Annotated in this window: 56 protein-coding genes and 1 rRNA gene; 31 read left to right on the forward strand and 26 right to left on the reverse strand. The window is 71.7% G+C overall.

The window, feature by feature from the left end:
- Positions 1–141: 141 nt before the first annotated feature.
- A 5S ribosomal RNA gene (gene rrf / locus ACIPK4_RS00005) occupies positions 142–258 on the forward strand.
- A gap of 60 nt (positions 259–318) precedes the next feature.
- Here rrf and ACIPK4_RS00010 read toward each other — a convergent pair.
- Positions 319–1,140, reverse strand: coding sequence for a DUF3626 domain-containing protein (locus ACIPK4_RS00010; protein WP_402307827.1), 822 nt, complete (start codon positions 1,138–1,140; stop codon positions 319–321).
- A 39-nt stretch (positions 1,141–1,179) separates the two neighbouring features.
- On the opposite strand from ACIPK4_RS00010, the gene ACIPK4_RS00015 reads away from it, so the two are divergent.
- Complete coding sequence (locus ACIPK4_RS00015; protein WP_400828009.1) at positions 1,180–1,734, forward strand: GNAT family N-acetyltransferase; 555 nt, start codon at positions 1,180–1,182, stop codon at positions 1,732–1,734.
- 87 nt (positions 1,735–1,821) lie between these two features.
- On the opposite strand, the gene ACIPK4_RS00020 is transcribed toward ACIPK4_RS00015, so the two are convergent.
- The 6 genes from ACIPK4_RS00020 to ACIPK4_RS00045 all read right to left on the reverse strand — a co-directional run bounded on the left by ACIPK4_RS00020 (position 1,822) and on the right by ACIPK4_RS00045 (position 9,043).
- Entirely contained in the window at positions 1,822–3,513 is a 1,692-nt protein-coding gene (locus tag ACIPK4_RS00020; protein ID WP_402307830.1) for a type VI secretion protein, read from the reverse strand.
- Entirely contained in the window at positions 3,510–4,925 is a 1,416-nt protein-coding gene (locus tag ACIPK4_RS00025; RefSeq protein WP_402307833.1) for an ATP-binding protein, read from the reverse strand. The genes ACIPK4_RS00020 and ACIPK4_RS00025 overlap by 4 nt, the downstream gene beginning before the upstream one ends.
- 19 nt (positions 4,926–4,944) lie before the next feature.
- On the reverse strand, positions 4,945–6,507 hold the full coding sequence (locus ACIPK4_RS00030) for an SCO6880 family protein (protein WP_402307835.1): 1,563 nt from the start codon (positions 6,505–6,507) through the stop codon (positions 4,945–4,947).
- On the reverse strand, positions 6,504–7,823 hold the full coding sequence (locus ACIPK4_RS00035; RefSeq protein ID WP_402307837.1) for a hypothetical protein: 1,320 nt from the start codon (positions 7,821–7,823) through the stop codon (positions 6,504–6,506). The genes ACIPK4_RS00030 and ACIPK4_RS00035 overlap by 4 nt, the downstream gene beginning before the upstream one ends.
- The gene (locus ACIPK4_RS00040; RefSeq protein WP_402307840.1) at positions 7,813–8,655 is read right to left on the reverse strand and encodes a hypothetical protein; all 843 of its coding nucleotides are present in this window, start codon (positions 8,653–8,655) and stop codon (positions 7,813–7,815) included. The genes ACIPK4_RS00035 and ACIPK4_RS00040 overlap by 11 nt, the downstream gene beginning before the upstream one ends.
- A gap of 79 nt (positions 8,656–8,734) precedes the next feature.
- Entirely contained in the window at positions 8,735–9,043 is a 309-nt protein-coding gene (locus ACIPK4_RS00045) for a hypothetical protein (protein WP_008742356.1), read from the reverse strand.
- A 408-nt stretch (positions 9,044–9,451) separates the two neighbouring features.
- On the opposite strand from ACIPK4_RS00045, the gene ACIPK4_RS00050 reads away from it, so the two are divergent.
- The gene (locus tag ACIPK4_RS00050; protein WP_402307842.1) at positions 9,452–10,237 is read left to right on the forward strand and encodes a hypothetical protein; all 786 of its coding nucleotides are present in this window, start codon (positions 9,452–9,454) and stop codon (positions 10,235–10,237) included.
- Between the two features lie 21 nt (positions 10,238–10,258).
- Here the strand turns inward: ACIPK4_RS00050 and ACIPK4_RS00055 are convergent, their stop codons facing one another.
- Together ACIPK4_RS00055 and ACIPK4_RS00060 are read right to left on the reverse strand one after the other, a co-directional pair.
- On the reverse strand, positions 10,259–11,113 hold the full coding sequence (locus ACIPK4_RS00055) for a pentapeptide repeat-containing protein (RefSeq protein ID WP_402307845.1): 855 nt from the start codon (positions 11,111–11,113) through the stop codon (positions 10,259–10,261).
- A gap of 10 nt (positions 11,114–11,123) precedes the next feature.
- Positions 11,124–11,621, reverse strand: a complete 498-nt coding sequence (locus ACIPK4_RS00060) for a GNAT family N-acetyltransferase (RefSeq protein ID WP_402307848.1) — start codon at positions 11,619–11,621, stop codon at positions 11,124–11,126.
- A gap of 64 nt (positions 11,622–11,685) precedes the next feature.
- On the opposite strand from ACIPK4_RS00060, the gene ACIPK4_RS00065 reads away from it, so the two are divergent.
- The 5 genes from ACIPK4_RS00065 (at position 11,686) to ACIPK4_RS00085 (ending at position 17,028) form a co-directional block, all read left to right on the forward strand.
- The gene (locus ACIPK4_RS00065) at positions 11,686–12,294 is read left to right on the forward strand and encodes a LysE family translocator (protein ID WP_054220712.1); all 609 of its coding nucleotides are present in this window, start codon (positions 11,686–11,688) and stop codon (positions 12,292–12,294) included.
- A 115-nt stretch (positions 12,295–12,409) separates the two neighbouring features.
- The gene (locus tag ACIPK4_RS00070) at positions 12,410–13,201 is read left to right on the forward strand and encodes a thioesterase family protein (RefSeq protein WP_402307852.1); all 792 of its coding nucleotides are present in this window, start codon (positions 12,410–12,412) and stop codon (positions 13,199–13,201) included.
- Between the two features lie 49 nt (positions 13,202–13,250).
- A complete protein-coding gene (locus tag ACIPK4_RS00075; protein WP_402307855.1) occupies positions 13,251–15,017 on the forward strand; it encodes a serine/threonine-protein kinase in 1,767 nt (588 codons plus the stop codon).
- 74 nt (positions 15,018–15,091) lie between these two features.
- Complete coding sequence (locus ACIPK4_RS00080; RefSeq protein ID WP_054220725.1) at positions 15,092–16,096, forward strand: bifunctional lytic transglycosylase/C40 family peptidase; 1,005 nt, start codon at positions 15,092–15,094, stop codon at positions 16,094–16,096.
- A 215-nt stretch (positions 16,097–16,311) separates the two neighbouring features.
- A complete protein-coding gene (locus ACIPK4_RS00085) occupies positions 16,312–17,028 on the forward strand; it encodes a phosphatase PAP2 family protein (protein ID WP_402307858.1) in 717 nt (238 codons plus the stop codon).
- Between the two features lie 288 nt (positions 17,029–17,316).
- On the opposite strand, the gene ACIPK4_RS00090 is transcribed toward ACIPK4_RS00085, so the two are convergent.
- Positions 17,317–17,550, reverse strand: coding sequence for a hypothetical protein (locus tag ACIPK4_RS00090; RefSeq protein ID WP_376199575.1), 234 nt, complete (start codon positions 17,548–17,550; stop codon positions 17,317–17,319).
- Between the two features lie 147 nt (positions 17,551–17,697).
- Positions 17,698–17,862, reverse strand: coding sequence for a hypothetical protein (locus tag ACIPK4_RS00095; protein WP_402307861.1), 165 nt, complete (start codon positions 17,860–17,862; stop codon positions 17,698–17,700).
- A 177-nt stretch (positions 17,863–18,039) separates the two neighbouring features.
- Here ACIPK4_RS00095 and ACIPK4_RS00100 point away from each other — a divergent pair, with 177 nt between their 5' ends.
- Complete coding sequence (locus ACIPK4_RS00100; protein WP_402307864.1) at positions 18,040–18,873, forward strand: hypothetical protein; 834 nt, start codon at positions 18,040–18,042, stop codon at positions 18,871–18,873.
- 157 nt (positions 18,874–19,030) lie between these two features.
- Entirely contained in the window at positions 19,031–19,183 is a 153-nt protein-coding gene (locus ACIPK4_RS00105) for a hypothetical protein (RefSeq protein WP_165937309.1), read from the forward strand.
- Between the two features lie 67 nt (positions 19,184–19,250).
- On the opposite strand, the gene ACIPK4_RS00110 is transcribed toward ACIPK4_RS00105, so the two are convergent.
- A complete protein-coding gene (locus ACIPK4_RS00110) occupies positions 19,251–19,589 on the reverse strand; it encodes a metal-sensitive transcriptional regulator (RefSeq protein WP_402307867.1) in 339 nt (112 codons plus the stop codon).
- A gap of 214 nt (positions 19,590–19,803) precedes the next feature.
- Between ACIPK4_RS00110 and ACIPK4_RS00115 the strand changes: the two genes are divergently transcribed.
- On the forward strand, positions 19,804–20,424 hold the full coding sequence (locus ACIPK4_RS00115) for a DUF47 domain-containing protein (RefSeq protein WP_402307869.1): 621 nt from the start codon (positions 19,804–19,806) through the stop codon (positions 20,422–20,424).
- A 5-nt stretch (positions 20,425–20,429) separates the two neighbouring features.
- Positions 20,430–21,431 (forward strand): anion permease, encoded by a 1,002-nt coding sequence (locus ACIPK4_RS00120; protein ID WP_402307871.1) that lies wholly within the window; start codon positions 20,430–20,432, stop codon positions 21,429–21,431.
- Between the two features lie 125 nt (positions 21,432–21,556).
- On the opposite strand, the gene pstB is transcribed toward ACIPK4_RS00120, so the two are convergent.
- The 7 genes from pstB to mshD all read right to left on the reverse strand — a co-directional run bounded on the left by pstB (position 21,557) and on the right by mshD (position 30,610).
- Positions 21,557–22,333, reverse strand: coding sequence for a phosphate ABC transporter ATP-binding protein PstB (gene pstB, locus ACIPK4_RS00125; RefSeq protein ID WP_385190966.1), 777 nt, complete (start codon positions 22,331–22,333; stop codon positions 21,557–21,559).
- Between the two features lie 29 nt (positions 22,334–22,362).
- A complete protein-coding gene (gene pstA, locus ACIPK4_RS00130) occupies positions 22,363–23,445 on the reverse strand; it encodes a phosphate ABC transporter permease PstA (RefSeq protein WP_402307873.1) in 1,083 nt (360 codons plus the stop codon).
- Entirely contained in the window at positions 23,445–24,434 is a 990-nt protein-coding gene (gene pstC / locus ACIPK4_RS00135; RefSeq protein WP_402307875.1) for a phosphate ABC transporter permease subunit PstC, read from the reverse strand. The genes pstA and pstC overlap by 1 nt, the downstream gene beginning before the upstream one ends.
- Before the next feature lie 155 nt (positions 24,435–24,589).
- Positions 24,590–25,726 (reverse strand): phosphate ABC transporter substrate-binding protein PstS, encoded by a 1,137-nt coding sequence (gene pstS, locus ACIPK4_RS00140; RefSeq protein ID WP_402307877.1) that lies wholly within the window; start codon positions 25,724–25,726, stop codon positions 24,590–24,592.
- Positions 25,727–26,055: 329 nt separating this feature from the next.
- The gene (locus ACIPK4_RS00145) at positions 26,056–27,039 is read right to left on the reverse strand and encodes a CHAD domain-containing protein (RefSeq protein WP_402307879.1); all 984 of its coding nucleotides are present in this window, start codon (positions 27,037–27,039) and stop codon (positions 26,056–26,058) included.
- Positions 27,020–29,293, reverse strand: a complete 2,274-nt coding sequence (locus ACIPK4_RS00150; RefSeq protein ID WP_402307882.1) for an RNA degradosome polyphosphate kinase — start codon at positions 29,291–29,293, stop codon at positions 27,020–27,022. The genes ACIPK4_RS00145 and ACIPK4_RS00150 overlap by 20 nt, the downstream gene beginning before the upstream one ends.
- Before the next feature lie 384 nt (positions 29,294–29,677).
- Positions 29,678–30,610, reverse strand: a complete 933-nt coding sequence (mshD, locus tag ACIPK4_RS00155) for a mycothiol synthase (protein WP_402307884.1) — start codon at positions 30,608–30,610, stop codon at positions 29,678–29,680.
- Positions 30,611–30,755: 145 nt separating this feature from the next.
- Between mshD and ACIPK4_RS00160 the strand changes: the two genes are divergently transcribed.
- Positions 30,756–32,570 carry a bifunctional metallophosphatase/5'-nucleotidase gene (locus ACIPK4_RS00160; protein WP_402307887.1) on the forward strand — a complete coding sequence of 605 codons (1,815 nt, stop codon included), beginning with the start codon at positions 30,756–30,758 and terminating at the stop codon, positions 32,568–32,570.
- 116 nt (positions 32,571–32,686) lie between these two features.
- Here ACIPK4_RS00160 and ACIPK4_RS00165 read toward each other — a convergent pair whose 3' ends face one another.
- Positions 32,687–33,466: an alpha/beta fold hydrolase gene (locus ACIPK4_RS00165; RefSeq protein WP_402307889.1), complete on the reverse strand. Its 780-nt coding sequence runs from the start codon at positions 33,464–33,466 to the stop codon at positions 32,687–32,689.
- 124 nt (positions 33,467–33,590) lie between these two features.
- On the opposite strand from ACIPK4_RS00165, the gene ACIPK4_RS00170 reads away from it, so the two are divergent.
- Together ACIPK4_RS00170 and ACIPK4_RS00175 are read left to right on the forward strand one after the other, a co-directional pair.
- The gene (locus ACIPK4_RS00170; protein WP_054222586.1) at positions 33,591–34,160 is read left to right on the forward strand and encodes a TetR/AcrR family transcriptional regulator; all 570 of its coding nucleotides are present in this window, start codon (positions 33,591–33,593) and stop codon (positions 34,158–34,160) included.
- Between the two features lie 77 nt (positions 34,161–34,237).
- Positions 34,238–35,194 carry a phosphatidylinositol-specific phospholipase C gene (locus ACIPK4_RS00175; RefSeq protein WP_402307892.1) on the forward strand — a complete coding sequence of 319 codons (957 nt, stop codon included), beginning with the start codon at positions 34,238–34,240 and terminating at the stop codon, positions 35,192–35,194.
- Here the strand turns inward: ACIPK4_RS00175 and ACIPK4_RS00180 are convergent.
- The 5 genes from ACIPK4_RS00180 to ACIPK4_RS00200 all read right to left on the reverse strand — a co-directional run bounded on the left by ACIPK4_RS00180 (position 35,174) and on the right by ACIPK4_RS00200 (position 40,643).
- The gene (locus ACIPK4_RS00180) at positions 35,174–36,637 is read right to left on the reverse strand and encodes a sensor histidine kinase (RefSeq protein ID WP_402307894.1); all 1,464 of its coding nucleotides are present in this window, start codon (positions 36,635–36,637) and stop codon (positions 35,174–35,176) included. The two genes, ACIPK4_RS00175 and ACIPK4_RS00180, sit on opposite strands and share 21 nt — an antisense overlap.
- Positions 36,634–37,386 carry a response regulator transcription factor gene (locus ACIPK4_RS00185; RefSeq protein WP_402307896.1) on the reverse strand — a complete coding sequence of 251 codons (753 nt, stop codon included), beginning with the start codon at positions 37,384–37,386 and terminating at the stop codon, positions 36,634–36,636. The genes ACIPK4_RS00180 and ACIPK4_RS00185 overlap by 4 nt, the downstream gene beginning before the upstream one ends.
- Positions 37,387–37,437: 51 nt before the next feature.
- Positions 37,438–38,565, reverse strand: a complete 1,128-nt coding sequence (locus ACIPK4_RS00190; protein WP_402307898.1) for a S1C family serine protease — start codon at positions 38,563–38,565, stop codon at positions 37,438–37,440.
- Between the two features lie 239 nt (positions 38,566–38,804).
- Positions 38,805–39,827 carry a LacI family DNA-binding transcriptional regulator gene (locus ACIPK4_RS00195; protein ID WP_054222582.1) on the reverse strand — a complete coding sequence of 341 codons (1,023 nt, stop codon included), beginning with the start codon at positions 39,825–39,827 and terminating at the stop codon, positions 38,805–38,807.
- Positions 39,828–39,851: 24 nt separating this feature from the next.
- Positions 39,852–40,643 carry a response regulator transcription factor gene (locus ACIPK4_RS00200; RefSeq protein ID WP_054222581.1) on the reverse strand — a complete coding sequence of 264 codons (792 nt, stop codon included), beginning with the start codon at positions 40,641–40,643 and terminating at the stop codon, positions 39,852–39,854.
- Between the two features lie 459 nt (positions 40,644–41,102).
- Here ACIPK4_RS00200 and ACIPK4_RS00205 point away from each other — a divergent pair, with 459 nt between their 5' ends.
- The 13 genes from ACIPK4_RS00205 (at position 41,103) to ACIPK4_RS00265 (ending at position 51,139) form a co-directional block, all read left to right on the forward strand.
- Positions 41,103–41,357, forward strand: a complete 255-nt coding sequence (locus ACIPK4_RS00205; protein ID WP_054222580.1) for a MoaD/ThiS family protein — start codon at positions 41,103–41,105, stop codon at positions 41,355–41,357.
- 10 nt (positions 41,358–41,367) lie between these two features.
- Positions 41,368–43,302, forward strand: a complete 1,935-nt coding sequence (locus tag ACIPK4_RS00210) for a hypothetical protein (RefSeq protein ID WP_402307900.1) — start codon at positions 41,368–41,370, stop codon at positions 43,300–43,302.
- 94 nt (positions 43,303–43,396) lie between these two features.
- On the forward strand, positions 43,397–44,107 hold the full coding sequence (locus ACIPK4_RS00215; RefSeq protein ID WP_402307902.1) for a DUF2993 domain-containing protein: 711 nt from the start codon (positions 43,397–43,399) through the stop codon (positions 44,105–44,107).
- A gap of 162 nt (positions 44,108–44,269) precedes the next feature.
- On the forward strand, positions 44,270–44,353 hold the full coding sequence (locus ACIPK4_RS00220; RefSeq protein WP_350206375.1) for a putative leader peptide: 84 nt from the start codon (positions 44,270–44,272) through the stop codon (positions 44,351–44,353).
- A 209-nt stretch (positions 44,354–44,562) separates the two neighbouring features.
- The gene (locus ACIPK4_RS00225; RefSeq protein WP_030300854.1) at positions 44,563–45,408 is read left to right on the forward strand and encodes a sulfurtransferase; all 846 of its coding nucleotides are present in this window, start codon (positions 44,563–44,565) and stop codon (positions 45,406–45,408) included.
- A gap of 63 nt (positions 45,409–45,471) precedes the next feature.
- On the forward strand, positions 45,472–45,762 hold the full coding sequence (locus ACIPK4_RS00230; RefSeq protein ID WP_327284077.1) for a DUF1416 domain-containing protein: 291 nt from the start codon (positions 45,472–45,474) through the stop codon (positions 45,760–45,762).
- 129 nt (positions 45,763–45,891) lie between these two features.
- Positions 45,892–46,155 (forward strand): DUF3099 domain-containing protein, encoded by a 264-nt coding sequence (locus ACIPK4_RS00235; RefSeq protein WP_054225783.1) that lies wholly within the window; start codon positions 45,892–45,894, stop codon positions 46,153–46,155.
- A gap of 116 nt (positions 46,156–46,271) precedes the next feature.
- On the forward strand, positions 46,272–47,057 hold the full coding sequence (locus ACIPK4_RS00240; RefSeq protein WP_402307906.1) for a hypothetical protein: 786 nt from the start codon (positions 46,272–46,274) through the stop codon (positions 47,055–47,057).
- The gene (locus ACIPK4_RS00245; RefSeq protein WP_402307908.1) at positions 47,054–47,893 is read left to right on the forward strand and encodes a hypothetical protein; all 840 of its coding nucleotides are present in this window, start codon (positions 47,054–47,056) and stop codon (positions 47,891–47,893) included. The genes ACIPK4_RS00240 and ACIPK4_RS00245 overlap by 4 nt, the downstream gene beginning before the upstream one ends.
- Positions 47,890–48,771, forward strand: coding sequence for a hypothetical protein (locus ACIPK4_RS00250; protein ID WP_402307911.1), 882 nt, complete (start codon positions 47,890–47,892; stop codon positions 48,769–48,771). Before ACIPK4_RS00245 ends, ACIPK4_RS00250 begins: the two co-directional genes overlap by 4 nt.
- 271 nt (positions 48,772–49,042) lie before the next feature.
- Positions 49,043–49,615 carry an FABP family protein gene (locus ACIPK4_RS00255; RefSeq protein WP_030157076.1) on the forward strand — a complete coding sequence of 191 codons (573 nt, stop codon included), beginning with the start codon at positions 49,043–49,045 and terminating at the stop codon, positions 49,613–49,615.
- 66 nt (positions 49,616–49,681) lie between these two features.
- Entirely contained in the window at positions 49,682–50,137 is a 456-nt protein-coding gene (locus ACIPK4_RS00260; protein ID WP_376202347.1) for a Fur family transcriptional regulator, read from the forward strand.
- Between the two features lie 33 nt (positions 50,138–50,170).
- Complete coding sequence (locus tag ACIPK4_RS00265) at positions 50,171–51,139, forward strand: YgfZ/GcvT domain-containing protein (RefSeq protein ID WP_402307912.1); 969 nt, start codon at positions 50,171–50,173, stop codon at positions 51,137–51,139.
- Positions 51,140–51,218: 79 nt separating this feature from the next.
- Here the strand turns inward: ACIPK4_RS00265 and dtd are convergent, their stop codons facing one another.
- Positions 51,219–51,644 carry a D-aminoacyl-tRNA deacylase gene (gene dtd / locus ACIPK4_RS00270; protein WP_402307914.1) on the reverse strand — a complete coding sequence of 142 codons (426 nt, stop codon included), beginning with the start codon at positions 51,642–51,644 and terminating at the stop codon, positions 51,219–51,221.
- Positions 51,645–51,805: 161 nt separating this feature from the next.
- On the opposite strand from dtd, the gene ACIPK4_RS00275 reads away from it, so the two are divergent.
- The 3 genes from ACIPK4_RS00275 to ACIPK4_RS00285 all read left to right on the forward strand — a co-directional run bounded on the left by ACIPK4_RS00275 (position 51,806) and on the right by ACIPK4_RS00285 (position 54,595).
- Entirely contained in the window at positions 51,806–52,399 is a 594-nt protein-coding gene (locus ACIPK4_RS00275; protein WP_402307916.1) for an AmfC protein, read from the forward strand.
- 132 nt (positions 52,400–52,531) lie between these two features.
- Positions 52,532–53,776, forward strand: coding sequence for a GNAT family N-acetyltransferase (locus tag ACIPK4_RS00280; RefSeq protein ID WP_402307918.1), 1,245 nt, complete (start codon positions 52,532–52,534; stop codon positions 53,774–53,776).
- Between the two features lie 42 nt (positions 53,777–53,818).
- Positions 53,819–54,595, forward strand: a complete 777-nt coding sequence (locus ACIPK4_RS00285; protein ID WP_402309038.1) for a putative protein N(5)-glutamine methyltransferase — start codon at positions 53,819–53,821, stop codon at positions 54,593–54,595.
- Positions 54,596–54,612: the final 17 nt, after the last annotated feature.

The raw sequence follows: 54,612 nt of genomic DNA on the forward strand, positions 1-54,612 counted from the left end.
CCAGATGTGGAAGCCCGGTAACGGGTGGAGCTGACTGGTACTAATAGGCCGAGGGCTTGTCCTCAGTTGCTCGCGTCCACTGTGTTAGTTCTGAAATAACGAACAGCTGTGATTGCAGCCAGCGTTCGAATTTCATAGTGTTTCGGTGGTCATAGCGTTAGGGAAACGCCCGGTTACATTCCGAACCCGGAAGCTAAGCCTTTCAGCGCCGATGGTACTGCAGGGGGGACCCTGTGGGAGAGTAGGACGCCGCCGAACAATCATTGTGGGAAAGCCCCGCACCAGCCCTTACCGGCTCGGTGCGGGGCTTTTCTGCGTTCAGGCGCGTTGCCCGTATCGGGCCAGGTAGTGCCACACCCGCTTGAGCGCCTGCTCGTCGTACCGGCCGGAGCGGGCAGCATCGCCGATGACGCGCGGGGTCAGCACGCCTGCGACGGCGATCGCCGCCCCGAGGTCGACGTACGCCTGGCCCCGGTAGTCGGGGTAGCGGCGGAGTTCGTCGACGGTGAGGTGGAAGCCGGCGTGCCACTCGATGGCACAGGGGAGCTTCTCGGCGGCCGCCTCGACATCGGTGTCGCGATGGCTGGGGTCGAGTACGAGCGCGGCGACATCCCGGTCGAGCCGGACCGGCGCGTGGACCTGCGCCTCGATGTAGTCGTCCAAGGCGTCCTGGTCGTCGGCCTCTGCGAGCGCGATCAACGACATGCGGTCCGCGACGCCGAAGGACTCCGGTTCGAGGTAGCTGTCCGGGTAGCAGAACGTGGTGCGGGGCAGGGCGTCCGCGGTGAGACGGAAGTGCGCGGAGCCGAAGCGGGGCGCGGCGCCTACCGGGCTTCCGCGGAAGTTCAGGGCCCCGTAGACGGGGCGGGCATCCGCCGGCGCTTCGTCGTAGGCGCCGCCGAAGATACGGCTCTCCCAGAGCCAGCGTGCTCCGCCCGCATGGGCGGTGAGGCCGCCGTTGCTGGTTCCCGTGACGAACTGCGAGCGGTACACGCCGTCCTCGGCCAGGGCAGTGAGGACCTGCCGGTCGCCGAACAGGCGGTCCGGATGGAAGTTGAGCGTCACCGGGAGGGCCGGGTCCAGCGGCGGACCCGAGGAGAGGGCGGTGACGTGGCGCAGAGCCCGGGTGTGGGGATTCATGGATGCAGTCTGCACCAGCCTGTGATTGGATCGCGGCTCATGAGTGATCATGTGATGCGCCCCGTGCGGGCGGACGAATGGCAGAAGGTCAAAGAGCTGCGGATCGAGGCCCTGAAGGATCCGGCGGCGCCGGTGGCCTTCCTGGAGACCCTGGCCCAAGCGGACGCCAGGCCGGACGAGTTCTGGCAGGACCGGGCGCTGAGGGCCTCGCAGGGGCGGTACGCGCGGCAGTTCGTGGCCGAGGCCGCGGACGGAGAGTGGGTCGGTTCGGTGACCGTCCTGGTCGAGGAGGGCGGGACGACCGACTTCTTCGAGCAGGCCGTCGAGCAGACCCAGGGGCATCTGGTGGGCGTGTACGTACGGGCCGAGGAGCGGGGCACCGGGGTGGCCGAAGCCCTGTTCACGGCCGCGCTGGACTGGGCCTGGTCGCTGGAGGGGCCGGCGCTGGAGCGGGTACGGCTCTTCGTGCACGAGAACAACGGGCGGGCCGACGCCTTCTACCGGCGGTTCGGGTTCCGGGCGACCGGGCAGGTGCTGCCGGTGCCGGGGGATCCGGATGCCACGGAGCTGGAGTACGTGCTTCCGCGGCCCTAAGGGCTTGTATCCGGGCGTTCCGACAACGCGGCGAGGTGCCCGTAGCCGGCGTCGCGCGCCCGCCGGGGATTGCGGGACAGCCCTTAGTCAGTGGTGGGTCGGTTCGAAGGCGGCCTCGGGCCAGCGGGAGCGGGCCTGTTCGCGGCTCCGGCACAGGGCGAGCAGGGGGAGGGTGTCCTCCTGGAGGAGTTCCGGGAGTTGGGGGATCGGGGCCACGGCCGCGACGTCCTCCAGGACCAGCGTGAGTGGTGGGTCGAGCCGACCGTGGGATGACCGTGCGGCCATGCGGCGGCCGTGCTCGACCACGCTCGCGGTGAGTGCGGTCAGCAGGGGCATCGCACCCGGGTGGGTGCGGGGGTCCTCCAGCGGTTCGCCCACCACGTAGAGGGTGCCCCCTTCGGAGACGAACGATGCCAGGGTCAGTGCATCTGTTCGGTTCGGGTTGCAGGCCTCGCGGATGTGGATCGACGTGAGGCAGGACAGGGCACGGGCCGTCAGGTGCTGTGCCTGTTCACGGCGTTCGGGGTGGGCGGTGAGGGCGCTCTCCAGCTCGCCTGCGGCGCCGGGGGCGGCGCGCGGGTGCGTACGGAGGATGCGCACCGGGTCCTGGGCGCTGTTGCCCTGGGCCCAGCGGTGCAGCTGCTTGAACGGGCGGTCGTCGAGGGCGGCGGCCTGGAGCCAGCTGCGCAGGAGCGTTTCCGCCGTGTCGGCGATGGCCGCGTCCATACGGGCCTGGGGGCGTACGGGGGCCAGCAGCGCGATCGCGCGGGCGGCGGCGGTGTCGCGGTCGGCGCAGGCATCGGTGGGGTTCCAGTGCATGCGGGCAGGGGTGTCGCACAGGTGCGAGGGGTCGTAGAGGAGGACCGGGCCGAGTTTGGCGCGGGCGTCCTTCGTCTCGGCCCAGAGGGCGGGGGAGGAGGTGAGGACGAGGGCCGCGCCTTCGGCTGACGCGAGGGCCTGGGCGGCCAGGGGGTGGCGGACGGCGGGGCTGCCGTAGGCCATGCGGCCGGTGCCGGTGTCGCTACCGGTGTCTCTCCCTCCCGGACCGCCGGTGTCTCTCCCTCCCGGGCCCCACGCCTCAAGCGTCGGCGGGGCCGGGCTGGTCGCCGGAGCCGGGAGGGCTTCCGGGGCCGGGTAGGGGAGCGTTGCCGGGTTCGGGGTGGGCGCCGGGCGGGTGCTGCCGGGGGCTGTGCCCGCGGGCACCGGCCGGCCCGCGTTGAGCAGGGTGGCCGGGTCGGCCGGACGGGAGGTGCCGGAGGCGTCGGCTCCGGGCCCCGGCTCGTCGAACGCCGGCCGGGCAGGGGCGGGCAGCGGGGGCGGGGCGGCATGTCCGGACCGGCCCGGGACTCCGTTCCCGGGCCCGCCGCCGGTGTGCGCGGGCGGGACGCCCGGCGCCTCGGATGCCGGGGCGGGCTTGGCGGTTCCGGAGCGGGACTTCGTGCGGGCGATGACGCCCATCGCGAAGACCGTCAGGACGAACAGGATCAGCAGCTGGCTGATGAACAGGCCCCAGAACAGGCCCCAGCCCGAGAGGGCCGCCGGGTCCGTGTCCGGCCACGCTCCCGGGACGTCGTGCGGTTGGGTTATCAGGGCTCGGACGGCCCCCGGGGTGCGGGTGAAGGTCACCGTGGCCGGCCAGGAGCCCTTCGCGAAGAGCGCGGCCAGGCCCGTCGACGTCCAGACCAGGGCCGCCAGGCCGAGGAGGAAGGCCAGGAGGCCGACGAGGACGCCGTCGGGGATGCCGCCCGGGCGTCCGGGGTCGCCGTCGCGCATGGTCATGCCACCGTGGTCGCCGAGCCCGGGCCGCCGTTGCGGTGGCGTTCCATGAGGAGGGCACGCTGTTCCGCTTCCAGTTCGGCGGCCAGCAGGTCGTCCGGGAGCTGGGGGGCGGACGATTCGGTCATCGCGCGGTCGGTGTAGACGAGGGGCCGTTCCGCCTCGGTGATCAGGTGTTTGACCACCTGGACGTTGCCGTTGACGTCCCAGACCGCGATGCCGGGGGTGAGGGTCGGGATGATTTCCACCGCCCAGCGGGGCAGGCCGAGAACCCGGCCCGTGGCGCGGGCCTCGTCCGCCTTCTGGGCGTAGATCGTGCGGGTCGAGGCCATCTTGAGGATGGCCGCGGCCTCGCGGGCGGCCGCGCCGTCGACGACGTCCGAGAGGTGGTGGACGACGGCGACGAAGGACAGGCCGAGGCGGCGGCCGAACTTCAGGAGGCGCTGGAACAGCTGGGCCACGAAGGGGCTGTTGATGATGTGCCAGGCCTCTTCGACGAGGAAGATGCGCTTCTTGCGGTCCGGGCGGATCCAGGTGTGCTCCAGCCACACGCCGACGATCGCCATCAGGATCGGCATGGCGATGGAGTTGCGGTCGATGTGGGAGAGGTCGAAGACGATCAGGGGGGCGTCGAGGTCGATGCCGACGGTCGTGGGGCCGTCGAACATGCCGCGCAGGTCGCCGTCGACGAGGCGGTCGATGACGAGCGCCACGTCGAGGCCCCAGGCCCGCACATCGTCTATGTCGACGTTCATCGCGTGGGCGGATTCGGGTTCCGGGTGGCGCAGCTGCTCGACGATGTCGGTCAGGACCGGCTGGCGGTCGCGGATGGTGTCGACGACGTAGGCGTGCGCGACCTTGAGCGCGAAGCCGGAGCGTTCGTCGAGGCCGTGGCCCATGGCGACTTCGATGATGGTCCGGAGCAGCGCGAGCTGGCCGGTCGTGGTGATCGCCGGGTCGAGGGGGTTGAGGCGGATACCGTCGTCGTTGGCGGCGATGGGGTCCAGGCGGATGGGGGTTATCCCCAGCTGCTGGGCGATGAGGTTCCACTCGCCGACGCCGTCCTCGCCCTGGGCGTCGAGGACGACGACCTGGCGGTCGCGGAAGCGGAGCTGGCGCAGTACGTACGTCTTCTCCAGCGCGGACTTGCCGTTGCCGGACTCGCCGAGGACCAGCCAGTGCGGGGCCGGGAGCTGCTGGCCGTACAGCTGGAAGGGGTCGTAGATGTAGCCCTTGCCGCTGTAGACCTCGCGGCCGATGATGACGCCGGAGTCGCCGAGGCCGGGGGCGGCGGTGGGCAGGTAGACGGCCTGCGCCTGCCCGGTGGAGGTGCGGACGGGCAGGCGCGTGGTCTCGACCTTGCCGAACAGGAAGCTGGTGAAGGCGTCCGTCAGAGCGGACATGGGATCTCGCATGGGCGGCACTTCCCTCCAGCTAGCGTCGGATGCCGGTGGCGAACGGCAGGGTGTTGACGAAGGCGCGGTGGTGTTCGCGGTCGCACCATTCGAGTTTCAGGTACGACTTGCCGGCCGAGGCGCGGATGGTGCGCTTGTCCCGGGCCAGGGCTTCCGGGGAACGCGAGGACACCGTGATGTACCCGACCAGGTTGACTCCCGCCGCACCGCTGGCGAGATCTTCACCTCTTTGGTCGAGCCGGCCGTGGGCGGCGATGTCGCGGGGGTCGACGGTGCGGTTCATCTTGGCGGCCCGGCTGGCGTCGGCCTCGTCGTTGGTCTTCTCCGTGAGCATGCGCTCGATGGCCACCTCGGTGGGCTCCAGATCCATGGTGACGGCGACGGTGCGGATCACGTCCGGGGTGTGGACGAGGAGGGGTGCGAGGAAGTTGACGCCGACGGGGGTCATCGGCCACTCCTTCACCCAGGCGGTGGCGTGGCACCAGGGGGCGCGGGTGGAGGACTCGCGGGTCTTGGCCTGGAGATACGTGGGTTCGACCGCGTCGAGTTCGGCGGGCCAGGCGTTGCGCTTGGTCATGGCCTGGATGTGGTCGATGGGGTGGTCCGGGTCGTACATGGAGTGCACGAGGGAGGCGAGGCGGCCCTGGCCGAGGGGCTGGCGGACGCGGATGTCGGCCTCGGCGAGGCGGGCGCAGATGTCGGTGAGCTCGCGGGCCATGACGATGGCGAGGCCGGCGTCGCGGTCGAGCTTGCGGCCCTTGTGGGGGGTGCCGGCGCGGGCGATGGTGTGGGCCTCGGCGGCGAGTTCGCGCGTGTAGTGCATGCAGGCGACGAGGTACGCGCGGTGCTGCTCGGAGGAGGTGGAGACCATCGACTGGAGCTGGTCGTAGGAGTCGCGCAGCCAGACGGGGGCGTTGGCGTCGCCGCGCTGGGCGACGTCCTTGGCGTGGGCGTCCGGGTCGGCGGGGAGGGTACGGGCGAGCATCTGGAGGCGGGTGACGAAGCCGTCGCCGTTGGCCACGTGCTTGAGGAGGGTGCCGAAGCGGTCGACGAGGGCTTCCTGGTCCTCGCTGTCGCGCAGGCCGACGCCGGGTCCCTCGATCTCGATGGCGGCGGTGACGGTTCTGCGGTCGGCGTGCAGGAGGACGGCGATCTCGTCGGGGCCGAAGGGGGCGGCGAGCCAGTTGATCCGGCCGATGCCGGGGGGCGGGCCGACCTCGACCTCGCGGCCGTCGGAGGCGCGGACGCCGGCTTCCATGGCGCCGGAGCGGTACGTCGTGCCGCGGCGAAGGGTGCGCTTGTAGCTGCGGTTGATCTCGAACCACTTGTAGAAGGTGCGGCCCTTGTACGGGACGTACACGGCGGCGAGTGCGAGCATGGGGAAGCCGGCGAGGGTGACGATGCGCAGGGTGAGGTCGGGGACGAGCAGGCCGCTCATCATGCCGAAGAACGCGCCGACGATGATCAGGGCGATCTCGCCGCTCTCGCGGTTCTTGCCGACGATCGCGTTCGGCCGGGCACGGCCGATGAGATACGTGCGGCGGGGCGCGACCGGGTGCAGCTGGTGGGACTGGGTCGTCAACGCCCGTCACCTCCTGTGTTCCTCGTACTCGATCCGGAGCGGGGCGCGGGTGCGGCGGAGGGGACCGATCCGCCGCCTCCGCCGCCGGAGGGGCGGCTGCTGTGGGCGGCCACGCCTCCGGAGATGGGGTTGGCGGGGCGGGGGGCGCTGGAGCCGCCGCCGTCACCGCCTCCGCGGTGGGCGCCGCGGCTGCTGTGCGTCTTGATGCCCTGGGATACGAGGGAGGCCGGGGAGCTGATGACGGCGGCGGCCTGGGCGCCGTCGGTGGCCTTGCTGCGGTTCGAGCGGGCGGAGGCGATCTCGTCGCCGAAGCCGGGTACGAAGCGGTAGATCATCGCGGAGGCGAAGATGGCCAGGAGGATGATCGCGAGGCCGGAGACGACGGCGGAGAAGGCGTTGGGGCCCTTCTCGCCGGCGAGGGCTCCGGCGAGGCCGAGGACGATGACGATGACCGGCTTCACGAGGATGACGGCGATCATGATGCCGGCCCAGCGGCGGACGTGGCCCCACAGGTTCCGGTCGACGAGCCCGGCGTAGACGACGACGCCGAGGAGGGCGCCGACGTAGAGCAGGGCGGCCCGGATGAAGAGCTCGAGGAAGAGGACGCCGGCGGCGAGGACCGTGACGAGCGAGACGACGATCAGCATGATCGGGCCGCCGCCGATGGAGTCGCCCTTCTTCAGGGCCTCGATGAAGGACCCGAAGAACACGTCGGTCTGGCCGCCGGAGGCCGAGGCGATGACCTCGGTGACGCCGTCGGTGGCGGAGACGACGGTGTAGAGGATCAGGGGGGTGAAGGCGGAGGCCAGGACGGTGAGCCAGAGGAAGCCGACGGCTTCGGAGATGGCGGTGGTGAGGGGGACGCCGCGGATGGCGCGCTTGGCGACGGCGAAGAGCCAGAGGACGAGCGTGAGGATGGTGGAGGCGGCGAAGACGATGGCGTACTGCTTGAGGAAGGCGCCGTTGGTGAAGTCGACGTTGGCCGTGCCGTTGATCGCTTTGCTGAGCTCGGTGACGATCCAGGCTGCGGCGTCGGCGCAGCCCTTGGCGAGGGAGGCCAGGGGGTTGAGCGCATCGGCGGGATCGCTGGGCGCGAGCCCGGTCTTCGGCGCCCCGGCGGCACCACTGCCGCGCTCGCAGTAGTCCTTGGCCGGGCCGACGATCAGGTCACACCGGTTGTCGTTGGGCTGCGAGGCGGACGGGGAGGGCGACGGAGGCGGACTGGGTGCGGCGAAGGCCCGGGCTGACAGCAGCACGGCTGCCGTCTGCAGCGCAGCCAAGGCCCCGGTGACGTGGAGGGTGCGGCTACCGGGCATAGGTGAACCCTCCGAAATCCGTTGCAGCCTTCGCGATCTCCTCGGCCGTGGAGGCCATGCGGTCCGTGTGGACCGGGGCCGGCCCGTCCTTCTGGGCGAAGCTCTCGACCTTCCAGTCGTTCTCCGCCCACCGGAGGGTCAGCGTCATGGTGAACCAGTCGTTGCTGACCGGGTTGGTGGAGCCGACACCGGCGGTGCCGAACACGCCTGTGCACCAGACGTCGACGGTCGTGCTGCTCTCGGAGTACTTGGTCGCCTTGGTGCCGACCGGAACGGTCCGCGAGACGTACGTGAGGCCTGGTGCCGCATTGCCGTTCGCGTCCAGGCCGGCTTGGTCCAGGAAGGTCTTGCCATAGGCCTGGTCGAGTCTGGTCTCGAGCTCGGCCACCTTGTCCGCAACGAACACCTGACGGACGATCTGGCGCCGCATCTGTGGCTTCAGGATGTCCGCGGAGACGAGCGCGACCGCGTAGTTGGCGGCGGCCGATTGGGCTCCTTGTTCGTCGTGTGCGAAGCCCTTCGGGATCGTCCCGTTCTTGGCGTCCACCGGACGGGTGCCTGTTGCCTGGGTGGTGGCGGGGGTGGGCGGGGTGTCCGTCGAGGGGGTGGTCGGGGTGTCGCCCGACTGGTTCGCGAAGGCGATCGCGGCGATCAGGAGAACCACCACGCCGACCACCGTGACCAGACTCCGCGAGGCGCGCGGGGTGCGGCGGGGCGGGCCGTACGGGTCCGAGGGGGACTCCGGGAGGCGGGTGCGGGTCTGGCCCGTGCCGCCGATCTCGCCGTAGCCGCTGCTGCCGCTGCCACCGCCGTACTGGTCGTCGTTGCTCATTTCGTGTCCGCCCCCTCTGCGTCGTACGACGGTGGTGTGGTGAGTCCTCATCAGCTCCGGCTGCCGGTGGGCGGCCCGGCTAGACGGCCATTCCGTAGACGATGGTGAAGAGGGTGCCGAGGGAGCCGATGATGAAGACGCCGGTGAGGCCGGCGACGATCAGGCCCTTGCCCTGTTCCGCGCTGAACGTGTCGCGCAGGGCGGTCGCGCCGATGCGCTGTTTGGCCGCGCCCCAGATGGCGATGCCGAGGCAGAGGAGGATCGCGACGGCCATGACCACCTCGATCATGACCTTCGCTTCGTTGCCGAGACTGCCGAACGGCCCCCAGTTCGGGGCGATTCCGCCGATGATGGTGGTGATGTCGCCCTTTTCGGCTGCCAGGATCATGTAACTCACCGCCCCTGTATGGGTAGTTCCGGTATCCCGTGCCCGTCGGCAGGGGTTACGTACTATCTTCGCTGATGAAACCGCCGTCGTGCGTCGACTTGACGGCTCTCTTTACCCGATCTCCCGCCCTTTGGCCCGCCCGCGCGCTCTGACCTGGGCATGGGCGGGTGGGGTATGCGCAAGAACGTACGGTCACTCTGTGTATCACGGGGGGTGACCACGGGCAATGATTGGCCTCTCGCCGTGCGGGGGGCTGCCCGGGGCGGGGCCGTTCGGCGCAGCGGGTGGGCGTGTCGTTGGGCCGAGTCGCTGACCTTCGTCCGACATTCCGTCAGTCGTTCCATCTGTCCGGGGGTTTGCGGGGGATGCTCCAGGCCGTTCGGGTACGACGACGCGAGGAGTGGACGGATGGGTTCGAGGGGTTCCGTATCGAGGGTCGGCCGGCGGGCGTGGCTGGCCGGTGGCTTCGCAGTGCCGCTGGCGGTCGCGCTCACCTGCGCCTCGGTGCCGGCGATGGCCGCCGTGCAGGGAACGGCGGCTACCGCGGAGGGGCCCGGCTGGGCCGCGAAGTGTCCGGAGCCGGATGTGAGGACGCTGCCCGCCAAGGCGCCGAAGGGCAAGCCCGTGACGGCCGTGAAGGCGGCCAGGACCGCCATGGTCAAGAAGGCCGGCAAGGCGGCGCATGCGAACTCGTGCGGCCCGAAGGGCGACAGGGGTGACAAGGGGCCCAAGGGTGACCGCGGGCCGCAGGGCCCGAAGGGCGACCGGGGTGACAAGGGGCCCAAGGGCGACAAGGGCGACAAGGGACCCAAGGGTGACCGGGGGCCGAAGGGTGAGCACGGGCCGCACGGGCCGTGTGAGGACATCGACACGGCCCAGGGGGCGAACGGGCTGGAGTTCAGTGCCGCACTGCACCGGGGGCGGACGTTCCTGGGCGTACGGCCGACGGTGCCGGTGGTCGGCCCGTACGTCTGGCGGGACCTCACCACTCAGCTGAACCCGGGGCACCCGCGCAACGCGTGCGGGGTGTCGGTCAGCACCGCCACCTCCACGGCGGCGGCGGCCGCCCCCGTCTACACGGTGTTCGTGAAGGTGCTGACGACGACGGGCGAGGTGTACGAGAACCAGTGCGGCTACACGGTGACCGGAACGCTCTCCTGCCCGTCGGGCTGGACGGCCATCATCAGGCCCTGAGGCCCTGAGGCCCCTGATGCGTTACGCGGACCAGTGGGCGGGCCGGGCCAAGGTCGCGGGGATCTTGGTAGCGGCGTCGCCCCTGGCCGCGTTGAGCTGGGCCTGGGTCAGGAAGACGGCGTCGCGCAGGTCCGCCCCGCGCAGGTCCGCGTCGCGGAAGTCGGCGCCGATCAGGTCCGCCAGGCGCAGGTCCGCGCCGCTGAGGTCGGCGGCGATCAGGTAGGCGCCGCGGAAATTGGCTCCCCGCAGGTCCGCTCCGGCGAGGCGGGCGCCCATCAGGTCGGCGCCGCGGTGGTTCCTCTTGCGGGCCGGGGCCTTGGCGCGGGCCAGCTCGCTGGCGCGCAGCAGGAGCGTGTTGATGCGTCCGCGCAGGGCGCCGACGTCCAGGGTGGTGAGGGCGTCCGCGTCGGCCGAGGTCCACTGCACGGTTTCGGTCCGGGCGAGGCGCAGGTCGGCGTGGACGGGGGCGGCGGCCGGGAGGGCCAGTGCCTCGGTGACGTAGAAGAGCAGCTCGTGCAGCTGCCGCATCACGGGGAAGACCTCGTACATCGAGCCGGCCGTGCCGGGGTGCGCCCGCCAGTCCCGGCCGCCGAAGGTCACCTGGGAGACCTGCTGGCCCGCGCCGAAGCAGTCGAAGACGGTGCAGCCCTGGAAGCCCTTGTCGCGCAGCCGGGTGTGGACGGAGCAGCGGAAGTCCTGCTGGAGGTTCTTGCAGGGGGTTCCGGCGGCCTTGTTCACCGCGAAGTCGCTGGACTTGGCGAAGGGCAGGGCGACGCAGCACAGCGCGAAGCAGTTCGAGCAGTCGGCGTGCAGGACGGGGAGGGCCGGGGAGGCGGGGGAGGCCGGGGAGGCGGGGGAGGGTGAGGTCGCGGACACCCCTCCATTGTCACCGGTCCGGGGCGGTCAGCCGCATCTGGAGGGCCGACCAGTGGACGCCGTCGACCTCCTCCACGTCCTCCAGTACCTGCACGGCACGGAAGCCGAGCTTCTCGTAGAGGCGGACGGCGGCGGTGTTGTGGGTGTAGACGCCGAGGTCGAGCGAGGTGAGGCCGAGCTCGTCGAAGGCGCGGGCGACGGCGAGCGTGAGGAGGGTCTCGCCGAGACCCCGGCCGCGCGCGCCGGGGGCGATCAGTACGCGGCCCAGGCGGGTGCCGCGTACGGAGACGTGGCCGACGGGGGTGGTGCCGGGGGCCACCGCGGTCCAGGTGTGGCGGTCCGGCTCGGCGGCGTACGCGGTGAGCTGGGCGTCGTCCAGGGGCCAGGTGAAGGAGGGTCCCGCCCAGGTGACGAGCTCGGCCCGGGTCGTGATCCAGCGGCGCAGGGCCGGGGCGTCGTCGGCGGGGCGGAACGGGCGCAGGGACAGCGGTAAGGGCGTCGTGTTCATGCTCCGAGTATTCGTCGTGCGGAACCGGGTTGATCGCGGGGGCCGGTGCGGTGAGCATCCGTACATGACAGAAGTGATCGCAGTTGCCGTCATCACCCTCCTCGCCGTGATCAGTCCGGGCGCCGATTTCGCCATGGTGGTCCGCAACAGCTATCTGTACGGGCGTCCCACCGGGCTGTTCGCGGCGGCCGGGGTCGCGGCCGGCGTGCTGGTGCACGTCTCGTACACGATGCTCGGGGTGGGGCTGCTCATCGCGTCCTCCACCGCGTTGTTCACGGCGATCAAGCTGGCGGGCGCCGCGTACCTGGTGTGGATCGGGATCCGGACGTTCCGGGCGCGGGCCGAGGTGACGGTCGACCTGGAGTCCAAGCCGCAGCTGAGCCGGCTGGGCGCGCTGCGGTCCGGGTTCCTGACCAATGTGCTCAACCCGAAGACCACGCTGTTCGTCGTGTCGACGTTCACGCAGGTCGTCGATCCGCAGACGCCGCTGTGGCAGCAGGCCGGGTACGGGCTGTTCATGTCGGCGGCGCACCTGGGGTGGTTCGGTGCGGTCGCGCTGTTCTTCTCGAACTCCCGGCTGCGCGACCGGATGCTCAAGGCGCAGAAGGCGCTGAACCGGGCGATCGGCTCGGTGCTGGTGGGGCTGGGCGTGGGACTGGGCTTCGCGCGCTGAGCCGGTGCGCCGCCGGGCCGGTGTGCCGCTGAGCCGGGTCCCGCCGGGCCGGGGTCCCGCCGGGTTGTTCCGGGAAGGCCTGGCGGGCGGGGTTACCTGTCGGTAGCGTGCCGGCATGGCGATCTCCGAGGCGTTCTACGAGCGGGTCGATGACGGGCGGTTCCTGGCCACCGAGTACACGCGCGGGCCGTGGGACCCGGGCTCGCAGCATGCCGGGCCGCCGGCCGCGCTGCTCGGGCGGGCCGTGGAGGAGCGCGAGGGCGCCCGGGACGACATGCGGATCGCGAGGATCACGTACGAGATCCTGCGGCCTGTGCCGATCGGCCCGCTGGAGGTCACCACCTCGGTGCTGCGGGCCGGCCGGAGCACCGAGGTGGTCGAGGCCGCCCTCGCCCCCGTCGGGGCCGCGCCGGTGATGCTCGCGCGGGCGCTGCGGATCCGGGTGGCCGCGGAGGCCGTGCCCGGCGTCACCCCGGCGCCGCAGCTGCCGCCGCCCGGGGAGGTGGGGGAGACGCCGTTCTTCCCGGTGCCGTGGGAGACCGGCTACCACTCGGCGATGGAGACCCGGTTCACGCAGGGCGCGTTCGTCTCGCTCGGGCCCGGCACCTGCTGGATGCGGATGAAGGTGGCGCTCATCGCCGGGGAGGAGACCCGGCCGCTGGACCGGGTGCTGGTCGCCGCCGACTCGGGCAACGGGATCAGCTCGGTGATGGACTTCGCCCGGTACGTCTTCGTCAACGGCGACCTGACCGTGCACCTGCACCGCCACCCGGTCGGCGAATGGGCCTGTGTGGAGGCCCGTACGAGTGTGGACGCGGCCGGGATCGGCCTCGCGGACGCCCGGCTGCACGACGAGAAGGGGCCCATCGGGCGCAGCGCCCAGAGCCTGTTCGTCGCGCCGCGCTGAGTCCAACCCTCCTCCTGGGCAGCGGAGTCGGTGTGGCACTCTCGTGCGAATGGAGGCTCTGAGAGACACCGACCCCGCCCGCATCGGGGCGCAGACACTGCTGGCCCGGCTGGGTGCCGGTGGTATGGGGCAGGTGTACCTCGGACGGTCGCCCGGCGGCCGCCTGGTGGCCATCAAGGTGATCAAGGACGAGATCACCGGGCACCCGGAGGCCCTCGCGCGGTTCCGCCGGGAGGCCGAGACGGTCCGGGCGGTGCGGTCGGCGTACACGGCGAACCTGATCGACGCCTCGCTGGCGGCGCCGCCGTTCTGGCTGGCCACGGAGTACGTGGCCGGCCCGACGCTCGGTCATGCGGTGGGCGAGTTCGGAGCGCTGCCCGCAGCCACGTGCCGCAGGCTCTTCGCCGCGCTGGCCGAGGGGCTGGCGAGCGTCCACGCGTACGGGGTGACGCACCGGGACCTCAAGCCGCAGAACGTGATCCTGGGTGCGCAGGGTCCGCAGCTCATCGACTTCGGTATTGCCAAGGGTGCGGCCCAGACGGCTCTCACGCAGTTCGGCACCGCCCCGGGCACCCCGGGCTACACGGCGCCGGAGGTGCTGCTGCGCAACGAGGTGGCGGACGCGGCCGACGTGTTCGCCCTCGGAGCCACGATGGCCTACGCGGCGACGGGACGGGCGCCGTACGGCACCGGTGAGCCGACGGCGGTCAACTTCCGGGCGGTGCACGGTGACATCGACGTCGAGGGCGTGGAGCCCGGTCTCGCCGACCTGATCAAAGCCTGCGTGGTGTCGGACCCGGGTGCGAGGCCTGCTCCCGCAGAGATCATTCGGCGTTGCGCGGTGGACTCGGCACTGATCGAGGACGCCGTGTACGCGTCGCTGCTGGCGACGGCAGGGGAGGTGTCGGCGCAACTGCCGGGACTGGCCTCGACCATCGGCCCGGGGCTCCCGGCCGGCCCGGTGTATGTACCGACCTACGTGCCTGCGGCTGACCCGGGGCAGCCCCGGGGGCGCGGTGGGCAGCGGTGGCGTACGTCGCGCTGGGCGCTGTGGGCCGTCACCGCTCTGGTGGCGGGCGGCCTCGCCACGGGCGGGTACCTGCTGATCCCGGACAAGAGCGGCGAGCGGACGGGCGGTGGCGGGCAGGCCGCGGGCTTGCCGACCGGGCAGGCCACGCCGAGCGGGTCCGGCGCACAGTCTCCGGTCACGCCGTCCTCCCCCGGGCAGGCCGCTTCGAGCTCGGCATCGCCCTCCCGGGGAGCTGGCGCCGGGTCGGCGGCGGTGCCCGACCACATCGAGGCGAACACCGTGTCCCGGGACCTGTGGACCGGCACGGCCGCGGGCGGCGGGAGTTGTAACCTGCCCGCCGAAGAGCGGGCGGAGTTCCTGGTGGGTTCCGTCGTCGATGCAGACAACCCGGACGCGAAGACGGTCACGGGCAAGGTCAAGATCCATGTGTACCTGAAGCCGTACAACACGGAGAAGCCCCCTTACGCCGTCTCCGTCGGGGTCAAGCCTCCGCACGAGATCGACCAGAGCACACAGCGGCCTTACGAATCCGTCCGCGACTACAACCACGGCATCGGCTACACCAGCAAGCCCGTCGATCTCGCCGACAAGGCTTCCGGCGGCAGCGTGGAGCTCACGTATCCCGACGACTTCGTCATGAAACTCGTGGACAACGAGGGGAACCCCAAGACTTTTCCCGCCATCCCGCTCGTGAACGACCCGGGTGACTGGACCGTGGTGTTCTACCGGGTCAGGGGTGTCAAGGAGTACGCCAACATCTACTGCACCGGCTTTCCGGTGGAATAGTGGCGAGTCAGGCTGACGAAAGCACTGTCAGACTGCTTGTCATGAGGCAGTGTTGACGAGTGCGCAAGTTCTGGATGGCAAGCGGGATCGGGATCGGCGTGTGCCTGACCTTCGTTGCGCTGCTGGTCGTCGGTACGTACTCGGCGGCGGCAGGCATCGCGAACACGGGCAGGGCGGGCGCCGTCGGGCTGGTCAAGGGAGCGGTTCCGGCGCTCTACCAGCCGCTGGTGCAGAAGTGGGGAAACCTTTGCCCTGCCCTCAACCCAGCTCTGCTGGCAGCACAGTTGTACACCGAGAGCGGCTGGAAGGCCGACGCGCTGAGTCACGCGGATGCGCGGGGCATCGCCCAGTTCATCCCGGAAACCTGGGCCACGTACGGTATCGATGGGAACGGCGACGGCAGACGGGACATCTGGGATCCGAGTGATGCCATCCCCTCGGCGGCGTCCTACGACTGCCAGCTCGCCAAGGACGTTGCGTCCGTACCCGGTGACATCTCCGACAATATGCTCGCCGCTTACAACGCCGGCCCCTATCGCGTGATCAAAGCCGGGGGTGTGCCTCCCATCAGCGAGACCCAGGGCTACGTGAAATCCATCCGGGCCCTGGAGAAGAGCTTCGCGCGGCCCGTCGGGCGGGTGGCGCCCTCTCAGCAGGCCGCCGGAGCCATCTACTTCGCGCAGAAGCAGTTGGGGACCCCGTACCTGTGGGGCGGCAACGGGACGCCGGACCAGGACGGGCGGTTCGACTGCTCGGGGCTGACCAAGGCCGCGTACGAGTCGGTGGGGATCGAGCTGCCGCGCGTCGCCAACGACCAGTACAACGCCGGTCCGCACCCCTCGCGGGGTGAACTGCTCCCCGGCGACCTGGTGTTCTTCTCTGATGATCTGACGAACTCCCGGGAGATCCGGCACGTCGGGCTCTACGTGGGCGGCGGATACATGATCAACGCCCCGTACACCGGTGCCGTGATCCGCTTCGACAAGATCGACACCCCGGACTACTTCGGCGCGACCCGCGTCACGAAGGACGGCGCCGAGGCGCTGCCCGACCGTACGGCCGGCGCCAAGTCCCCCTAGCCCAGCGGTCGGCGACGCTGCGTTAACCAAGGGCCCTGAGCTGCGACGATCAGTCACTCTTCGATAACGTTGCCGTGATCATTCGGTGGAGAGTGGAACGTGCGCTTCAGAACGGGCGTTCCATGGACACAGTCTTGATCAACCGGGGGGGTTCAGGGGCGCACACAGGGGTGCGCCCGAGGGGAACCGAGCAAGGGCTAAGGGGCCGCATCGCCATGGCTGGACTCACAAGTGGTGGGCCGAACGTGGACGTAAGCCTGCTGTACGACGTCAACGGACTGGCCCGGCACGCCCCGGCCGCGGTCGACCGGGCCGTCGCGCTCGTCGGCGCGTACGGGATCCCGCTGGCCCTGGTCCTCCTCTTCCTGTGGTGCTGGCACGGGATGCGCCGGGCCGACGAGGCCACGGCGGCCGAGTCGTTCGCCGCGCTCGTGTGGGCGCCGCTCGCCGCCGCGCTCGCCCTCCTGCTGAACGTTCCGGTGCGTGCGCTCGTCGCACGGCCGAGGCCGTTCGTCGAACACGACGGCCTCGACGTCCTCGCACCGCACACCGGCCCCGGTGACTTCTCCTTCGTCAGCGGTCACGCCACCCTCGCGATGGCCTTGGGCGTTGGCCTGTTCCTCGCGAACCGCAGGCTCGGGCTCGCCGGGATCGGCCTGGCCCTCGCCGAGGGCTTCTGCCGGGTGTACCTCGGGATCCACTACCCGACCGACGTCATCGGCGGTTTCGCGCTCGGCACCGCCGTCGTCCTGCTGCTCGCCCCGCTCGCGATGGCGCTGCTGACCCCGCTGGTGCGGGCGGTGGCCCGCTCCCCGCGCGTCGGCCGGCTGGTGCACGCCAGGCGCCGGGCCCTGCCCCGCCCGGTGGACCTCGCGCAGTCCCAGACCCCGCCGCCCGCCTGCCTCCCGCACGAGAACGACCTCGCCGCCTAGGCCCTGTCGTCAAACTGCCGTCTGCCCCGCGACGCCTGGCACGCGCTCTCGCCGCACCGGGCGAAAGCCAAGTACGTCCAGTACGCGGTCTTCCGCCCGGCGCGCCGAGAGCACGCACCAGACGCCGCGGGGCCGCCCTCCGGGCGACGACGGGAGTTTGACGACAGGGCCTAGTCCCGGCTCACGCCCGGCCGTACGTGTGCCATACGGAGATCAGGACCGCCGCCAGGAGGCACAGGCACGCCGCGCCGAAGCACAGGCGGACCGCCTTCGGGCGCGGGCGCGGGGTCACGGTTCCCCGTGCTCCGTGCCGTGGTCCTCGGAGTCGTCCTCGCGGCGGTAGCGCGAGCGCAGCCACAGTCCGGTGGCCACGGCCGCGAGAACGGTCGCCCCGATGGCCAGGGCCACGTCGGCCGGACCGTCCGCCGAGCCCGTCGGGCGCGCCGAGGCCGCGGCGGCGGGCGTGAGGGCGATGAGCAGGGCCCAGAGGAGGGCGGCGACGCGGGCTGCGGGTCCTGGCATGCATCCAGGGCATCCGCTCCCGGGGGCGTCGGCCAGCCGGGCAGTCCGAACGGGCGACCGACGGGCCCCGGGTCCGGCGCCGTCCGGCCGCGCCATCCGGCCGCGCCGTCCGGTGCTGGGACCCGGTGGGCCTTTCCGGTCGCAGCACTACGTCGAGGGGTGGCGGTCCGCGTCCTTGCGGGCCAGGTCGCGGGAGCGGCGGGCCGGGCCTCTCCAGCCGCAGGTGCACAGGGCCAGGCAGAACGAGCCGCGTTCGGCGGTGCTCGTGGTGTGCCCGGTGGGCGGCCGCTCCGTGGGACGAGGGAGCGGCACGGCTTCAAGCGGAGGGACCAGCGACGCTTTGGTGTGCGAATCCACATCACCAAGGTACCTGGGTCCGGCAAGGGGCCGGGGCCGCGGCGGCCCGTGACGGGAAACCCCGGACCTCGTTAACCGGAGCGGGTGGGGGCCTCGGGCAAGCAGCGGTCATGCGTTGGGGGTTGGCAGGCGATGGTGGTGCACCAGCACAGGCGGCGGCGCGGGCGTGCGGGTGGGGCGGTGCTCGCCCTCGGGGTGGCCGTGACCATGGCCGCGATGAGCGGGTGCGCAGCCGCGGACAAGGATGACGCGCGGCATCCCGCCGACCCGGTCGCGACCGTACGGGGAGCCGCCGACCTGCTGGCGAGGACCGGCAGCGCGCAGGCCCGTACGGCGATGGAGATGGCCACCGGCGGGACGCGGGTCACGATCCGCGGCGAGGGCGGGGTCGACTTCAAGAACCGGATGGGCCAGCTCCTGGTGATGCTGCCGGCCGACGCGGCGGGCAAGGACGAGCACCGGCCCATCACCGAGCTGCTCGTCCCCGGGGCCCTGTACATGAAGAACCGGGGCGCGGGCGTGCCCGCCGACAAGTGGGTCCGGGTGGACACGACGACCCTCGCGGACGGGAACCTCGTCACGGGCGGGGCCACCGACCCGCTGGCCGCGGCCGAGCTGCTGCGCGGCGTGCAGGAGGCGACGTACGTGGGCGAGACCGAGGTGGCGGGCACCAAGGTGCGCCACTACCGCGGGACCACCGACATCGGGCAGGCCGCGAAGAACGCCTCACCGGCGGTCAAGGGGGCGTTGGAGGCAGCGGCGAAAGGGTTCAGCAAGGGAACGGTCCCCTTCGACGTGTACCTCGACGAGGAGGGACGGCTGCGCAAGGTCCGCCACCGCTTCAGCTACGTCAACAATGGCGTGATCGATGTCTCCTCCACCACGCTGCTGTACGGGTTCGGGACGCCGGTGACCGTCGTATTGCCCGCAACCGGGGACATTTACGCCGGGAAGATCGCCGAGTAGCCCGCTGGACGGTCCCGGAGCGGCGCGATCGGGCCATGGCCCGGTATCCGGAAATGGTCCATCCGTGTCATGCGCACAGCGCCCCGCCCTCCCTACGCTGAGAGGGAGCGCCCACGACCGATGACCGACGACCGATGACGGCAGATTGAGGTGACGCGTGACTCCCGCAGGCGGTACGACGGTGCAGGACCACGTGGCGCTCGCCGAGATCGAACTGTGCGGCGAGCTGATCATCGCGGCGTCCGCGGCGGACGAGGAGCGGCTCAGCCAGGACCGGATCGACGAGGTCCTGATGGGTCTCGGGCTGTAGCCGCGTCCGCGGTGAGGGCCGGAGGCCCGTGTGCAGGGTCTCATCAGGTGCGCAGGCGCTCAGACGCTCAGGTACGCAGCAGTCGGGCGATCGCCTTCGTCGCTTCCTCGACCTTGGCGTCGATCTCGGCCCCGCCCTTGACGGCCGCGTCGGCGACGCAGTGCCGCAGGTGCTCTTCGAGCAGCTGGAGTGCGAAGGACTGGAGGGCCTTCGTGCTCGCCGAGACCTGGGTGAGTATGTCGATGCAGTAGACGTCCTCGTCGACGAGCCGCTGCAGACCCCGGATCTGGCCCTCGATCCGGCGCAGCCGCTTGAGGTGCTCGTCCTTCTGGTGGTGGTAGCCGTGCACCGGGCCGGTACCGGTGGCGACGTCGGCTCCGGAGCCTTCCGCCTCGATGGCAGTCATGCGTCCTCCCGTGGTCCGGATCGAGGGGTCCATGCCTGTGCATACCCCTCGTGGGTATAGGGTACTGGGCTCTTGCCGGAGCGGCAGGGGCCCGTGCTGCTCACTCTGCCTGATGGAGGACACTGGGGAACCGCCCGGAACCGCCGGTTAGCCGTGGCCGGGGGATGCGCCTAGCATCAGCCTGACCGAATCCAATGCACCCCGAGGACCTCACGTGCGATTTCGTCTGACCCCCAGGGAGACGAGCTTCTACGACATGTTCGCCGCATCCGCGGACAACATCGTCACGGGCTCCAAGCTCCTGATGGAACTGCTCGGAGCGGACACCTCCGCCCGGGCCGAGATCGCGGAACGGATGCGGGCAGCCGAGCACGCGGGGGACGACGCCACCCACGCGATCTTCCACCAGCTGAACTCCTCCTTCATCACGCCGTTCGACCGCGAGGACATCTACAACCTGGCCTCGTCCCTCGACGACATCATGGACTTCATGGAGGAGGCCGTCGACCTGGTCGTCCTCTACCAGGTGGAGGAGCTCCCCAAGGGCGTCGAGCAGCAGATCGAGGTGCTGGCGCGGGCGGCCGAGCTGACCGCTGAGGCCATGCCGCACCTGCGCACGATGGACAACCTGACCGAGTACTGGATCGAGGTCAACCGCCTCGAGAACCAGGCCGACCAGATCCACCGCAAGCTGCTCGCCCAGCTCTTCAACGGCAAGTACGACGCCATCGAGGTGCTGAAGCTCAAGCAGATCGTCGACGTGCTCGAAGAGGCGGCCGACGCGTTCGAGCACGTCGCGAACACGGTGGAGACCATCGCGGTCAAGGAGTCCTGAACCTCGTGGACACCTTCGCTCTGATCGTGACCATCGGTGTCGCGCTCGGTTTCACGTACACCAACGGTTTCCACGACTCGGCGAACGCGATCGCGACCTCGGTCTCGACCCGCGCGCTGACCCCGCGCGCCGCCCTCGCGATGGCCGCGGTGATGAACCTCGCCGGTGCCTTCCTGGGCAGCGGCGTCGCCAAGACGGTCAGTGAGGGCCTGATCGAGACGCCCACCGGCAAGACGGGCATGTGGATCCTCTTCGCGGCCCTGGTCGGCGCGATCGTGTGGAACCTGGTCACCTGGTACTTCGGGCTTCCCTCGTCCTCCTCGCACGCGCTGTTCGGCGGCATGGTGGGCGCGGCGCTGGCCGGCGGCACCGAGGTCATCTGGTCGGGAGTCCTCGACAAGGTCGTCATCCCGATGTTCGTCTCGCCGGTCGTCGGCCTGGTCGTCGGTTACCTGGTGATGGTCGTCATCCTGTGGATGTTCCGCCGGGCCAACCCGCACAAGGCCAAGCGCGGCTTCCGCATCGCGCAGACGGTGTCCGCGGCCGGCATGGCACTCGGCCACGGCCTCCAGGACGCGCAGAAGACGATGGGCGTCGTGATGATGGCCCTGGTCATCGCCGACGTGCAGCAGAACGGCGACGCGATCCCGGTCTGGGTCAAGCTCGTGTGCGCCGTGATGCTGTCGCTGGGTACGTACGCGGGCGGCTGGCGCATCATGCGGACCCTCGGCCGCAAGATCATCGAGCTGGACCCGCCGCAGGGCTTCGCCGCCGAGACCACCGGCGCCTCGATCATGTTCGGCTCCGCGTTCCTCTTCCACGCGCCGATCTCCACCACCCACGTGATCACCTCGGCGATCATGGGTGTGGGCGCCACCAAGCGCGTCAACGCGGTCCGCTGGGGCGTCGCCAAGAACATCGTGCTGGGCTGGTTCATCACCATGCCGGCCGCGGCCCTGGTCGCCGCGCTCTGCTACTGGATCGTCGACCTGGCCTTCGTCGGCTAGCGGGACGAGGTACGCGGGAACGAAAGCGGGCCGGCTCCCCCCACCCAGGGGGAGCCGGCCCTTTCGCCTTGCGGTGGCACCGCCATGCAGCACCGCAGGACGTTCAGCACATCCGAGGCTTCGGCCTAGCCGAAGCGGCCCGAGATGTAGTCCTCGGTCGCCTGGACGGACGGGTTCGAGAAGATCCGGTCGGTGTCGTCGATCTCGACGAGCTTGCCGGGCTGGCCGACCGCCGCCAGGTTGAAGAACGCGGTGCGGTCGGAGACGCGGGCGGCCTGCTGCATGTTGTGCGTCACGATGACGATCGTGAAGCGCTCCTTGAGCTCGCCGATCAGGTCCTCGATCGCGAGGGTGGAGATCGGGTCCAGGGCCGAGCAGGGCTCGTCCATCAGCAGGACCTCCGGCTCGACCGCGATGGCGCGGGCGATGCACAGACGCTGCTGCTGGCCGCCGGAGAGGCCGGAGCCCGGCTTGTTCAGACGGTCCTTGACCTCGTTCCACAGGTTGGCGCCCTTGAGGGAGCGCTCCACGATGTCGGTCAGCTCGGACTTCTTGAACTTGCCGTTCAGGCGCAGGCCCGCCGCCACGTTGTCGAAGATCGACATGGTGGGGAAGGGGTTCGGGCGCTGGAAGACCATGCCGACGGTGCGGCGGACCGCGACCGGGTCCACGCCGGCGCCGTACAGGTTCTCGTCGTCCAGGAGCACCTTGCCCTCGACGCGGCCGCCGGGGGTGACCTCGTGCATGCGGTTCAGGGTGCGCAGGAAGGTCGACTTCCCGCAGCCGGACGGGCCGATGAAGGCGGTCACGGAGCGAGGCTCCACGGTCATCGAGATGTCATCGATGGCCTTGTGGGTGCCGTAGAAGGCGGACAGGCCGCTGACGTCGATTCGCTTGGCCATGAGGGTCACTTCGCTTTCATACAGTCGCGTCAGCGACCGGTCTTCGGGGCCTTCCAGCGGGCGATGCCGCGGGCCACCAGATTGAGGATCATGACGAAGGCGATCAGGACGAGCGCTGCGGCCCAGGCCCGGTCGTAGGAGGCGTCACTGCCGACCTTGTACTGCTCCCAGATGTACAGGGGGAGCGAGGACTGGGCACCTTCGAAGGGGTTGCCATTGATCAGCTGCGTACCGAAGACCAGCAGCATGATCGGGGCGGTCTCACCGGCGATGCGGGCGACGGCCAGCATGAGGCCGGTGGCGATGCCGCCGATGGCGGTGGGGAGCACGACCTTGAGGATCACGCGCCACTTCGGCACGCCGAGGGCGAGGGCGGCCTCGCGCAGCTCGTTCGGGACGAGCTTGAGCATCTCCTCGGTGGAGCGGACCACGACGGGCATCATCAGGATCGACAGGGCCATCGAGCCGGCGAAGCCGGACGGGCCGAAGCCGAGCATCAGGTTCCAGGTCGTCAGGATGAACAGGCCCGCGACGATGGAGGGGATGCCGGTCATGACGTCGACGAAGAAGGTCACGGCCTTGGCGAGCCTGCCCTTGCCGTACTCGACGAGGTAGACGGCGGTCAGCAGGCCGATCGGCGCGGCGATCAGAGCGGCCAGGGCGACCTGCTCGATGGTGCCGAGCAGCGCGTGGTAGACGCCGCCGCCCTCCTCGAAGCTGGTCACGCCGTTCATGGAGTGGCTGAGGAAGTCCCCGTCGAGGGCCTTCATGCCACGGCTGATCGTGGTCCAGATCAGCGAGAGCAGCGGGATGACCGCGAGGACGAAGCTGACCCACACGAGGGAGGTCGCGACCCGGTCCTTGGCCTGGCGGCGGTTCTCGACGACCGCGCTGGCGGTGTAGGTGATCGCGATGAACAGGATCGAGGCGATCAGACCCCACTGGATCTTGCTGTGGAGGCCGGCGACGACGCCGATGCCGCAGCCGAGGGCGATCGAGAGGACCGCGATGCCGGCCGGGGCCCAGCGGGGCAGGCCGCCCCGGGTGAGGGATGCGGGAGCGGCGGACTTGCGGGCCTGGGCGGGCCGCTGGTCCTGGAGTGCGTGGCTCATCAGGCGTTCGCCCCCGAGAAGTCCTTGCGGCGAGCGATGATCAGGCGGGCTGCACCGTTGACCAGCAGGGTGAGCAGGAAGAGGACCAGACCGGAGGCGATCAGCGCGTCGCGGCCGAACTCGTTGGCCTCGTCGAACTTCGCGGCGATGTTCTGCGCGAACGTGCCGCCGCCCGGGTCCAGGATGTGGCCGTTGATCAGGAAGCTCGGGGAGAGGACGGTCGCGACGGCCATGGTCTCGCCGAGGGCGCGGCCGAGGCCGAGCATCGAGGCCGAGATGACGCCGGAGCGGCCGAAGGGCAGCACCGACATGCGGATGACCTCCCAGCGGGTCGCGCCGAGGGCCAGGGCGGCCTCCTCGTTCATGCGCGGGACCTGGAGGAAGACCTCACGGCTGACGCTGGTCACGATCGGCAGGATCATGATCGCGAGCAGGATGCCGACGGTGAAGAGCGAACGGGCCACGCCGACCTGGGTCTTGTCGAAGACGTAGGTCCAGCCCAGGTACTCGTCGAGCCAGAGGTTGAGGCCTCCGAGCTGCGGGACGAGGAAGAGGGCGCCCCAGATGCCGTAGATGATCGACGGCACGGCGGCCAGCAGGTCGACCACGTACGCGAGGGGTGCGGCCAGCTTGCGCGGCGCGTAGTGCGAGATGAACAGGGCGATGCCGACAGCGATCGGAACCGCGATGGCCATCGCGATGATCGAGCTGACGACGGTGCCGAAGAGCAGGACGGCGATGCCGAAGACGGGCGGGTTGGCCGACGCGTTCCAGTCGAAGGTGGTGAGGAAGTTTCCCTCGTTCTTCGACAGTGCGATCGAGGCGCGGTAGGTGAGGAAGACGGCGATCGACGCCATGATCACCAGGAGCAGGATGCCGGAGCCCTTGGAGAGCCCCGCGAAGATCTTGTCACCGGCACGGCCGGTGGACCTCGCGCTCTTGGAGACAGGCGGAGCCGTGTCTATCGGGGTGGGTGTGGTGGAAGCCATGGTCTTTCCGGTCTGGGTGGGGGGTCAGGCCCCCTGGCGGCGGTGCACCGGATTCCCCCGGGTGGGAGGGGAAGGGTCCTGGGGGCCGGGCTGATCCGGGGGTCCCGCCAGACGGAGTCTGGTGGGAGGGATCGGCCCGGCCCCCAGGCTCATCGTCAGGACAGCGAGTTGATGACTTCGCGGACCTTGGTGTTGATCTCGGCCGGGATCGGGGCGTACCCGTTGTCGGAGAGGACCTTCTGGCCCGCGTCCGAGGCGGTGTAGTTCAGGAAGGACTTGACGGTCGGCAGCGTCTCGGCCTTGTTGCCCTTGTCGCAGACGATCTCGTAGGTCACCAGGACGATCGGGTAGGCACCCTCGGCCTTGGTGGTGTAGTCGAGCTTGAGCGCCAGGTCGGAGCCGGTGCCGGCGATCTTGGCGGCGGCGATGGCCTTGGAGGCCGAGTCGGCGGAGGCCTTGACCGGGGCGGCGGCGCCCGTGTTCACGTCGACCGTCTTGATGCTCTGCGCGCTGGCGTAGGAGAGCTCGAAGTAGCCGATCGCGCCGTCAACGGTCTTGACCTGCGAGGCGACACCGGCGGAGCCGCTGGCGGCCTGGCCGCCCGGGGCCGGCCACTTCTTCGCGGGCTCGTACGTCCAGGCCTCGGGAGCGGCGGCCTTGAGGTACTTGCCCAGGTTCTCGGTGGTGCCCGAGTCCTCGGAGCGGTGGAAGGCCTGGATGGGGGTGGAGGGAAGCGTGACGCCGGGGTTCAGCTTCTTGATCGCCTCGTCGTCCCACTTCTTGATCTTGTCGTTGAAGATGTTGGCGAGGGTGGGGGCGTCCAGCGTCAGCTTGTCCACGCCGGCGACGTTGAAGCCGATGGCGATCGGGCCGCCGACCATGGGCAGGTTGATGCCCTGGCCGCCGGTGCAGACCTTCTTCGACTCCTCGACGGCATCGGGCTTCAGCGCCGAGTCCGAGCCGGCGAAACCGACGGTGCCCTGGTTGAAGGCGACGATGCCCTCACCGGAGGAGGAGGACTTGTAGTTCACCTCGACGCCGGGGCAGGCGGCCATGTAGTTCTTGACCCACAGGTCCACGGCGTTCTTCTGGGCGGAGGAGCCCGAGGCGAGCAGCTTGCCCTTCGCGCCGTCGCACTTGATGTCGCCCGCGGCCGCCGACGGCTTGCCGCTGGCGGAGCCGCCATCCTTCGTGTTGTTGTCCGAGCCGCACGCCGTGAGGACCAGGGCGCCCGACACGACAAGCGCGCCGAGGGCGGAGGCACGAAGCATGTTCTTGCGCTGAAGCTTCACTTTCGGGTGTTCCTTCCAGAAGCCGCCGGCCGCTTTCTGTATCGGGGCGGCGTGCGAAGAGGACTACGTCAGGTACACGGTGTGCCGCCCGACCGGGCCGGGGACGCGCTCCGTGCACCACCGAAATTAGGCAGAACAGGTGAAGCGGCCGACCGGGACAAGTGAACGGACGGTGAACCGTGGCGGACGGCCCGGTGTGGATCGCCGGGTTTGCTCCGTAGTGTCATGCGCCGTTGTCCCCTCGTTACCGTTATGTGACTCTCTCGGGTCCGGTACCGGGCCGGCGCCTGCACGGGGCGCCGACCCGGAGCGTGGCCGAAAACGATCGGTCAGGGTGCGGTGGCCGGGGCCGGGTGCCACACGTCCCGGAACGTGAAGCGGGCCGCCTCCACCTCGTGCCGCTGGTCGGCGTGCAGGACCCCCAGGGCGTACGCCGTCGCCGGGGCGATCCGCGGGGTGCGGGCGGCCGTCGCCGAAGCGGCAGCGGCCTCGGCGGCGTCGCGGTGCCGGTCCAGGGCCTCGCCGGCCACCACCAGCCGGGCCACGTCCTCGCCCAGGGCCTCCCGGGCGTAGCGGTGGACCCGCAGCAGCCTGCGCACCTCGTGCCAGGAGCCGTCGTGATCGGGGTTGTACGGGTGCGCCTCCGCGGCCGGCGGCAGCGCCGAGACGGCCGCCGCCAGCCGGGTGCGGGCCACCTCGGCGAGCGGGACCAGGACGTCTTCGACCCGCCCGCGGGCCGCGACCGGGTCCAGCGGCACCTCGGAGGCCAGCACGGCCACCGCGTCCGCGACCGCGTGGAACCGGGACGAGCCCAGCGCCTGGAGGGTCGCCGAGTGGGCGCGGGTCCGGGCCAGCGTGAGCTGCCGTTCCAGGAGGGCGCCGGCCCGCGCCGAGCCCACCGTCAGTGCGCCCGCTGCGCCCCGGGGTGCGGGCACCTCCGGCGAGCCCGAGAGCCGGTGCAGTGCGTCCAGCAGCCGGGTCAGCCGGGCGGCGTACGCGTGCTCGTCCGCCAGGGTCGAGGACAGCCACACCAGCTCGGTGCGCAGCCCGTCGGCCCAGGAGGACTCGGTCACCACCCGGAAGGTGGACAGGGACCCGCTGATCCGGCGCGCAGCCCCCCGCAGGCTGCGCGCCGCCTCGCTGCCCTCCGCGGCGCCGGCCCCTGCCCCGGACTCCGTCCGGGGGGACCCCCACTCCTCGTGGAGGCGGAGCGCGCGCAGGAAGGCGGTGGCCTGGGCCCGCAGGTACGCGCCGAGCACGTCACCCGCGCAGCCCGCGGCCCGTGCTGTCAGGTCATGGTTTGGCTGAGCCACGCCGGCGCCTCCGGGCGTCTATGAGCATCTCCTGAACGTGCCGCAGCGGCTGGCCTTCGTGGTCCGTGCTGTGCCGGGTCCATTCGCCGTCCGGGCCCAGGTGCCAGGAGGAGGTGGAGTCGGACATCCCGGTCTCCAGCAGCCGGTCCAGTGCCGCGCGGTGGGCCGGGTCGGCGACCCTGACCAGTGCCTCGATGCGGCGGTCGAGGTTGCGGTGCATCATGTCGGCGCTGCCGATCCACACCTCGGGTTCGCCGCCGTTGCCGAAGGCGAAGACCCGGGAGTGTTCCAGGAAGCGGCCGAGGATGGAGCGGACCCGGATGTTGTCCGAGAGTCCGGGGACCCCGGGGCGCACGGCGCAGATGCCGCGGACCCAGATGTCGACGGGCACTCCCGCCCGGGAGGCCCGGTAGAGCGAGTCGATCAGGGCCTCGTCGACTATCGAGTTCATCTTGAGGCGCACGTACGCGGGGCGGCCGGCCCTGTGGTGGGCGGCCTCCTTGTCGATCCGGGCGATCAGGCCGTCGCGCAGCGAGCGCGGGGCCACGAGCAGCCGGCGGTAGGTCTCGCGGCGCGAGTAGCCGGACAGCCGGTTGAACAGGTCGGAGAGGTCCGCGCCGACCTGCGGGTCGGCGGTGAGCAGGCCGAGGTCCTCGTACAGGCGGGCGGTCTTGGGGTGGTAGTTGCCGGTGCCGACGTGGGAGTAGCGGCGCAGCGTGTCGCCCTCCTGGCGGACGACGAGGGAGAGCTTGCAGTGGGTCTTGAGGCCCACCAGGCCGTAGACGACGTGGCAGCCGGACTCCTCCAGCTTGCGGGCCCATTTGATGTTGGCCTGCTCGTCGAACCGGGCCTTGATCTCGACGAGTACGAGGACCTGCTTGCCGGATTCGGCGGCGTCGATCAGGGCGTCGACGATCGGGGAGTCGCCGGAGGTCCGGTACAGCGTCTGCTTGATCGCGAGGACGTCCGGGTCGGCGGCGGCCTGTTCCAGGAAGGCCTGCACGGAGGTGGAGAAGGAGTCGTACGGGTGGTGCAGCAGCACGTCCCGTTCGCGCAGCGCGGCGAAGATGTCGGGCGCCGAGGCGGACTCGACCTCGGCGAGGTCGCGGTGGGTGCCGGCGACGAACTTGGGGTACTTCAGCTCGGGCCGGTCCAGGGAGGCGATGCCGAAGAGGCCGGTCAGGTCCAGCGGGCCGGGCAGCGGGTAGACCTCGGCGGCGGAGACGTTCAGCTCCTGCACGAGGAGGTCCAGGACGCCGGGGTCGATGGACTCCTCGACCTCCAGGCGCACCGGCGGGCCGAAGCGGCGCCGCATGAGCTCCTTCTCCAGGGCCTGCAGGAGGTTCTCGGCGTCGTCCTCCTCGACCTCCAGGTCCTCGTTGCGGGTCACCCGGAACATGTGGTGCGCGAGCACCTCCATGCCGGGGAACAGCTCCTCCAGGTGCGCGGCGATGACGTCCTCGAGGGGGACGTAGCGCTGCGGGGAGGCCTCCAGGAAGCGGGAGAGCAGCGGCGGGACCTTGACGCGGGCGAAGTGGCGGTGGCCGCTGACCGGGTTGCGGACGACGACGGCCAGGTTGAGCGAGAGCCCCGAGATGTACGGGAAGGGGTGCGCGGGGTCCACGGCCAGCGGCGTGAGCACCGGGAAGATCTGGTTGCGGAACAGCGTGAAGAGGCGGGCCTGCTCCTTCTCGGTGAGGTCCGGCCAGCGGATGAGGTGGATGCCCTCTTCGGCGAGCTGCGGGGAGATGTCCTGCTGGAAGCAGGCGGCGTGCCGGGCCATGAGCTCGCGCGAGCGCGTCCAGATCAGGTCGAGCACCTCGCGGGGCTGGAGCCCCGAGGCCGAACGGGTGGCGACACCGGTCGCGATGCGGCGCTTGAGGCCGGCGACGCGGACCATGAAGAACTCGTCGAGGTTGCTCGCGAAGATCGCCAGGAAGTTGGCCCGCTCCAGCAGGGGGGTGGCGGGGTCCTCGGCGAGTTCCAGCACCCGCTCGTTGAAGGCCAGCCAGCTGCGCTCACGGTCGAGGAAGCGCCCCGGGGGGAGCTCGCCGCCGTCCTTGTCGTCGTAGGCGTCCAGGTCGGCGTCGAGATCGGGCGCGAGGCCGGGTTCGAGGCCGGAATGCGTACGGTGCGCGGCTATGGAGCCGATCCGCGCGGGTTTCGCCGCCGCGCCGGAGGAGGCGACGGCGGAGGGGTGAGACGGGTGCTGGGCGGGGACCTCGGTGGGGCCTGCGCTGGGCTGGTGGCTCATGACTCCATTGTTCCGCGCAGGCGGCAGGACAGGCGCGTCGGAGGCTTTCCCGATTACCGCTGGGAGGTGACCCCTGGCCGTCGGACGATGAGCGGGCTGCATGCCGGGAGAGTCGCAAGCGCGTCTTAAGAGCCGGTGAATGCCGTATGGCTTCCAGGCTCCGCGTGGTGCACGAGTACCTCTCGCCCGCGCCCGGAACGCCCCGGCGCGTCCCCCGGGGCCCGGCCGGGCGCTGGGCCCGGCCGGGCGGCCCGACGGCGCGCCCCCGGCCCGGCGGGGCGCCCCGGCCCGGGGCGCGGGTCGCCCCCGGCCGCCCCACCGGGCGGCCGGGGGCGGGCCGGGCGCGGGCAGAGCCCGGTGGCGGGGGCGGGCCCGGGGCGCGGGTCAGCTTTCGGTGCGGTACATCAGGTCGACCTCGTGCGTGCTGAAGCCCATGCCCTCGTAGACGGCCAGGGCCGCCGGGTTGTCGGCGTCGACGTAGAGCATCGCCGTGGGCAGGCCCGCCCCCGCCAGGTGGTGCAGGCCGATCGCGGTGAGGGCCTTGCCGAGGCCGCCGCCCTGGGCTCCGGGCCGCACGCCGAGCACGTACACCTCGCCGAGGCGCTCCTGGGCGTGCACCTTCGTCCAGTGGAAGCCGACCAGCTCCCCCTCCCGCTCGGCGAGGAAGAACCCCTTGGGGTCGAACCAGGGCTGTGCGATGCGGTCGCTGAGGTCCCGCTGGTCCAGTGAGCCCTGTTCGGGGTGGTGGGCGAAGGCGGCCGCGTTCACGGCGAGCCAGGCCGCGTCGTCCTGGCCGGGTACGAAGGTGCGTACGGTCACCCCGGCCGGCAGGACCACCTCGGGCAGCGGGGGCCCGTCGGGGCCGAGCGGGCGGCGCAGCTGGCGCAGTTCCCGGAACAGGGTGAGTCCGAGGACCTGTGCGAGGTGGCGGGCCGCGGACTTGCCGCCGTGCGCCCAGACCCGGATCCGCTTGCCCGAAGCGGCGAGCAGGGCCGAGCCCAGCGCCCGCCCGTGGCCGCGGCCGCGCAGCGCCGGGTGGACGACGAGTTCGGCGGCGGGGGCCTCCACCGGGTCGGTGTCCTCCAGTTGTCCGTATCCTGCGAGCCGCCCCTTCTCGGTGAGCAGGAAGTGCCGGATCCCCTCGCGGCGCCCGCCGCGCAGCTGGAGGCGGCCCTGCTCGGACACGGCGGTGGTGCCGTCGGTGCGCGCCGCGTCCTCGATGAGGGCGAGCACCGCCCCGGCCTGTTCCTCCGTCAGTTCGTCGAGGGTCTGAATCTGGCGTCCCGGCTCCAGGGCCGCTGCTGCGTCGTCAGTCATGTGTCGAGCCTACGACCGCGGGCGGCGGCGATCCGTCTTCTGCGTGTGACCAGCCCGATACCCGCGACCCCCTGTCGCGCTACGCGCGTTGACCATAGGCTGCGGCCGACCTCCCGAGTTTTACCGCTGTCCAAAAGGGGACTACATGTCAGCGACGCCACAACGGCACCGCCGAGCACGCCGGTTGACCTTCGCCGCTCTCGCCGTCACGGCCGGCGCCGGAGCCATGGTCGCCGCCGCACTGCCGGCCGGTGCCGCGAGTGGTGGCGGTGCCGGCAAGAGCCGCACCGTCGACGTGCAGATGCTGTCGTTCAACGACTTCCACGGCACGCTGGAGCCGCCGCAGGGCTCCTCCGGCACCGTGACCGAGCGTCAGGCAGACGGCACCACGAAGGCGATACCCGCCGGTGGTGTCGAGTACCTGGCGACCAGCCTGCGCGAGGCCCGCAAGGGGCACGAGTACTCCGTCACGGCCGCTGCCGGTGACATGATCGGCGGCAGCCCGATGCTGTCCGGTCTCTTCCACGACGAGCCCACCGTCGAGGCGCTGAACAAGCTGAAGCTGGACGTCACCAGCGTCGGCAACCACGAGTTCGACGAGGGCAAGGACGAGCTGCGCCGCATGGCGTACGGCGGCTGCCACCCGGTCGACGGCTGCTTCGAGTACGGCAAGGAGTACACGGGCACCGAGTTCAGGTACCTCGCCGCGAACGTCACCGACGAGAAGACCAAGCGTCCGCTGATGTCGCCCACCTTCATCTGGAAGAAGGGGGACGTGAAGATCGGCTTCATCGGCGTCACCCTGGAGGGCACTCCGGACGTCGTGACCGCCGACGGGGTCAAGGGCCTCAAGTTCGGCGACGAGGTCGAGACGATCAACAAGTACGCCGCCGAGCTGGACAAGCAGGGCGTGAAGTCGATCGTCGCGCTGATCCACGAGGGCGGCCTGCCCGCCAGCGGCGCGTACAACTACGACTGCAACGTCCCGGGTGCCGGCGCCGGCGTCTCGGGCGCCATCGTGGACATCGCGAAGAACATCGACCCGAAGGTCGACGCGCTGGTGACCGGCCACACGCACCAGGCGTACGCCTGCAACATCCCGGACCCGGCGGGCAACCCGCGCATGGTGACCTCGGCCGCCTCCTACGGCCGCGCGTTCACGGACACCACGCTGACGTACGACCGCCAGACCAAGGACATCGTCCGGACCCCGCTCTCCGCGCCCAAGCCGGTCACCAAGGCCGTCACCCGGGACGTGCCCAAGGCTCCGGACATGACTGAGCTGATCACCCGCTGGAACGCGCTGGCCGCCCCGGTCGCCGGCCGTCCGATGGGCTACATCTCGGCGGACATCGCGGGCCGCGGCTCCGAGGCGCCCGAGAAGCCGCTCGGCGATCTGATCGCCGACGCGCAGCTGGAGGCCACGGCCCCGGCGGCCAGGGGCGGCGCGCAGCTGGCCATCATGAACCCGGGCGGCATCCGTGCCGACCTGGCCTACAAGGCCGCGGGTGGCGAGGGCGACGGCGTCGTGACGTACGGCGAGTCCTACACGGTGCAGCCGTTCAACAACCTGATGAACGTGGTGGACCTGACCGGCGCGCAGCTGATCACCGCGCTCCAGCAGCAGGTCAGCGGCCCCGTCAACGGTCCGAACCCGAAGATCCTCCAGGTGTCGAAGGGCTTCACCTACACCCTGGACATGACGAAGACGGGCGTGGACCGCATCGTCGTGGACTCGGTGAGGCTGAACGGCGCGGCGATCGACCCCGCCAAGACCTACCGGGTCGCGATGAACGAGTTCCTCGCGGGTGGCGGTGACGGCTTCACCGTCCTGAAGGACCACAAGAACAAGCTGGTCGGCGTGCCCGACCTGGAGGCCTTCAACGCCTACCTGGGGAAGTCGACGGCGGCCTCCCCGATCGCCCCGCCGGCGGCGGACCGCATCACCGTCGTCAAGTAACCCGCAGTACCTGTAGCACCCGTAGTACCCGCAACACCTGCGTCGAGCACGCCCGGAGGGGCGGTGGGCCGTCCGGCCCGCCGCCCCTCCGGCGTTTCCCGGGCCGCCCCGGCTGCTCAGAGGCCGGCCAGGAACGCGCCGACGGCCTTGTGGAACCCCTCCGGATCCGTGAACGGTACGAAGTGGTCCCCGTCCAGGGGCGTGTACGAGGTCCCCGGCCGCCGGGTGACCATCGCGTCGGCCTGGCCCTGCGGGAGCGACGCGCTGCGGGTGCCGTGGATCAGCAGCGCGGGGCAGTCGCTCGCCAGCCAGGCGTCCCAGTGGTCGCCGCGGCAGGCCTCGACGGAGTCGAGCATGTCCTGCGGGTGGAACGGCAGCCGCCAGCCCCCGTCGGGCAGGGGCCGCAGCGCCTGTTCGACGAACTGTGCGCCCACCGGCCCGGCCGCGGCGAGGAGTTCCCCGCGGGTGGGTGCGGTGTACCGCATGGCCCGCAGGAAGCCCATCCAGTCGCCGGCCCCGGGGTTGATCTCCACGGCGGCGTCCGCGTCGATGAGCGCCGAGATGCGGTGGGGGTGCGCGGCGGCCAGGTGGACGGCGTTGAGCCCGCCGAGGGAGTAGCCGAGGAGCGCGACGGGGGCGTCGAGGCCGAGGTGGTCGAGCAGGGCGACGGCGTCGCTGACGTATCCCGCGCGGCTGTAGTCGGCGGCCCGGTCGGAGTCGCCGTGGCCGCGCTGGTCGGGGGCGATGACCCGCCACGCGTCGCCGAGGACGTCGGCGAGGCCCGCGAAGGCCATGGCTTCGGACATCCCCCCGTGCAGGGCGAGCAGCGGACGGCCCGGGCCGCCGAAGTCCAGGTACGACAGCGCGCGGCCGTCGATCGTCAGCGTGTGGCGCATGGTTCAGCTCTCCCCTGTGTGTCCTGCGGTGACGTGCCGTATCGAGCCTGTCAGGATTTGGGCAACCGCGCAATACATTCGTATTGGGCAGTTGCCCAAAAAGGGGCGCGGATACGATCCCGGCATGGGAAATCGCGAGGACCTGCTGGCCGGAGCGCGCCGCTGCCTGGAGGAGAAGGGGTACCTGCGCACGACCGTGCGCGACATCGCCTCGGCGTCGAACGTGAGCATGGCCGCGATCGGCTACCACTTCGGCTCACGCGAGGCCCTGCTCAACCTCGCCCTCTTCGCCGCCATGGACGAGTGGGCCGCTGGCTCCGGCCGCCTCGCCGGTCAGGGCGACACCCACGAGGAGCGCTACGCCGACACCTGGGACCGCAAGATCCGGGACTTCGGCGACATGCGCTGGCTCTGGATCGCCTCCGTCGAGGCCTTCGTCCACGCCCAGTCCTCGCCCGAGCTGCTCGCGACCCTCGCCGAGGGCCAGCGCCGGTCCCGGCGCATGGTGGCCGCCCAGCTGCGCGGGGTCCCCGAGGACGCGGTCGCCGAGGAGGACGTACGGGCCCTCGGGTCGGTGCACATCGCGCTGCTGAGCGGGGTGATGGTGCAGGCGCTGACCGACCCGGAACGGGCGCCGACGGGACGCGAACTCGTCCAAGGGCTGCGCGCCATGGTCGAGTTGCTCGAAAGCTGAGCACTACCGACGGGTAGCAAAGGCGGGTTCCGCACGCCATAATCCCGTCCCATCACCGGGTCGGCAAAGGGGCGGGCATGGGCGTGGACACAGGCGTGGACAGGGACACGGACGAGGCGGCGCACACCGCCGCGGGCCCGGGCGGGGGCGCCCGCCCGGCGCTGCGCCTGGACCGGCGGCGGTTCCTCGGCGGCGCGCTGGCGGCGGGCGCCGCCCTGGCCCTCGGAGCCGGCGCGGGACCGGCCTCCGCCCGCACCCTCGGCACACAGGACTGGATGGCCGGACTCGGCGACTCCACGGCCCTGCAGCGCATGACCATCCCCGGAACGCACGACTCCGGCGCCACCAAGGGCGGCCTCTACGTCGCCTGCCAGAACACCTCGATCGCCCAGCAGCTCGACTCCGGCATCCGCTTCCTCGACGTCCGCTGCCGGGTCACGGGCGGCTCCTTCGCCATCCACCACGCGGCCTTCTTCCAGGACCTGATGTTCGGTGACGTCCTCGTCGCCTGCTGGAACTTCCTCGCCGCGCACCCCTCCGAGACCGTGCTGATGCGCGTCAAACAGGAGTACTCCGGCGACAGCGACGCCACCTTCCGCGCGATCTTCGACGACTACCTCGACCACCGCGGCTGGCGCCCGCTCTTCCGGATCGCCGACACCCTGCCCACCCTGGGCCAGGCCCGCGGCAAGGTCGTCCTCCTCGCCGACAACGGCGGCCTGCCCGGACTGCGCTACGGCGACGGCAACCTCTTCGACATCCAGGACGACTACAACACCGAGCCCTTCGCCAAGCGCGGCCGGATCGAGGACCAGTTCCGCAAGGCCGTCCAGCAGCCCGGCAAGCTCTTCGTGAACTACGTCAGCACCGCCGCCTACATGCCGCCGCGCTGGAACTCCGACCGGCTGAACCCGCAGGTCCACGCCTTCGTCGACGGCGGAGAGCTGGCCGGCCGGACCGGGCTCGGGATCGTCCCCATGGACTTCCCCAACACCCGCTCCGGACTGGTCGAATCACTCATCCGGCACAACTGACGGCCCCTGCGGGCCGGCCGGGGACTCCGGCCGGCCCGCAGGCGGCGGCGTCGGAGCGCCCGGAATGCGCAGCACCGCCTCCGTACCCGGACCGCCGTCCAGCGGGGCGCGCAACGCGGCCGTGCCGCCCGCGCGCTGCGCCGTACGGGCCACGATCGACAGGCCGAGCCCGCTGCCCGGCAGGGCCCGCGCCGACGGCGACCGCCAGAACCGCTCGAACACGTGCGGGAGGTCCTCGGCCGGAACACCGGGACCGTGATCGCGTACGGTCAGCTCGCCCGCCCGCAGCGACACCTCCACCGCGCCGCCCGGCGGGCTGAACTTCACCGCGTTGTCGAGGACGTTGACCACCGCCCGCTCCAGCGCCGCCGCCTCGCCCCGCACGTACCAGGGCTGCAGGTCGGAGGCGAAGGCCAGCTCCGGGCCGCGCAGCCGGGCGCGGGACAGCGCGCTCTGCGCGATCTCGTGCAGGGCCACCACCTCCAGCCGGGCGGGCGGTGCCGCGTCCGGCCGGGACAGCTCCTGGAGGTCCCCGATGAGCGAGGCCAGCTCCGTCATCTGCGCCTTGACCGAGGCCAGCAGCTCCCTGCGGTCCTCGGGCGGGATGGCCCGTCCGGTGGACTCGCTGCGCGCCAGCAGCTCGATGTTGGTCCGCAGTGAGGTCAGCGGGGTGCGCAGCTCGTGACCGGCGTCGGCGATCAGCTGGGCCTGGCGCTCCTGGGAGGACGCCAGCGCGGCCGTCATCGCGTTGAAGGACCGGGACAGGCGGGCGATCTCGTCCTCGCCCTCCACCGGGATCCGGACGGTGAGGTCCTCGGTACGGGCGATGTGCTCCACGGCGTCGGTGAGTTCGTCGACCGGGCGCAGCCCCGTCCGGGCCACCCACAGTCCGGCCGCACCCGCGCCGACCGCACCGATGCCGCTCACCAGGAGCAGGACCCAGGCCAGGGTGGACAGCGGCTTGTCCACGTCGGCCAGCGGCTTGGCGATGGAGATCGCGAACAGCTGCCCGTTCGTCTGCGCGGCCAGGGTGTAGACCCGCATCGTGGTGCCGTCGGTGGTCGTCACGTCGTGCAGGGTGGGCAGCCGCTTGCCCGCGGCGACCTGCCGGTCGATCGGGGTGACGGGCAGGGTGGTCATCCCGCCCACCCAGCAGTGGCCGCCGTCCGCGGTGACGATCTGGACGGTCGCGTTCAGGTTCCCGGCGATCTCCTGCGTCGGCCGGGCGGGCGCGGTGACACAGCCCTCCCGGAGCACCCGCACCACCTGGGCGTCCGGGTTGGTCGCCATCAGGGAGCGGTCCAGCTGCTCGCTCAGCTGCGTGCGGACCATCACCCACGACACGGCGGCGACGGCGGCGACGGCCACCGCCACCGCCACCGTGACCAGCAGCGCGAGCCGCGAGCGCAGCGGCAGGGCGCGGAACCTGGCGACCGGGCTCACTCGGGCCCCCCGGAATCGCCGGCCCCCGCCACGCGCAGTACGTACCCCACCCCGCGCACGGTGTGCACCAGGCGGGGCTCGCCCCCGGCCTCCGTCTTGCGGCGCAGGTACATGACGTACACGTCCAGGGAGTTGGAACTCGGCTCGAAGTCGAAGCCCCAGACGGTCTTGAGGATCTGCTCGCGGGTCAGCACCTGGCGCGGGTGCGCCAGGAACATCTCCAGCAGGGTGAACTCGGTGCGGGTCAGTTCCACCGGCCGCCCGGACCGGGTGACCTCGCGCGTCGCGAGGTCCATGCGCAGGTCGGCGAAGGCCAGGGTCTCCGTGTCCGGCGCCTCCCCGCCGCCGGGCCGCGGGGCGGCGTACGCACTGCGGCGCAGCAGGGCGCGGACGCGGGCGAACAGCTCGTCGAGCTCGAACGGCTTGACGAGGTAGTCGTCGGCGCCCGCGTCGAGGCCGGTGACGCGGTCGCCGACGGTGTCGCGGGCGGTGAGCATCAGGATCGGGGTGGTGCTGCCGGAGGCGCGCAGCCGGCGGGCCGCCGTCAGGCCGTCCATCCGGGGCATCTGGATGTCCAGGACGATCAGGCCGGGGTCGTACGCGGCCGCCTTGTCGAGGGCGTCGAGACCGTCGACGGCGGTCTCCACGGCGTATCCCTCGAAGGCGAGGCTGCGGCGCAGGGCCTCCCGCACGGCCGGCTCGTCATCGACGACGAGGATGCGGTGCGGGTCGCCTTCGGCCGGATTCATCTGCGGTCCCCCAGGGGTCGTGGTCGGTCGTACCAGGCTCGCACGGCCCGTCTAGAAGGAGGTCCCGAAGCCGTAGGCGGCGCCGCCGTTGTCGCCGCCGTCGCCCTTGGTGGCGCCGGCGCCGCCGGAGCCGCCCTTGCGGAGGGAGGCCAGATCGGACTTGACCGTGTTCACCGGGATGGCGAAGCCGAGGCCGACGCTGCCGGCGCCGGAGCTGTCGCTGGCGGGGGAGTAGATCGCGGAGGGCATGCCCACGATCTCGCCGTTCATGTTGACGAGGGCGCCGCCGGAGTTGCCCGGGTTGAGGGAGGCGTCCGTCTGGATGGCCTTGTACGAGGTGGTGTTCGAGCCGGTGTTCCCGTTGAACTGCTGACCGTCGTACGAGAACGGCCAGCCGCCGTTGCCGCGCTGGCGCTGCGGCGCCTGCTGCTCGGACTTGGGCACGTTCACGTCGCGGTTCAGCGCCGAGACGATGCCGCTGGTGACCGTGCCGGTGAGGCGGTCGGGCGAACCGATGGCCACGACCTGGTCGCCGACCCTCAGGCCGTCGGAGTCACCGAGCCTGGCCGCCTTGAGGCCTCCCGCGCCATGGAGTTTGATCAGGGCGAGGTCCTTGTCGGGGTCGGTGCCGACGGTCTTCGCCGTGTACTTCTTGCCGTCGCTCATCGTCACCTGGATCGCGGTGGCGCCGTCGACCACGTGGTTGTTGGTGACGATCTCGCCGTCGGCGGTGACCACGATCCCGGAGCCGGTGCCCTGGCCGGAGCCGGTGCGGGTGTCGATCCGGACGACGGAGGGGCTGACCTGCTCCGCCACGCCGGCGACGGTGCCGGTGCTGGACTGCGAGACGTTGGTGCCGCTGATGCCGCCGCCGCCGTGGCCCTGGGAGGCGAGCAGCTGCTCCACCCCGACGGCGGTGCCGCCCCCGACGACGGCGGCGGCCAGCGCCACGGCGGCGAGCAGCGCGACGGGCCGCTTGGCGCGGACCGCGTGGGCGGGGCCGGCCGGGGCCGGAGGGGGCTGGTGTGCTTCGAACCATCCGGGCGCCGCTGCCGGGGCCGCCGGGCCCGCCGGGGGCGGGTAGGCGGGCGGCGGCGGGTAGGCCCCGCCGAGGGGCGCGCTCTGGGCCGGGCCGTTCTCCTGCGGGTACTCGCCTTCGCGGCGGAAGTTCTCGGTCATGCCTATGACTGTGTCCGCGGATCATGAGAGCTTCCTGAGTCCCCGCTGAGAAGCCCGACAGAACGTCGTATGCCCGCTATGAACCCGCCCCTCCCGCGGGCAGCTCCCCAAGCTCCCACCCCCGTGCACCCCGCCCGACGACCGGGGCTGCCGCCCCCGCCCCCGGCGCTGTGGGGTGCGAGGGGCGCGTGGAGGTGGCGCCCCTGGCGCTGCGGGGGCGCGAGGGGCGAGGGGGAGGGTCAGTGGCAGCCGCAGGAGCGGCGGATCACCAGGGCCGAGGGGAACTGCTTCAGGCGTTCGCGGCGGGAGCCCGCCACGCGCAGGCCGTCGTCCAGGACGAGGTCCACCGCGGCCCGCGCCATCGCCGGGCGGTCCGAGGCGATCGTCGTCAGCGGCGGGTCCGTCAGGGCCGCCTCCTTGACGTCGTCGAAGCCGGCCACCGCCAGCTCCCCGGGCACGTCGATGCGCAGCTCCCGCGCCGCGCGCAGGACGCCGATCGCCTGGTCGTCGGTGGCGCAGAAGATGGCCGGCGGCCGGTCCGGGCCGGAGAGGACCTCCAGCGCCACCCGGTACGCGTCGTAGCGGTTGTACGGGGCCTCGAAGAGGCGGCCTTCCGTCGAGCGGCCCGACTCCTGCATGGCCCGGCGCCAGCCCTCGACGTGGTCGGCGACCGGGTCGCCGACCGACGGGGTGTTCTCCACCCCGCCGATGCAGGCGACGTACTCGTGTCCGTGCTCCAGCAGGTGGCGGGTGGCGAGCTGCGCGCCGCCGATGTCGTCGGTGACGACCGCGACGTCGTCGATCGCCTCGGGCCGCTCGTGCAGCAGCACCACCCGCGCGTCCCAGGCCTCGATCTCCGAGGCGGCCCGCTCGCTCATGCCCTGGCTGACCAGGATCAGGCCCGAGACCCGCATCCCGAGGAAGGCCCGCAGGTAGTGCACCTCGCGCTCGTCCCGGTAGTCGGAGTTCCCGACGAGGACCATCTTTCCGCGCTCGGCGGCCGCCTGTTCGACGGCGTGCGCCATCTCGGCGAAGAACGGCTGCCGGGCATCCGGGACGATCATGCCTATGAGGTCGGTGCGCCGCGACGCCATCGCCTGGGCGACCCGGTCCGGGCGGTAGCCCAGCTCCTTGATCGCGGCGAGTACACGCTCGCGCGTGGCCGGGGCGACCGGCCGGGGTCCGTTGTTGATGACGTAGCTCACGACGGCGGTAGAAGTTCCCGCAAGTCGCGCCACGTCGTCCCGCGTCACCTTGGCCACGCTCGGGAGTCTACGCGGGGTGACCTACCTCTGGGCAGGCCGTCCTGCCGACTGGACGATCACAGGAGGTTCCTCCATACGGGGGACGTCCGCCGACGCCTTGGCAGCGGCCTGGGCCGCAGCCTCCGCAGCCGCCCGCTCGACCTTCTCCGGGGTGACGAAGCGGTAGCCGACGTTGCGGACCGTGCCGATCAGCGACTCGTGCTCGGGGCCGAGCTTCGCGCGCAGCCGCCGTACGTGGACGTCGACCGTCCGGGTGCCGCCGAAGTAGTCGTACCCCCAGACCTCCTGGAGCAGCTGGGCGCGGGTGAACACCCGGCCCGGGTGCTGGGCGAGGTACTTCAGCAGTTCGAACTCCTTGAAGGTGAGGTCGAGGACCCGGCCCTTCAGCTTCGCCGAGTACGTCGCCTCGTCGACCGACAGGTCGCCGTTGCGGATCTCCATGGGGGAGTCGTCGGAGCCCAGCTGCTGGCGGCCGGTGGCCAGCCGCAGCCGTGCCTCGACCTCGGCCGGGCCCGCGGTGTCGAGGAGGACGTCGTCGATGCCCCAGTCGGCGGTGACGGCCGCGAGGCCGCCCTCCGTGACGACGAGGATCAGCGGACAGCCGGGGCCGGTGGAGCGGAGCAGCTGGCAGAGCGACCGCACCTGCGGCAGATCGCGGCGGCCGTCGACGAGGATGACGTCGGCGCCGGGGGTGTCGACGAGGGCCGGGCCCTCGGCGGGTGCCACCCGGACGTTGTGCAGCAGCAGGCCGAGCGCGGGCAGCACCTCGGTGGACGGCTGCAGGGCATTGGTCAGCAGCAGGAGGGAGCTCATGCCCGTCCACCTGCCCAGGTCGAGCGGTCTTGCACGGTTCGCTGGTCCATCACGTCGGTTCCTCCTCGGTCCCGTCGAGGACTTTCGCGGTACTGCTTCGTACGTGGTGCGTGCTGCGGTCGTGGCGGCCTGCCGGTCCCCGCGCCCTGAGGCCCGGCGGACACCACTGTTCTCGGTCCGTTCAACGTTCTGAAAGCACAAAAGGACCCGGGGGCAACGTTGCCCGGATCCTCTCGCCAGCAGAATAGCCCACCCGCCGGTGCGGGGCAGAGGTTCGGCCTCCACCTCTTCTGTGGTTCCTGCCACCCTTACGCCCAGCTTATGCCCCGGTTTCACCGGATCGATGGACGTACGGCGGACCGCCCGGGTGCACACGGGGCGCGCGGAGGCGCACGGGACCAGAGGACGGGAGGGGTCATCATGGAGGCCGACGGTAGAGAGCCGACGATAGGAGCTGCAGTGGCAACCGGAACCATCCGCTACTGGGCGGCGGCCAAGGCCGCGGCCAAGACGGCGGAGGAGCCGTACTCGGCGCAGACGCTGGCCGAGGCGCTCGACGCCGTGCGGGAACGCCACCCCGGAGAGCTGACCCGGGTCCTGCAGCGCTGCTCCTTCCTCGTGAACGACGAGCCCGTGGGCAAGCGCCCGCACGATGCCGTTCCGCTGACCGAGGGGGGCACCGTCGAGGTGCTCCCGCCGTTCGCGGGCGGGTGAGCGGAAACCGATGAGTACCCCCGAGGAACAACAGCACCAGCAGGCCGCGCAGGCCGCACAAGCCGCGCAGGCCGCACAAGCCGCGCAGGCCGCACAAGCCGCGCAGGCCGCGCAGCAGGACCCGTACGGGACCCAGACCTGGCAGTCCGACACCTGGGACACCGGCTACCAGCCGGTGCAGCCGCAGCCGCAGCCGGGTGCACTGCCCGGCCAGCCCGTGGCACCCGACGGCTGGTTCAGGGACGAGGCGCAGGCCCCGCAGGCCCCGGCCGCAGCCCAGGACTGGTCCGGGGGCGCCGCGTCCGGCGCGGCCTGGCCGCAGGACCCCGCAGCCGCCGGAGAACGGTCCGCGTACCCGCCGGCCTACCCGGGCCAGGACCAGGGCCAGGCGGCGGCCGCACCGCAGTCCTTCGCTCCCGAGGGCTGGTTCCGGGACGAGGCGCCCGCCGCGCAGGCGCCGGTGGCGCAGTCGTCCGCGGGCGCCTGGTCGCCGGGTGTGGCCTCCGCCGCCGAGCAGACGGCCTACCTCCCGCCCCAGGCCGCGGCTCCGTCCGCCGCTCCGGCTGCCGGTCCGGCCGCCGAGCAGACCGCGTACCTGCCCCCGTACCCCGGGCCGGGGGACGCGGCCGGGCCGGCTGCGGCCGCCGCGGCCGAGCAGACCGCGTACCTGCCGCCGTACCCCGGACCGGGCGCGCCCGGACCGCAGCCTTCCGCTGCGGCCGCCGAGACCGCGTACCTGCCGCCCTACCCGGGGCCGGAGGCCGCCGAGCCGCAGCCGCAGGGGCAGTCCTTCGCTCCCGAGGGCTGGTTCCGGGACGAGGCGCCCGCCGCGCCGGCCCCGGTGGCGCAGTCCTCCGCGGGCGCCTGGTCGCCGGGTGCGGCCTCCGCCGCCGAGCAGACGGCCTACCTCCCGCCCCAGGCCGCCGCTCCGTCCGCCGGTCCGGCTGCCGAGCAGACCGCGTACCTGCCGCCCTACCCCGGACCGGGGCCTTCCGCTGCGGCCGAGCAGACCGCGTACCTGCCGCCGTACCCCGGGCCCGGGGAGCCGGCCGCGCCGGACGCCCAGACCGGCGCGCCCGCTCCGGCGGCCCGGACCGCGGCCGCCGGGACCGCGGCCGCCGCGGGCGCCGAGGTCCCCGGCGAGGAGCCCGAGTACTCCCCGCCCATCCTCGGCGGGAACACCCTGCGCGCCGTCGACCCGGCCCAGGCCCGCGCCGAAGGCCGGTCGCCGATCATCGACCCGGGCCCGCAGCCGGCCGTGCTGACCGCCGCACTCGGGCTGCTGCTGGCCGGGGCCGCCGCCCTCGGGGACCTCGCGCTGCTCGTTCCGCTGGTGGTCCTCCAGGGGCTCACCGCGGCCGGCTGGTTCCGGCTCAACGGAATGTGGCCCGCCCGCCAGGGCATCGCCCTGGCCTTCCTCGGGGCCCTCGTCGCCGACGGAGCCGTGCTCGCCGTCGACGACACGTACGGCCCCGGCGCGATCATCGGCACCCTCGGGGCCTGGGTCCTGCTCACGCTGGTCCTCCAGCTGCGCAGCCACGCCGACCCCGACGAGCGGATGTACGGGCTGATGGCCTCCGTGGCCTCCGCCGCGCTCGCCATCGTCTGCGCCGGCTACCTCGCCGCCGACTCCGCGGCCGTCACCGTCGGCGCGGTCGCCGTGGCCGTGGCGGTGTTCACCCGTGCGCTGCCGCTGCCGACCCCGGCCTCCGTCGGCGTCTCGCTGGCCGCTGCCGCGGGAGCCGGGATCGCGGTCGGCGGGCTGACCTCCGTCGGCGTGGGCGGGGCGCTGGTCGGCCTGGCCGCCGGGGTGTGCGCGCTGATCGGGCTGCGGGTGGCCGCGTACGACTACCCGTCCAAGTTCGTCCACATGACGGCCGGCGTCGCGCTGCCGCTGGCGGCGGCCGCTCCCCTGATCTACCTGATCGGCCGGGTGGTCGGCTGACGGCGGACGCGCCGTGGAGCCCGGCGCGCCCGCCGCGAGGCGGCCGACCATGGTCCACTAGAACGCACGTACCGATCTACAGGGGGTGGGGCACGTGCGGTTCCTGCGTGTCGTTGTGATCATCGCAGTGGTGCTCGGCGCACTGTTCGCCGGCGTCGACCGCTGGGCGGTGAACTACGCCGAGAACCGGCTGGCCGAGCGCATACAGGCCCGCCAGGGCCTCGCCGGGTCCACGGAGGTGGACATCCACGGGTTCCCGTTCCTGACCCAGGCGCTCAGCCACGACCTCGAACAGGTCGACGTGAGGCTGGACGGCGTCGAGGCCGTCTCGGACGGCCGCAAAACGCGCCTCTCGCAGCTGAACGCCACCTTCCGCGGTGTGAAGCTGAACGGCGACTACAGCGGCGGCACCGCCCGGCGGGCCGAGGGCACGGCCCTCGTCACGTACCGGGACCTGACCGAGGCCTCCCAGACCGGGGTGACGGTCACCTACGGCGGGGCGCCCGGCAAGGTGAAGGTCACGGCGGCCGTGGAGGTCCTCGGCCGCAGGCTCGCCCCCAGCGTGGTGTCGACCGTCACCCTCGTGGACGCCCCGGGCGGCGGCAGGATGGTCCGGGTCCGGGCCGACGAGGTGCCCGGCGAGGGCCTGCCCGGGATCGAGAGCGCGGTCCGCAAGAAGACCGACTTCGACCGCCGGCTCGACGGCGGCCTGCCGGCCGGGCTCAAGCTGGACACGCTGACCTCCGACGAGTCGGGCGTGCACCTCACCCTGAGCGGCTCGGACGTGGCGTTGGCCGGATCCTGAGACAGGACGGTCCGATCCGCAGAAGGACGGGCCGCCCGGAGGCCCCCGGAGGCGGTGCGGCGGCCGGTCCGGGGCGTAGGCATCCCGCCATTCGGACGATCCTGTCTCGGAATATGACACGCCGGTGACAGGGCGGCCGGTTCGTCCCTACGATCCATGGCTATGAAGCATCAGCAGGCGGACCTCACGAAGCGACGGGCAGTAGACCTGTGTCGCGTCGCCGCCATGCTCTGTCGATCCATGTGACCTGTGAGCGCTTCCGCTCCCTCAGCCGGACGACCGTACTTCCCGTGTGACCGCATCGCAGCCGCCCCTTCCCGCCCACTGGCGCCTCCCCGCACAGTGCCCGAGGACGCGGCCCGCAGCGGTACGCACCAGCAGCACCCGCAGAACGCCCCACAGCACCTGCACCTGCACAGCACGCCCCGCCGCACACTGCCCCGGAGGAGAACACCATGAGCCGCAGCGACGTCCTCGTCGACGCCGACTGGGTCGAGGCCCACCTGAACGACGCCAACGTCGTCATCGTCGAGGTGGACGAGGACACGTCCGCCTACGACAAGAACCACATCACCAACGCCGTCCGGATCGACTGGAAGCAGGACCTCCAGGACCCGGTCCGCCGCGACTTCGTGGACCAGGAGGGCTTCGAGAAGCTCCTCTCCGCCAAGGGCATCTCCAACGACGACACCGTCGTCCTCTACGGCGGCAACAACAACTGGTTCGCGTCCTACGCCTACTGGTACTTCAAGCTGTACGGCCACCAGGACGTCCGCCTCCTCGACGGCGGCCGCAAGAAGTGGGAGCTCGACTCCCGCGACCTGGTCGACGGCACCGAGGTCCCGAACCGCCCGGCCACCCAGTACAAGGCCCAGCCGCAGGACGCCTCGATCCGCGCCTTCCGCGACGACGTCGTGGCCGCGATCGGCGCCCAGAACCTGGTCGACGTCCGCTCGCCCGACGAGTTCTCCGGCAAGCTGCTCGCCCCGGCGCACCTCCCGCAGGAGCAGTCGCAGCGCCCCGGCCACGTGCCGAGCGCCCGCAACATCCCGTGGTCGAAGAACGCCAACGACGACGGCACCTTCAAGTCCGACGAGGAGCTGACGGCCCTCTACGAGGCCGAGCAGGTCGACCTGTCGAAGGACACCATCGCGTACTGCCGCATCGGTGAGCGCTCCGCGCTCACCTGGTTCGTGCTGCACGAGCTCCTGGGCCAGGAGAACGTCAAGAACTACGACGGCTCCTGGACCGAGTACGGCTCCCTGGTCGGCGTGCCGATCGAGCTCGGCGCCAACAAGTAACCACGACGGCCGGGCACGCGACGCCCTCCGTAGATACGACCTCTCTAGGACAGGACAGAGAACATGTGTGGAGCACAGATCGGCGGGCCCGACCTCGCGACGCTCAAGCCCGGTGAGACCGCCATCCAGGGCCAGGTGACCAAGGACGGCGAGCCCGTCAGCGGCTACGTGCGCCTGCTCGACTCGACCGGCGAGTTCACCGCCGAGGTCCCGACCTCGGCGACCGGCCAGTTCCGCTTCTACGCGGCGACCGGCACGTGGACCCTGCGCGCGCTGGTCCCCGGCGCCCAGGCGGACCGCGCCGTGGTCGTGGCCGAGGCCGGCGGCGTGACGGACGTGGCGATCGCGGTCTGAGAGCACTGCACGCCTGCATGACCGGCCGAAGGGCCGCACCCCCGGGGGTTGGACGCCACTGGAACGGGGTGCGGCCCTTCGCGCCGTCCGCGCGCTTGTGTTCGACGGGGGCCGCCCTACCCTGGAGGCATGTACGCCCGGCGGCGCCGCGTCTACTTCCTCCTGATGGGCGGATGCATCTTCCTGTTCGTATCCGCCTGGTCCTTCGTGCGTCTCTTCTCGGTGGAGGCGGCCGTGGCCCTGTGCGTGGTCGCCATGGTCATCCCGCCGGTCGCCGCGATGATCGCGAACCGGCGCGGGCCGGAAGACCGCTGGTGGGACGATCCCTCGGGCGATCCCAAGTCCGACGAGTGGTGGGACGAACTGGACGGAAAGCGGCGTCACGAGGACTGAAACGCCGCGAGATAAGAATGTAATAAGCACGCGTACAACCAGCCCTCTCCCGTACAGGTCATGGCTGTGCACGGGTGATCACCACCCGGCACTTCACGTCCTGACGGGGGACTTCCTTGGAACACGCACCGACCACCCCTGAGCAGCCGGAAGGGGAGGGGACCGGAGCCGAGACCGGAGCGCGCCGCCCCCGCGGCCGCCGCCGCACGGTCCTCCTGATCGCCGCAGCCGTCGTCCTCGGCGTGCTCGCGGGCACGGTCACCGGCTACGCGATCCAGTACGACCGCGAGCCCACCCCGCTGCCGCCACTGGCGCAGCAGAAGATCGGCCAGCCGAAGCCGCAGGCCCCGAACGAGTCGACGAGCACCCGCACCATCAACGCGGGCCGCTGGCATCCGACCGACGACGACCTGGCGAAACTCCTGATCGAGGCCCCCTCCGGGGCGCAGGTCCGTTACTCGGGGAGCCGGTCCCTGGACGAGTTCTCGGCCGAGTACTACAAGCAGCCGGGCCACGGTCTCGCCAGCCAGATCGACCACGGCGTGCGGCGGATCGCCGAGCTGGAGTGGGCGCAGGACGACCGGAACTTCGTCACGATCCGGCTCTTCCAGTACCGGGACCGCTCCGGTGCCGACTGGTACCAGCACGACCACTCCTACCTGGACACCAAGGAGTACATGGGCAACCCCGGCAAGGACCTGCCCGGCGTGCCCGCCGGCTTCGGCCACCTGTGGGTGGCCTCCGAACAGCGGCAGGAGCCCGGTTACCTGCCGACGAAATGGGCCCGCGTCATCGCCCGGCGCGGCGGTGTCGTCATGGAGATCGAGTACATGAACAACCGCGGCGTCGTCGACGAGAACGACGTCGCCGAGATCGCGAAGCGACAGTGGGAGCGGCTGTGAGCGAACCGCAGGACACCACCGAGGCCCTGACGGCCGAGCCGGCTGCTCCCGAGGCGGCCCCCGGCGCCGCCCCGGCCACCGCGCCCCGGGCGCGCAGCCGCCGGACCGCGGCGCTGATCGCGGGTGCGGTCGCCGTCGCCGTCCTCGCGGGCGGCGCCCTCTGGGGAGCCGGGCGGCTCGCCGACGCCGACCGCACCGCGCAGACCCGCTACTGGAGCGCGGCGGACCCCGGCCCCCGGCCCGCCGGAACACCGGATCCCAAGCCGACCGTGCCGCCGAACGCGCTGACGGGCAGGCTGCTGCCGCTCCCCGGCGGCTTCGAGCCCGGCCCGGACATCGACGAGGACGGCAACGACTTCTACGTGTCGGGCGAGCGGGCGCTCCAGTCCCTCAAGGACGTGCGCTCCGGACTGTCCGGCGACCAGCGGGCGCAGCGTGACAAGGCGCTGGCCGACCTGAAGCTCAAGGGCATGGCAGGACGCAGCTACCGGCAGGTCCGCGAGAGCGAGGTGGTGGAGATCCACCTCACCCAGGCCGACCCCCAGGCCCTGGCGAAGTTCTCCGAGTTCAGCAAGAAGCTCCTGGAGCTGACGGGCGACGACGGCGACGCCCCGAAGATCGAGGGTTTCCCGGACGCCAAGTGCGCGCTGGAGACCCTCGGCAAGGAGAAGACGGAGGACAAGCACAAGATCGGAGCCATGGACTGCGTGGCCCTCCAGGGCGATGTGCTCGTGGACTTCCGGATGTACGGGCGCAAGCCGTTCTCCGCGAACGACGGCGCCGACCTGTTCAAGCGGCAGCTGAACCACCTGAAGTCCCCCGGGGAGTCCGTGTGACCGAGCAGAACACCGCCGTGGCCGGGACGGCCCCCGCCGCCGAGCCCCAGCCGCAGGCCCCCGCGGCCCCCGCCGCGCCCAAGGACCGCCGCACGCTGTTCGCCGCGCTGCGCTGGACGGCCGCCGTGCTCGTCTTCGCCGCCGTCGGCACGGGGGTCACGTACGGGATCACCCGGGCCGAGCGCACCGACGTCCCCGGCCTGTCCACCGAGGACGACGGCCGCTGGACGTACCCGGCCCTGACCAAGCCGCAGCTGCCGGCGGGCGCCGCGCTGCCGTTCGCCGCGGACAACCCGGAGGGCATCCACTACGCCGGGCTGAACCAGCTGCTGCTTCCCGCACCCGCCGGCGCGACCGCCGACTCCACGCTGAAGCGGGAGAAGGACGAGGCGGTGACGGTCGACGCCTTCCTGGAGGAGTACCAGGCGGGCGAGCGGGAGAAGCTCAGGACGCAGCTCGTGAACGAGGGGCTGCGCCAGATCGCCGGGCGCGGCTGGACCACCCCGGACGGCACCCGCACCCACATCTACCTGCTGCGTTTCCAAGGCCCCGGATTCGTGGACGCCTTCAAGGGCTGCACCGTGTCCACGGGCCTGGCCAACGCCTCGGTGCTGGAGGCCGACCCGGTCTGGAGCGAGGCCAAGCGGAACCAGCGCAACGACCTGGGCAGCGACAGCGCGGCCGCCGGCCCCTCCTGGCGCAGTGCCCGCGACGTCACGCTCTACCAGGAGGCCCAGCCGGCCGGGGACGAACAGGTCCGGTTCGGCTGCGTCCAGTCGGGTGACATCCAGGCGCTGGTCCTGCAGACCCGCAAGGGGCAGGCCCCGGTCGTCCCGTTCCACCAGACGCTGATCCTGCAGAGCCAGCTGCTGTACTGACCCCCGGGAGCGGCGTGCGGCCTACCTCACGGAGTGCGCCGGTCCCCGGGCCAGTAGGCTTGGGGACCGGCCCCGTACACGCCCACATCACTCCGAGGAGCACCCCGTGCTTGAGGCATTCTTCACCTCCCTGCTGGTCCTGGTCTGCGTCGGCGTGCTCGCCTTCACCGGCCTCGCAGTGAAGAAGCTGTACCAGGGCCAGCGCTGATCATCCGATCGGCCGCCGCCCCGGACCCGGAACCCCTCCCACAGATCGCCTGAGCAGCCATTCATGATCCAGATCCCGTCCGACCTGAACCCGGGCCTCGTGCCCCTCGCCTTCCTCCTCGGTACCTGGGAGGGCGCGGGCGTCTTCGACTTCCCCGGTGAAGAGAAGTGCAACTTCGGCCAGGAAGTCGTCTTCAGCCACGACGGCCGGGACTTCCTGGAGTACACCTCCCACAGCTGGGTCCTCGACGCCGAGGGCAACAAGGTGAGGCCGCTGGAGTCCGAGTCCGGCTACTGGCGCATCGACAAGGACCGCAAGGTCGAGATCGTCATGGTCCGCGACCAGGGCGTCGTCGAGGTCTGGTACGGCGAGCTCGCCGACCAGAAGCCGCAGATCGACCTCGTGACGGACGCCGTCGCCCGCACCGCGGCCTCCGGCCCGTACAGCGGCGGCAAGCGGCTCTACGGCTACGTCAAGAGCGACCTGATGTGGGTCGGCGAGAAGGCGACGCCGGACGTCGAGCTGCGCCCGTACATGTCGGCCCAGCTCAAGAAGGTCGTCACCCCCGAGGAAGTCGCCGAGATGGCGCGCAACCTCCCCGACATGCCCGACGACGGCATCGCCTTCTTCCGCTGAGTCCGTGCGCGAAAAGGGGACCGCGGGCCGAGCCCGCGGTCCCCTTCCCGCGCTTACACTGGCCGGGTGGGGAGCATCGGAGACACCGAGAGTGCCGACTGGAAGAGCGACCTGCGGCAGCGCGGATACCGGCTGACCCCGCAGCGCCAGCTCGTGCTGGAAGCCGTCGACACGCTGGAGCACGCGACACCCGACGAAATCCTCGCCCATGTCCGCAAGACCGCCTCCGGGGTCAACATCTCCACCGTCTACCGCACGCTGGAGCTCCTGGAGGAGCTGAAGCTGGTCTCGCACGCCCACCTCGGGCACGGGGCGCCCACGTACCACCTCGCCGACCGGCACCACCACATCCACCTGGTCTGCCGCGAATGCACCGACGTGATCGAGGCGGACGTGGACATCGCCGCCGAGTTCACCGCGAAGCTCCGCGCCACCTTCGGCTTCGAGACCGACATGAAGCACTTCGCGATCTTCGGACTCTGCAAGAAGTGCGCCGCCGGACAGCACGCCGCTCCGGCATAGGGGCCGCCCGGGCAGGGTCGTAGGCTGGGTGGCATGACCAGCAGCCCCTTGCTCCATCTCCCCGGCGCCGTACCGGCCGAAGGCCGCGACGAGGGCGTCGCCGCCCACTACGGAGAGCTGTACGGCGAACAGCGCGCACTCGCCGACGGCCGCGGTTTCGTCGACCTCTCGCACCGCGGGGTCCTCACCGTCACCGGACCGGAGCGGCTGAGCTGGCTGCACCTGCTGCTCACCCAGCACCTCACCGAGCTGCCGCCCGGGCAGGCCGCCGAGGCGCTGATCCTCTCCGCGAACGGCCACATCGAGCACGCGCTCTACCTCGTCGACGACGGCGAGACCGTGTGGGCGCACGTGGAACCCGGCACCCAGGACGCGCTGATCGCCTACCTGGAGTCGATGAAGTTCTTCTACCGCGTCGAAGTCGCCGACCGCACCGCCGACTTCGCCGTCGTGCACCTGCCGGCCGGCTCCATCGCCGAGCTCCCCGAGGAGCACCCCGTACGGGAGACCGCGCACGGCCGCGACGTGTTCCTGCCCCGCGCCCAGCTGGAGGCCTTCGCCGCCTCCCACGGCCCCGCCGCCGGCCTCCTCGCGTACGAGGCCCTGCGCGTCGAGGCGCACCGCCCGCGGCTCGGCCTGGAGACGGACCACCGGACCATCCCGCACGAGCTGGGCTGGATCGGCACCGCCGTGCACCTCCAGAAGGGCTGCTACCGCGGCCAGGAGACGGTGGCCCGCGTCCACAACCTCGGCAAGCCCCCGCGCCGCCTCGTCTTCCTGCACCTGGACGGCTCCGAAGTGCTGCTCCCGGCGCACGGCACCCCGATCCGGCTCGCCGCCGACGGCCAGGAGGGCCGCCAGCTCGGCTTCGTGACCACCGCGGTCCGCCACCACGAGCTGGGCCCGATCGCGCTCGCCCTGGTCAAGCGGAACGTGCCGGTCGACGCCCCGCTGCTGGCCGGTACGACGGCGGCCGCGCAGGAGGTCGTCGTAGCGCCCTGACCGTCCGGGCGGTCCCGGGCGGTCCCGGGCGGTCCCGGGCGTCCGGGAAGCCTCGGGCGTCCCAGGAGCCTCGGGAGCCTCAGACGTCGATGACGATGGTGAACGGGCCGTGGTTGGTCAGCGAGACCCGCATGTCCGCGCCGAACCGGCCCGTCTCCACCGTCGCCCCCAGCGCGCGCAGCTGCGCGACGACCTCGTCGACCAGCGGCTCGGCGACCTCGCCCGGCGCCGCCGCGTTCCACGTGGGGCGCCGGCCCTTGCGGGCGTCTCCGTAGAGGGTGAACTGCGAGATCACCAGCAGCGGAGCGGCCACGTCGCTGCAGGACTTCTCCGCCTCCAGGATGCGCACCGACCACAGCTTGCGCGCCAGCTGCGCCGCCTTCTCCGGGGTGTCGTCGTGGGTCACCCCCACCAGCACGCACAGCCCCTCGCCGACGATCTCGCCCACGGTCTCGCCGGCCACCACGACGCTCGCGCCGTCCACCCTCTGCACCACTGCTCGCATACCACCTGTGTACCAGGCGTGCACCCATCAGGGGCCGATCGGGTGGCGTGGGACTGCATCCGCACCACGGAGAGTGGCACGATGCACGCAGGCGGTGCTTCCCCCCGGTCCTGCGGGCCGGGGACGACCCCATGCACCGGTCGAGGGGACGGACACGTCACATGAACACTTCTGGTACCTCCGTACCTGCATCACCCACGGCCACTCCGACAGGCGCGGCCAGACCGCCCGCGCAGCGCACGGGCGAGGAGCAGGCGCCGACCACGCCCGCCACCGCGCTCGGCCTGCCGGAACTTCGCACGCTGCGCCGAGACGCACAGCGCGACGAAGCCGACCTGAGCTACGTACGCAGGCTCCTCCAGGGCCGGATCGACATCCTGCGCGCCGAACTGGCCCGGCGCAGCGATCCGGAGGCACCGGTGACCCCGGAGCCCCCGGTCGTCGACCGGCTCTCGGAGATCCTCGCCGACGCGCCCTCGCGGCGCAGCGCCTCCGCCCGGCACGTCACGCTCGGCACCCCGCACAGCGAGGAGTTCCGGCTGCTGGCCGCGGAGATGCTGTCCGACGTCGAGCTGTCGGACCTGGACGCCCGCACCGACGGGGAACTGCACGACGCGATGGGCCGCCTGGTGCGCTACGAGCAGCAGGTCTCGCGGCGCCGCCAGCAGCTCCAGCGCACGGCGGACGACTGCAGTGCGGAGATCACCCGCCGCTACCGGGAGGGCGAGGCGCAGGTGGACGACCTGCTCGCCTAGTCCGGGGGGCCCATGGGCCGGTGGGCCGGTGGGCCGGTGGGCCGGTGGTCCGGTGGTCGGCGGTCCGGCTGCCCGTCGGCGCGGGTAAATTCGGGCGACTCGCGCCGGGGTGGCGGTTTAGCGTGGCCGGTTATGAGCGCAGACGTCCGGCCGATCGCCGAATCCGAACTCCCCGAGTGGCTCAGGGCCGTGAACACCGGCTTCCTGCGTCCCGACCCCGTCACCGATGCCGACCTCGCCCAGCGGGCCAAGCACACCGACGTGGAGCGCACGCTGGGCGCCTTCGACGACGCCACGGGACGCTGCGTGGCCACCCTCCGCTCGTTCGCGCAGGAGCTGACCGTTCCCGGCGGGGCGACGGTGGCCGCGAGTGCCGTCACCAACGTCGCCGTGCTGCCCACGCACCGCCGGCGCGGCCTGCTGACCCGGATGATGGCCACCGAGCTGGCGGCCGCGACCGCACGCGGCGACGTCGTGTCCACGCTGATCGCCGCCGAATACCCGATCTACGGGCGGTACGGGTTCGGGCCCGCCGCCTCGGTCTCCGAGTGGGAGATCGACGTGAGCCGCACCGGGCTCGACGCGCGCTGGGCCGGGCCCGGATGCGGCGGCCGGATCGAGCTGGTGGACGTCGCCGAGGCGCGCACGATCGGCCCCGGGCTGCACGAGCGGCTGCGGGCGCTCTCACCCGGCACGGTCGACCGCAGCGCACGCTGGTGGAGTCTGGCCACCGGGCTGGAGGAGATGTCCGGCCGCCCGTACAAGAGCCGCTTCCACGCCGTGTACCGGACGGCGGACGGCGAGCCCGCCGGCCTCGTCGCGTACACGTCCGACGAGCACTGGACGGACGGCAAGGTCCCGCTCAACACCGTGCAGGTCAAGGACTTGATAGCAGTCACCCCGGACGCGCAGCGCGCCCTGTGGCACTTCCTGTGCTCCATCGACTGGGTCCTGAAGGTCCGCACCGGCTACCGCGCCCCCGACGACCTCGTCGCCGAGCTGCTGCCCGACCCGCGCGCCGCCCGGATCGTGACCGCCGCCGACTTCCTGTGGGTGCGCCTCCTGGACGTCGTACGGGCGCTGACCGCGCGGACCTACGCCGTTCCCGGGGTCCTCGTACTCGACGTGACCGACCCGGCGGGGCCCGCCGCCGGCCGCTACCGGATCGACGCGGGCACGGGGGAGTGCACGCGCACCGAGGACCCGGCGGACCTGCGCCTCGACGCCTCCGCGCTGGGCTCCCTGTACCTCGGCGACGCATCGGCGGTGCGTCTCGCCGAGCTGGGCCGGATCACGGAGCAGCGGCCCGGGGCGCTCGCGCTGGCGGACGCGGTGTTCCGCACGGCACGCCGCCCGTGGTGCCCGGACGTCTTCTGACCCCGCAGTCTTGTCCTGTTGCAGAACGAACCGAGGAGTGGACTGAGCCACGTGGCTTCGATCGTGGAAACCCTGCGGGCGGCGGGCTGCGTGTTCGCCGAGGAGGAGGCGGCACTGCTGACGGCGGCCGCCCGGGACGACGGACACCTGGCGGACCTGGTGGCCCGCCGGGCCGGTGGCGAACCGCTGGAACACGTCGTCGGCTGGGCGGAGTTCTGCGGACTGCGCGTGCGCGTGGGCGAGGGGGCGTTCGTGCCGCGCCGGCGCACCGAGTTCCTGGTGCAGGAGGCCGTGGCCCTGGCCCGGCCCGACGCCGTCGTCCTGGACCTGTGCTGCGGGGTCGGCGCGCTCGGCGCGGCGGTGGCGGCGCAGCTGGGGCCCCGGGTGGAACTGCACGCCGCGGACATCGACCCGGTGGCGCTGGCGTACGCGCGGCTGAACGTGGCCCCGTACGGCGGGCAGGTCCACCAGGGCGACCTGTACGCCGCACTCCCCGACTCGCTGCGCGGCCGGGTGGACCTCCTGGTGGTCAACGCCCCCTACGTGCCGACCCGGGAGATCGGGCTGCTGCCCCCGGAAGCCCGCGAACACGAGCCGATGGCCTCCCTGGACGGCGGCGCGGACGGCCTGGACGTCCACCGCCGGGTCGCGGCGGGGGCCCTGCCCTGGCTGGCCCCCGGCGGCAGACTGCTGATCGAGACGAGCGCCCGCCAGTCCCCGCAGACGGCCTCGGCCCTCTCGGCGGCCGGACTGACGGTCCGCGCGGCCACCTCGGAGGAACACGCGGCCACGGTCGCCGTCGCCACCCGCGCGGCCTGAGGGCTGTCCCGTAGTCC

This window comes from Streptomyces sp. NPDC086989 (genome assembly GCF_044745505.1).
Taxonomy (GTDB): domain Bacteria; phylum Actinomycetota; class Actinomycetes; order Streptomycetales; family Streptomycetaceae; genus Streptomyces.

Excerpts from the sequence above, each read along its gene's own strand:
- ACIPK4_RS00080 (WP_054220725.1), top strand. The coding sequence starts at position 15,092 with ATGGCAAGCGGGATCGGGATCGGCGTGTGCCTGACCTTCGTTGCGCTG.
- ACIPK4_RS00100 (WP_402307864.1), top strand. The coding sequence starts at position 18,040 with ATGGTGGTGCACCAGCACAGGCGGCGGCGCGGGCGTGCGGGTGGGGCG.
- ACIPK4_RS00110 (WP_402307867.1), bottom strand. The coding sequence starts at position 19,589 with ATGACTGCCATCGAGGCGGAAGGCTCCGGAGCCGACGTCGCCACCGGT.
- ACIPK4_RS00230 (WP_327284077.1), top strand. The coding sequence starts at position 45,472 with ATGTGTGGAGCACAGATCGGCGGGCCCGACCTCGCGACGCTCAAGCCC.
- ACIPK4_RS00170 (WP_054222586.1), top strand. The coding sequence starts at position 33,591 with ATGGGAAATCGCGAGGACCTGCTGGCCGGAGCGCGCCGCTGCCTGGAG.
- ACIPK4_RS00275 (WP_402307916.1), top strand. The coding sequence starts at position 51,806 with ATGAACACTTCTGGTACCTCCGTACCTGCATCACCCACGGCCACTCCG.
- ACIPK4_RS00045 (WP_008742356.1), bottom strand. The coding sequence starts at position 9,043 with ATGATCCTGGCAGCCGAAAAGGGCGACATCACCACCATCATCGGCGGA.
- ACIPK4_RS00210 (WP_402307900.1), top strand. The coding sequence starts at position 41,368 with ATGAGTACCCCCGAGGAACAACAGCACCAGCAGGCCGCGCAGGCCGCA.
- ACIPK4_RS00015 (WP_400828009.1), top strand. The coding sequence starts at position 1,180 with ATGAGTGATCATGTGATGCGCCCCGTGCGGGCGGACGAATGGCAGAAG.
- ACIPK4_RS00050 (WP_402307842.1), top strand. The coding sequence starts at position 9,452 with ATGGGTTCGAGGGGTTCCGTATCGAGGGTCGGCCGGCGGGCGTGGCTG.
- ACIPK4_RS00220 (WP_350206375.1), top strand. The coding sequence starts at position 44,270 with ATGAAGCATCAGCAGGCGGACCTCACGAAGCGACGGGCAGTAGACCTG.
- mshD (WP_402307884.1), bottom strand. The coding sequence starts at position 30,610 with ATGACTGACGACGCAGCAGCGGCCCTGGAGCCGGGACGCCAGATTCAG.
- ACIPK4_RS00070 (WP_402307852.1), top strand. The coding sequence starts at position 12,410 with ATGGCGATCTCCGAGGCGTTCTACGAGCGGGTCGATGACGGGCGGTTC.
- pstA (WP_402307873.1), bottom strand. The coding sequence starts at position 23,445 with ATGAGCCACGCACTCCAGGACCAGCGGCCCGCCCAGGCCCGCAAGTCC.
- ACIPK4_RS00265 (WP_402307912.1), top strand. The coding sequence starts at position 50,171 with ATGACCAGCAGCCCCTTGCTCCATCTCCCCGGCGCCGTACCGGCCGAA.
- ACIPK4_RS00185 (WP_402307896.1), bottom strand. The coding sequence starts at position 37,386 with ATGAATCCGGCCGAAGGCGACCCGCACCGCATCCTCGTCGTCGATGAC.
- ACIPK4_RS00065 (WP_054220712.1), top strand. The coding sequence starts at position 11,686 with ATGACAGAAGTGATCGCAGTTGCCGTCATCACCCTCCTCGCCGTGATC.
- ACIPK4_RS00040 (WP_402307840.1), bottom strand. The coding sequence starts at position 8,655 with ATGAGCAACGACGACCAGTACGGCGGTGGCAGCGGCAGCAGCGGCTAC.
- ACIPK4_RS00085 (WP_402307858.1), top strand. The coding sequence starts at position 16,312 with ATGGCTGGACTCACAAGTGGTGGGCCGAACGTGGACGTAAGCCTGCTG.
- ACIPK4_RS00175 (WP_402307892.1), top strand. The coding sequence starts at position 34,238 with ATGGGCGTGGACACAGGCGTGGACAGGGACACGGACGAGGCGGCGCAC.
- ACIPK4_RS00235 (WP_054225783.1), top strand. The coding sequence starts at position 45,892 with ATGTACGCCCGGCGGCGCCGCGTCTACTTCCTCCTGATGGGCGGATGC.
- ACIPK4_RS00200 (WP_054222581.1), bottom strand. The coding sequence starts at position 40,643 with ATGAGCTCCCTCCTGCTGCTGACCAATGCCCTGCAGCCGTCCACCGAG.
- ACIPK4_RS00025 (WP_402307833.1), bottom strand. The coding sequence starts at position 4,925 with ATGCGAGATCCCATGTCCGCTCTGACGGACGCCTTCACCAGCTTCCTG.
- dtd (WP_402307914.1), bottom strand. The coding sequence starts at position 51,644 with ATGCGAGCAGTGGTGCAGAGGGTGGACGGCGCGAGCGTCGTGGTGGCC.
- pstC (WP_402307875.1), bottom strand. The coding sequence starts at position 24,434 with ATGGCTTCCACCACACCCACCCCGATAGACACGGCTCCGCCTGTCTCC.
- ACIPK4_RS00020 (WP_402307830.1), bottom strand. The coding sequence starts at position 3,513 with ATGACCATGCGCGACGGCGACCCCGGACGCCCGGGCGGCATCCCCGAC.
- ACIPK4_RS00160 (WP_402307887.1), top strand. The coding sequence starts at position 30,756 with ATGTCAGCGACGCCACAACGGCACCGCCGAGCACGCCGGTTGACCTTC.
- pstB (WP_385190966.1), bottom strand. The coding sequence starts at position 22,333 with ATGGCCAAGCGAATCGACGTCAGCGGCCTGTCCGCCTTCTACGGCACC.
- ACIPK4_RS00090 (WP_376199575.1), bottom strand. The coding sequence starts at position 17,550 with ATGCCAGGACCCGCAGCCCGCGTCGCCGCCCTCCTCTGGGCCCTGCTC.
- ACIPK4_RS00280 (WP_402307918.1), top strand. The coding sequence starts at position 52,532 with ATGAGCGCAGACGTCCGGCCGATCGCCGAATCCGAACTCCCCGAGTGG.
- ACIPK4_RS00225 (WP_030300854.1), top strand. The coding sequence starts at position 44,563 with ATGAGCCGCAGCGACGTCCTCGTCGACGCCGACTGGGTCGAGGCCCAC.
- ACIPK4_RS00190 (WP_402307898.1), bottom strand. The coding sequence starts at position 38,565 with ATGACCGAGAACTTCCGCCGCGAAGGCGAGTACCCGCAGGAGAACGGC.
- ACIPK4_RS00165 (WP_402307889.1), bottom strand. The coding sequence starts at position 33,466 with ATGCGCCACACGCTGACGATCGACGGCCGCGCGCTGTCGTACCTGGAC.
- ACIPK4_RS00075 (WP_402307855.1), top strand. The coding sequence starts at position 13,251 with ATGGAGGCTCTGAGAGACACCGACCCCGCCCGCATCGGGGCGCAGACA.
- ACIPK4_RS00010 (WP_402307827.1), bottom strand. The coding sequence starts at position 1,140 with ATGAATCCCCACACCCGGGCTCTGCGCCACGTCACCGCCCTCTCCTCG.
- ACIPK4_RS00150 (WP_402307882.1), bottom strand. The coding sequence starts at position 29,293 with ATGAGCCACCAGCCCAGCGCAGGCCCCACCGAGGTCCCCGCCCAGCAC.
- ACIPK4_RS00255 (WP_030157076.1), top strand. The coding sequence starts at position 49,043 with ATGATCCAGATCCCGTCCGACCTGAACCCGGGCCTCGTGCCCCTCGCC.
- ACIPK4_RS00035 (WP_402307837.1), bottom strand. The coding sequence starts at position 7,823 with ATGCCCGGTAGCCGCACCCTCCACGTCACCGGGGCCTTGGCTGCGCTG.
- ACIPK4_RS00060 (WP_402307848.1), bottom strand. The coding sequence starts at position 11,621 with ATGAACACGACGCCCTTACCGCTGTCCCTGCGCCCGTTCCGCCCCGCC.